This window comes from Paenibacillus sp. FSL R7-0272, from assembly GCF_037969905.1.
GTDB lineage: Bacteria > Bacillota > Bacilli > Paenibacillales > Paenibacillaceae > Paenibacillus > Paenibacillus polysaccharolyticus.
Map to the genome: position 1 here is coordinate 3,112,019 of NZ_CP150221.1, position 57,671 is coordinate 3,169,689.

The 57,671-nt window shown below is 44.7% G+C and carries 48 protein-coding genes (2 of these 48 running past the window's edge); 33 read left to right on the forward strand and 15 right to left on the reverse strand.

Going from position 1 to position 57,671, the window contains the following annotated elements:
* On the reverse strand, positions 1-361 hold the 5' portion of the coding sequence (locus tag MKY23_RS13810; protein WP_154889211.1) for a MurR/RpiR family transcriptional regulator. It extends 383 nt beyond the left edge of the window; the window shows 361 of its 744 coding nt (coding positions 1-361); its start codon is at positions 359-361; its stop codon lies off the left edge, out of view.
* A 266-nt stretch (positions 362-627) separates the two neighbouring features.
* On the opposite strand from MKY23_RS13810, the gene MKY23_RS13815 reads away from it, so the two are divergent.
* A complete protein-coding gene (locus MKY23_RS13815; protein ID WP_339838916.1) occupies positions 628-2,511 on the forward strand; it encodes a beta-glucoside-specific PTS transporter subunit IIABC in 1,884 nt (627 codons plus the stop codon).
* A gap of 168 nt (positions 2,512-2,679) precedes the next feature.
* Here MKY23_RS13815 and metE read toward each other — a convergent pair whose 3' ends face one another.
* Positions 2,680-4,977 carry a 5-methyltetrahydropteroyltriglutamate--homocysteine S-methyltransferase gene (gene metE / locus MKY23_RS13820; RefSeq protein ID WP_339838919.1) on the reverse strand — a complete coding sequence of 766 codons (2,298 nt, stop codon included), beginning with the start codon at positions 4,975-4,977 and terminating at the stop codon, positions 2,680-2,682.
* 298 nt (positions 4,978-5,275) lie between these two features.
* Between metE and MKY23_RS13825 the strand changes: the two genes are divergently transcribed.
* Complete coding sequence (locus tag MKY23_RS13825; RefSeq protein WP_154959030.1) at positions 5,276-5,965, forward strand: hypothetical protein; 690 nt, start codon at positions 5,276-5,278, stop codon at positions 5,963-5,965.
* Between the two features lie 87 nt (positions 5,966-6,052).
* Here MKY23_RS13825 and MKY23_RS13830 read toward each other — a convergent pair whose 3' ends face one another.
* Positions 6,053-6,865, reverse strand: coding sequence for an undecaprenyl-diphosphate phosphatase (locus MKY23_RS13830; RefSeq protein ID WP_090915833.1), 813 nt, complete (start codon positions 6,863-6,865; stop codon positions 6,053-6,055).
* A gap of 299 nt (positions 6,866-7,164) precedes the next feature.
* Here MKY23_RS13830 and MKY23_RS13835 point away from each other — a divergent pair, with 299 nt between their 5' ends.
* Positions 7,165-8,208 (forward strand): ABC transporter substrate-binding protein, encoded by a 1,044-nt coding sequence (locus tag MKY23_RS13835; RefSeq protein ID WP_339838922.1) that lies wholly within the window; start codon positions 7,165-7,167, stop codon positions 8,206-8,208.
* Between the two features lie 114 nt (positions 8,209-8,322).
* Here MKY23_RS13835 and MKY23_RS13840 read toward each other — a convergent pair whose 3' ends face one another.
* Together MKY23_RS13840 and MKY23_RS13845 are read right to left on the reverse strand one after the other, a co-directional pair.
* Positions 8,323-9,237: an AraC family transcriptional regulator gene (locus tag MKY23_RS13840; RefSeq protein WP_154889200.1), complete on the reverse strand. Its 915-nt coding sequence runs from the start codon at positions 9,235-9,237 to the stop codon at positions 8,323-8,325.
* A 24-nt stretch (positions 9,238-9,261) separates the two neighbouring features.
* Positions 9,262-9,684, reverse strand: coding sequence for a MerR family transcriptional regulator (locus tag MKY23_RS13845; RefSeq protein ID WP_090915837.1), 423 nt, complete (start codon positions 9,682-9,684; stop codon positions 9,262-9,264).
* Between the two features lie 212 nt (positions 9,685-9,896).
* Here MKY23_RS13845 and MKY23_RS13850 point away from each other — a divergent pair, with 212 nt between their 5' ends.
* Positions 9,897-10,937 carry an NAD(P)-dependent alcohol dehydrogenase gene (locus tag MKY23_RS13850; RefSeq protein ID WP_154889198.1) on the forward strand — a complete coding sequence of 347 codons (1,041 nt, stop codon included), beginning with the start codon at positions 9,897-9,899 and terminating at the stop codon, positions 10,935-10,937.
* 196 nt (positions 10,938-11,133) lie between these two features.
* On the opposite strand, the gene MKY23_RS13855 is transcribed toward MKY23_RS13850, so the two are convergent.
* Positions 11,134-12,114 carry an aldo/keto reductase gene (locus MKY23_RS13855; protein ID WP_154889195.1) on the reverse strand — a complete coding sequence of 327 codons (981 nt, stop codon included), beginning with the start codon at positions 12,112-12,114 and terminating at the stop codon, positions 11,134-11,136.
* 467 nt (positions 12,115-12,581) lie between these two features.
* On the opposite strand from MKY23_RS13855, the gene helD reads away from it, so the two are divergent.
* The 6 genes from helD (at position 12,582) to MKY23_RS13885 (ending at position 20,248) form a co-directional block, all read left to right on the forward strand.
* Positions 12,582-15,002, forward strand: coding sequence for an RNA polymerase recycling motor HelD (gene helD / locus MKY23_RS13860; protein WP_339838928.1), 2,421 nt, complete (start codon positions 12,582-12,584; stop codon positions 15,000-15,002).
* A 327-nt stretch (positions 15,003-15,329) separates the two neighbouring features.
* The gene (locus MKY23_RS13865; protein WP_339838931.1) at positions 15,330-17,315 is read left to right on the forward strand and encodes a methyl-accepting chemotaxis protein; all 1,986 of its coding nucleotides are present in this window, start codon (positions 15,330-15,332) and stop codon (positions 17,313-17,315) included.
* Between the two features lie 220 nt (positions 17,316-17,535).
* A complete protein-coding gene (locus MKY23_RS13870) occupies positions 17,536-18,285 on the forward strand; it encodes a gamma-glutamyl-gamma-aminobutyrate hydrolase family protein (RefSeq protein ID WP_339838933.1) in 750 nt (249 codons plus the stop codon).
* 335 nt (positions 18,286-18,620) lie between these two features.
* Positions 18,621-18,971: a DoxX family protein gene (locus tag MKY23_RS13875; RefSeq protein ID WP_339839424.1), complete on the forward strand. Its 351-nt coding sequence runs from the start codon at positions 18,621-18,623 to the stop codon at positions 18,969-18,971.
* Positions 18,972-18,996: 25 nt separating this feature from the next.
* The gene (locus MKY23_RS13880) at positions 18,997-19,701 is read left to right on the forward strand and encodes a response regulator transcription factor (RefSeq protein ID WP_339838936.1); all 705 of its coding nucleotides are present in this window, start codon (positions 18,997-18,999) and stop codon (positions 19,699-19,701) included.
* A 121-nt stretch (positions 19,702-19,822) separates the two neighbouring features.
* Positions 19,823-20,248 carry a MarR family transcriptional regulator gene (locus tag MKY23_RS13885; protein WP_154889184.1) on the forward strand — a complete coding sequence of 142 codons (426 nt, stop codon included), beginning with the start codon at positions 19,823-19,825 and terminating at the stop codon, positions 20,246-20,248.
* Between the two features lie 170 nt (positions 20,249-20,418).
* Here the strand turns inward: MKY23_RS13885 and MKY23_RS13890 are convergent, their stop codons facing one another.
* Both MKY23_RS13890 and MKY23_RS13895 read right to left on the reverse strand, forming a co-directional pair.
* A complete protein-coding gene (locus tag MKY23_RS13890; RefSeq protein WP_339838939.1) occupies positions 20,419-22,740 on the reverse strand; it encodes an MMPL family transporter in 2,322 nt (773 codons plus the stop codon).
* 81 nt (positions 22,741-22,821) lie between these two features.
* Entirely contained in the window at positions 22,822-23,439 is a 618-nt protein-coding gene (locus MKY23_RS13895; protein WP_339838942.1) for a TetR/AcrR family transcriptional regulator, read from the reverse strand.
* A gap of 1,122 nt (positions 23,440-24,561) precedes the next feature.
* On the opposite strand from MKY23_RS13895, the gene MKY23_RS13900 reads away from it, so the two are divergent.
* Positions 24,562-25,806 (forward strand): saccharopine dehydrogenase family protein, encoded by a 1,245-nt coding sequence (locus tag MKY23_RS13900; protein WP_339838945.1) that lies wholly within the window; start codon positions 24,562-24,564, stop codon positions 25,804-25,806.
* A 1-nt stretch (position 25,807) separates the two neighbouring features.
* Positions 25,808-26,935, forward strand: a complete 1,128-nt coding sequence (gene nspC, locus MKY23_RS13905; RefSeq protein WP_339838948.1) for a carboxynorspermidine decarboxylase — start codon at positions 25,808-25,810, stop codon at positions 26,933-26,935.
* Between the two features lie 130 nt (positions 26,936-27,065).
* On the opposite strand, the gene MKY23_RS13910 is transcribed toward nspC, so the two are convergent.
* Positions 27,066-27,848: an SDR family NAD(P)-dependent oxidoreductase gene (locus MKY23_RS13910; RefSeq protein WP_221788715.1), complete on the reverse strand. Its 783-nt coding sequence runs from the start codon at positions 27,846-27,848 to the stop codon at positions 27,066-27,068.
* 113 nt (positions 27,849-27,961) lie between these two features.
* On the opposite strand from MKY23_RS13910, the gene MKY23_RS13915 reads away from it, so the two are divergent.
* Together MKY23_RS13915 and MKY23_RS13920 are read left to right on the forward strand one after the other, a co-directional pair.
* Entirely contained in the window at positions 27,962-28,318 is a 357-nt protein-coding gene (locus MKY23_RS13915) for a MerR family transcriptional regulator (RefSeq protein ID WP_339838953.1), read from the forward strand.
* A 143-nt stretch (positions 28,319-28,461) separates the two neighbouring features.
* Positions 28,462-29,334, forward strand: coding sequence for a YitT family protein (locus tag MKY23_RS13920; RefSeq protein WP_339838957.1), 873 nt, complete (start codon positions 28,462-28,464; stop codon positions 29,332-29,334).
* Positions 29,335-29,420: 86 nt separating this feature from the next.
* Here the strand turns inward: MKY23_RS13920 and MKY23_RS13925 are convergent, their stop codons facing one another.
* Positions 29,421-30,092, reverse strand: a complete 672-nt coding sequence (locus tag MKY23_RS13925; protein WP_090915866.1) for a cyclase family protein — start codon at positions 30,090-30,092, stop codon at positions 29,421-29,423.
* A 181-nt stretch (positions 30,093-30,273) separates the two neighbouring features.
* On the opposite strand from MKY23_RS13925, the gene MKY23_RS13930 reads away from it, so the two are divergent.
* A complete protein-coding gene (locus MKY23_RS13930; RefSeq protein ID WP_145330658.1) occupies positions 30,274-30,471 on the forward strand; it encodes a hypothetical protein in 198 nt (65 codons plus the stop codon).
* Between the two features lie 221 nt (positions 30,472-30,692).
* Entirely contained in the window at positions 30,693-31,826 is a 1,134-nt protein-coding gene (locus MKY23_RS13935) for a serine hydrolase domain-containing protein (RefSeq protein ID WP_090915870.1), read from the forward strand.
* A gap of 234 nt (positions 31,827-32,060) precedes the next feature.
* Here MKY23_RS13935 and MKY23_RS13940 read toward each other — a convergent pair whose 3' ends face one another.
* Positions 32,061-33,095: a DMT family transporter gene (locus tag MKY23_RS13940; protein ID WP_312027613.1), complete on the reverse strand. Its 1,035-nt coding sequence runs from the start codon at positions 33,093-33,095 to the stop codon at positions 32,061-32,063.
* A gap of 267 nt (positions 33,096-33,362) precedes the next feature.
* On the opposite strand from MKY23_RS13940, the gene MKY23_RS13945 reads away from it, so the two are divergent.
* The 9 genes from MKY23_RS13945 to glyA all read left to right on the forward strand — a co-directional run bounded on the left by MKY23_RS13945 (position 33,363) and on the right by glyA (position 42,527).
* Entirely contained in the window at positions 33,363-34,352 is a 990-nt protein-coding gene (locus MKY23_RS13945; RefSeq protein ID WP_221788717.1) for a LacI family DNA-binding transcriptional regulator, read from the forward strand.
* On the forward strand, positions 34,345-35,223 hold the full coding sequence (gene rbsK / locus MKY23_RS13950) for a ribokinase (protein WP_221788718.1): 879 nt from the start codon (positions 34,345-34,347) through the stop codon (positions 35,221-35,223). The genes MKY23_RS13945 and rbsK overlap by 8 nt, the downstream gene beginning before the upstream one ends.
* The gene (rbsD, locus tag MKY23_RS13955) at positions 35,223-35,624 is read left to right on the forward strand and encodes a D-ribose pyranase (RefSeq protein ID WP_154889159.1); all 402 of its coding nucleotides are present in this window, start codon (positions 35,223-35,225) and stop codon (positions 35,622-35,624) included. Before rbsK ends, rbsD begins: the two co-directional genes overlap by 1 nt.
* 14 nt (positions 35,625-35,638) lie before the next feature.
* Positions 35,639-37,120, forward strand: a complete 1,482-nt coding sequence (locus MKY23_RS13960; RefSeq protein WP_221788719.1) for a sugar ABC transporter ATP-binding protein — start codon at positions 35,639-35,641, stop codon at positions 37,118-37,120.
* A 1-nt stretch (position 37,121) separates the two neighbouring features.
* Positions 37,122-38,093, forward strand: coding sequence for a ribose ABC transporter permease (gene rbsC / locus MKY23_RS13965; protein WP_221788720.1), 972 nt, complete (start codon positions 37,122-37,124; stop codon positions 38,091-38,093).
* Between the two features lie 15 nt (positions 38,094-38,108).
* Positions 38,109-39,041: a ribose ABC transporter substrate-binding protein RbsB gene (rbsB, locus tag MKY23_RS13970; RefSeq protein WP_090915885.1), complete on the forward strand. Its 933-nt coding sequence runs from the start codon at positions 38,109-38,111 to the stop codon at positions 39,039-39,041.
* A gap of 230 nt (positions 39,042-39,271) precedes the next feature.
* On the forward strand, positions 39,272-40,015 hold the full coding sequence (locus MKY23_RS13975) for a YggS family pyridoxal phosphate-dependent enzyme (protein WP_090915889.1): 744 nt from the start codon (positions 39,272-39,274) through the stop codon (positions 40,013-40,015).
* Positions 40,016-40,035: 20 nt separating this feature from the next.
* Positions 40,036-41,241 carry a benzoate/H(+) symporter BenE family transporter gene (locus tag MKY23_RS13980; RefSeq protein ID WP_221788721.1) on the forward strand — a complete coding sequence of 402 codons (1,206 nt, stop codon included), beginning with the start codon at positions 40,036-40,038 and terminating at the stop codon, positions 41,239-41,241.
* 26 nt (positions 41,242-41,267) lie between these two features.
* Positions 41,268-42,527 carry a serine hydroxymethyltransferase gene (gene glyA, locus MKY23_RS13985; RefSeq protein WP_339838970.1) on the forward strand — a complete coding sequence of 420 codons (1,260 nt, stop codon included), beginning with the start codon at positions 41,268-41,270 and terminating at the stop codon, positions 42,525-42,527.
* Between the two features lie 71 nt (positions 42,528-42,598).
* Here glyA and MKY23_RS13990 read toward each other — a convergent pair whose 3' ends face one another.
* Positions 42,599-44,026, reverse strand: coding sequence for a PLP-dependent aminotransferase family protein (locus MKY23_RS13990; RefSeq protein ID WP_253500163.1), 1,428 nt, complete (start codon positions 44,024-44,026; stop codon positions 42,599-42,601).
* A 246-nt stretch (positions 44,027-44,272) separates the two neighbouring features.
* Here MKY23_RS13990 and MKY23_RS13995 point away from each other — a divergent pair, with 246 nt between their 5' ends.
* The 6 genes from MKY23_RS13995 (at position 44,273) to MKY23_RS14020 (ending at position 51,554) form a co-directional block, all read left to right on the forward strand.
* Positions 44,273-46,354 carry a serine hydrolase domain-containing protein gene (locus MKY23_RS13995; RefSeq protein WP_336119897.1) on the forward strand — a complete coding sequence of 694 codons (2,082 nt, stop codon included), beginning with the start codon at positions 44,273-44,275 and terminating at the stop codon, positions 46,352-46,354.
* 330 nt (positions 46,355-46,684) lie between these two features.
* Complete coding sequence (locus tag MKY23_RS14000; protein ID WP_221788724.1) at positions 46,685-48,133, forward strand: amino acid ABC transporter substrate-binding protein/permease; 1,449 nt, start codon at positions 46,685-46,687, stop codon at positions 48,131-48,133.
* Positions 48,126-48,854, forward strand: coding sequence for an amino acid ABC transporter ATP-binding protein (locus tag MKY23_RS14005; protein WP_221788725.1), 729 nt, complete (start codon positions 48,126-48,128; stop codon positions 48,852-48,854). The genes MKY23_RS14000 and MKY23_RS14005 overlap by 8 nt, the downstream gene beginning before the upstream one ends.
* A 167-nt stretch (positions 48,855-49,021) precedes the next feature.
* Positions 49,022-49,384, forward strand: a complete 363-nt coding sequence (locus MKY23_RS14010; protein WP_260510876.1) for a hypothetical protein — start codon at positions 49,022-49,024, stop codon at positions 49,382-49,384.
* A gap of 85 nt (positions 49,385-49,469) precedes the next feature.
* Complete coding sequence (locus MKY23_RS14015; protein ID WP_221788727.1) at positions 49,470-50,060, forward strand: TetR/AcrR family transcriptional regulator; 591 nt, start codon at positions 49,470-49,472, stop codon at positions 50,058-50,060.
* Positions 50,061-50,141: 81 nt separating this feature from the next.
* Positions 50,142-51,554, forward strand: a complete 1,413-nt coding sequence (locus MKY23_RS14020; RefSeq protein ID WP_221788728.1) for an MFS transporter — start codon at positions 50,142-50,144, stop codon at positions 51,552-51,554.
* A 124-nt stretch (positions 51,555-51,678) separates the two neighbouring features.
* Here MKY23_RS14020 and MKY23_RS14025 read toward each other — a convergent pair whose 3' ends face one another.
* The 3 genes from MKY23_RS14025 to MKY23_RS14035 all read right to left on the reverse strand — a co-directional run bounded on the left by MKY23_RS14025 (position 51,679) and on the right by MKY23_RS14035 (position 54,886).
* Positions 51,679-52,968 carry a glycoside hydrolase family 27 protein gene (locus MKY23_RS14025; RefSeq protein ID WP_221788730.1) on the reverse strand — a complete coding sequence of 430 codons (1,290 nt, stop codon included), beginning with the start codon at positions 52,966-52,968 and terminating at the stop codon, positions 51,679-51,681.
* Positions 52,969-53,084: 116 nt separating this feature from the next.
* Positions 53,085-53,966, reverse strand: a complete 882-nt coding sequence (locus MKY23_RS14030) for an AraC family transcriptional regulator (RefSeq protein ID WP_221788732.1) — start codon at positions 53,964-53,966, stop codon at positions 53,085-53,087.
* Between the two features lie 59 nt (positions 53,967-54,025).
* Positions 54,026-54,886 carry an AraC family transcriptional regulator gene (locus tag MKY23_RS14035; protein ID WP_221788734.1) on the reverse strand — a complete coding sequence of 287 codons (861 nt, stop codon included), beginning with the start codon at positions 54,884-54,886 and terminating at the stop codon, positions 54,026-54,028.
* Positions 54,887-55,043: 157 nt separating this feature from the next.
* Between MKY23_RS14035 and MKY23_RS14040 the strand changes: the two genes are divergently transcribed.
* Both MKY23_RS14040 and MKY23_RS14045 read left to right on the forward strand, forming a co-directional pair.
* A complete protein-coding gene (locus MKY23_RS14040) occupies positions 55,044-57,032 on the forward strand; it encodes a hypothetical protein (protein ID WP_339838979.1) in 1,989 nt (662 codons plus the stop codon).
* Positions 57,033-57,215: 183 nt separating this feature from the next.
* On the forward strand, positions 57,216-57,671 hold the beginning of the coding sequence (locus tag MKY23_RS14045) for a glycoside hydrolase family 95 protein (RefSeq protein WP_339838982.1). The gene runs 1,869 nt beyond the window's last position; 456 of the gene's 2,325 nt are visible here — the first part of the coding sequence; it begins with the start codon at positions 57,216-57,218; its stop codon lies beyond the right edge, outside the window.

Below are 57,671 nucleotides of genomic sequence, written 5' to 3' on the forward strand. Positions count from 1 at the left end.
CAATAAAAATGACATTACTTGCTGTAGCAATTAATTTCGCTGCTGCCGAAATTTTTTCCACCAATTCAGGAGATTGAGAATGTTCAAAAAACGCATACACGGCATGATGAGGACTTTTCAACTCTTGCTTCGTTAATTTATCTTTTTGGGAAACGAGCATCTTAAGTTTTACTTTAAATTCGGAAAATCCCTCACATTGATTCTTTCTACAAAATCGCAGAATGGTGGCTGTAGATACATGAGTTTCATTGGCCAGTTCTCTAATACGCATGTAAGCCACTTTTTCCATGTTCTGAGAAATATAGTTGTATAAAGATAGTTCTAAATCGTTATAGGATGAGATTTGCTCACTGGTGAACATAAATATGCACTCCTTAGACCATAGTCAAAATAATAAGTAGCCTGCTTAGACAGTATATATTACCTACGATTTGGAAACAACGTGTTACACTTTTGTAACAAAAATCATTTCGTGTCAAAGCAAACTAAACACTTAAATCATATATATTTTCTTCTCTGTTCTGAGTAACATGACGTTATAACATATGTTTCGCACTTCTATTATATCTGGCCAGACGCGTCCATGGTCAGAGAATACCTTATTCTACGTCGAAGGAGCCTTACAACATGGATAAACAACAATTGTCCAAAGATATTATCAAACTGGTTGGTGGGGAAAAGAATATCGAACAAGTTACACACTGTATGACTCGACTCAGATTCAATCTGAACGATAACAATCAAGCTGACAAAACTACGTTGAAAAACACACCTGGCGTTATGGGTGTAACGGAAAACGGCGGACAGTTTCAGGTGATTATTGGCAATGAAGTTTCCGAAGTGTACAAAGCACTAATGAACAATATGAGCAATAAGCCTAGCGCAGAGAGTGCTCCAAACAGCGAAAAGAAACAAAGGAATCCGATTAGCGCATTGTTTGATTTCATCTCGGGCATGTTCACGCCAATCCTGCCAGCCATTGCTGGCGCAGGTATGATCAAAGGGATCATATCCATTCTGGTGGCTGTTGGTTGGATGACGAATACAAGTTCAACCTATATCATTTTATCCGCCGTTGGCGATGGTGCATTCTACTTCCTGCCTATACTTCTAGCCGTTAGTGCTTCGAAGAAAATGGGTAGCAATGTTTATGTAGGAGCTGCCTTAGCGGCTGGTCTTATGCACCCTACCATTGGAGCCTTGTTTCAAGGGGGGAATACATCGTTTGCAGGGATTACAGTTATTGCTACATCCTATGCTTCATCGGTTATTCCCATCGTCATCGCAATCTGGATCACTGCTTACGTGGAGAGAGCGATAGACCGTATTACGCATGCTTCACTCAAAATGATTATTGTACCAACGGTAACGTTACTTATCATGGTACCACTAACCTTGATCGCGATCGGACCACTGGGTGGTATTATTGGAAACGGTTTATCTGGAGGTATCAGATGGTTATTTGATAACGCATCCATTTTTGCAAGTATTTTGATTGGTGGCACAATGTCTGTACTGATTATTACAGGCATGCATTATGCACTGTTGCCGCTTGCAGTTGGTTCGATTGCAACACTTGGTTACGATTTTATCATTCCGTTGATGTTCGCAGCTAATATGGCCCAGGGTGGTGCTGCATTTGGGGTTGGCTTCAAGTCTAAAAACACCGATACCAAATCACTTTCTTATTCGACAGGACTGACCGCTCTTATGGGGATTACGGAGCCTGCCATGTACGGCATTAACATGAAATTCAAAAAACCATTTATTGCAGCGCTCATTGGGGGCGCAGTCGCTGGAGCGTTTCTGGGAGCCTTTTCGGTTAAAGCCTATTTCATTAGCACAGTAGGTCTTCCGGGAGCTGCCTCATATGTGGGTCCAGACATTAGTAACCTGCTATATGCACTGATTGCTGCTTTAATTGCATTCGTTGTAGCTAGCGTCATTACTTATATTCTGGGCTTCCAGGAAGACGTACCTGCACCATCAGCAACGTCTGGAACTATACCTGTAGTAACTGAAGAGACTAATGTAGTAGCTGAAGATATTAAATTACAGGATGAACAAATATTCAGCCCAATCAGTGGGGAGGTTAAGCCACTTAGCGCGGTTCCAGATCCTGCTTTTTCAGAAGAAATGATGGGTAAAGGATTTGCCATTCAACCTTCAGAAGGACGTGCAGTTTCCCCGGTTAACGGCATAGTATTCTCTGTTTCCAAGAGTGGTCATGCTATTGGTCTCGTAAGTGATCTTGGCGCAGAGATGCTGATTCACATCGGGATTGACACGGTAAAGCTGAAAGGCCAATTTTTCTCGCCAAAGGTACAGGCTGGAGCAAAAGTATCCGTAGGCGACCTATTGATGGAATTTGATCGTGAAGAGATCGAAAAAGCGGGTTACAGCATGATTACGCCGGTCATTATTACAAACATGCATCAATATACCGATGTGGAATCAGCTGGTCGTACCCATATTCTTGAAAAAGAATTGATGTATACAGTCAAAGTTTAATCTGGTTCCTCTGAACAGGGAGAATACTATAAAAAGCCGCAATCCTGCATGATCAGGATTGCGGCTTTTTCAGTCTTTCTATTTAGAACAAAACAGAGACTATACTGATTAAGTTAATCTTTTATTGAAACGTACGTACATATAAATCATCTTTTCGGCTTAGCTTATCTAGTTCAGAACAGGAGTAGCATTGTACTTCGCTCGGGCAATCCGGGTAGCATCTACCATGTTTCTTAGTGAAGCCACGGTTTCTTCCTGTCCGCGGGTTTTCAGGCCGCAGTCTGGATTAATCCAGAACAGTTTCGGATCGAGCACACGCAAAGCACGGTCAATCATGTTACTCATTTCTTCCACGCTTGGTACACGCGGGCTATGGATGTCGTATACGCCAAGTCCAATACCGAGCTCATACGTATTCTCTTCAAAGCTGTGAATCAGCTCACCATGACTGCGAGAAGTCTCGATGGAGATGACATCGGCATCCATTGCTTCGATAGAGCCAATCATATCGTGGAATTCGCAATAGCACATATGGGTATGAATTTGGGTGGTTTCCTGTACGGTGCATGTCGTAATGCGGAACGCTTTGACGGCCCAATCCAGATAATCGGCTTGTTTATTCTCCTTGAGCGGCAGGCCTTCACGGACGGCAGGTTCATCCACCTGAATCATGCCAATGCCTGCTTTTTCGAGCGCTTCAACCTCTTGTCTGAGTGCATACGCCAATTGATACGCGATGGTTTCCCGTTCAATATCATCCCGTACAAAGGACCAGTTCATAATGGTGATCGGGCCTGTCAACATACCTTTAACAGGGCGGTCTGTCTTCGACTGTGCGTACTTCGTTTCCTCAACCGTCATTTCACCTACAAATTCGACATCTCCGAAAATAACAGGTGGTTTCACGCAACGTGATCCGTAGGACTGTACCCATCCATATTGCGTAAAGGCAAATCCAGCCAGCTTCTCGCCGAAAAATTCGACCATATCGGTGCGTTCAAACTCACCGTGAACCAGCACGTCAATACCAATCTCTTCTTGAATGTTAATCCAGCTGTCAATCTGATCGCGGATAAAGGAAGCGTATTGTTCATTGCTCAGCTCGTTTTTGCGCCATTGTTGGCGAGCTTTTCGAACCTCCGTGGATTGCGGGAAACTGCCAATCGTTGTCGTTGGGAAGAGAGGCAATTGCCACTTTTCTTGCTGGGCAACATGACGTTCGGCAAATGGACGTGAGCGGTTAGGCTCTTGTACACGGATGGAAGCAACGGCTTCCTGCACGGCTTTGCGGTTACGATCTCCGGAGCTTTGCAATGCCTGTAGTTTTTGCTCGGCGTCTTTAATTTTAGCGGTGATGTCCGCATCAGTGCTGCGGATTGCTTGGGTCAAAATAACGATCTCATCCAGCTTTTCATCAGCAAATGCAAGTGCATCTTTGAGCTCAGCAGCAAGTTTAGCTTCGCGTGCTGTTGTGACAGGTACATGCAGCAAGCTGCAGGAGGATTGCACAATTAACCTTTCAGGGTTAACGAGTGAAGTAAGCGTCTGGAGTAATGTCAGCTTGTCTTGAAGGGACGCTTTCCAGATGCCGCGTCCATCAATGATACCCGCACCCAGCACTTTGTCTGCCGGAAAACCGTTCGTTTGAATAGATTGCAAGTTACCTTCCAATCCATGTACGAAATCAAGACCGATACCTTGAACTGGCAAGCTGATGATTTCGTTGTAGTTTTCAACGGATTCGAAGTAGGTTTGTAACAAGATATTTAAGCCAGGAACTGCGGATTCAAAAGCGGTATAGATTTTGTTCAAGCGTTGTAGATCCGCATCATTCAATTTCGTTACGAGCATCGGCTCATCAATCTGTACCCACTGTACGCCAGCGTCCGCAAGTTCTTGCAGCACCTGAGTGTAGAGAGGAAGTAGCTGATCCAGCCAAGCGTCCGTTTCGGAGGCATCATAGCCTTTGGAGAGCTTCAGGAAGGTCAGCGGTCCAACGATGACCGGTTTACCTTCAATGCCGAGCTTCTCTTTGGCTTCAAGGTATGCGATCAGCGGTTTATTCTCGGTTAAAATAGGCGAAGCATCATTCAGTTCAGGTACAATATAGTGATAGTTCGTATTGAACCATTTGGTCATTTCACTGGCTGCGGCATCTTTCGTCCCACGGGCGATGCCGTAATAGGTGGAGAGAGGCACAGCGCCTCCGGTATAAGCGAAGCGTTTTGGCACAATACCAAACATCACGGCTGTATCCAGAATATGATCATAATAACTGAAATCGTTCACTGGGATCAGATCGATACCTTTGGTTTGTTGCTTGCGCAAATGATCTAAACGAATTTCTTGCAATCTCGCGTGGAGTTCGTTTTCTTGTAATTTTCCTGACCAGAAGGCCTCAAGTGCTTTTTTCCATTCCCGATCGGCTCCGATTCGCGGGTATCCCAATACGCTGCTTTTTGTCATTTGCCATAACCCCTCTGCAATGTGTTAACAACAAGGTATCACAGAAGTATGGTTATTAAGTAATTCCATTAAATTATATCCAGCTATAGCTATGGGCTATAACAGGGGGAGACTAACAAGATAGAGGAGTGAGGATAAGAGAGTTAATTGGGAAAGGTTTGATAGGGAAGGTGAGATAGCGAAGGTGATTTGAAGCAGTGACCGCCATTGAAGGAAGATAATCTGCTATGAAAGTAGACATAGGAGCGTTCCAATGGTTAACTAAGCTTATGGCAAGAAGGAAGGGAAGGCGGCATCCGTGAATCTGTTTTATGTGCAGTCGATTGTAGGTGGAGTCAGTAAAGTGAAAAGTTTTCTGGAGGATAACTATATCGGCATCCCGTGGTCAGCGCTTGGCGATCTGGAGCAGGCGTCATCGGAGGAATTACGTGAACTGTTGGAGCAAACCTATGGAATTATTGCGGATAATTCAGGCGACGTTTTGGAGACGATCCAGCTGTTTGCAGACGCGATGAGTGACGGGGATTATGTTGTGATTAAGGATGAGGATTGGATGTATGTCGGAGACCTCGGCGATTACTATTATGACGACTCCATTGGCACAAGCGAAGACTTAATATGCCACCGCAGGGGTGTAACCTGGCTTGGACGGGTACCGCTGGAGGATATTAATGAACACATGCAAACTTTGCTGCAAGAACCCAATGTTGTTGCCCAATTTAAGTTTCCTGTAAAGCAGGCGAGGCTGGATCAAGTACTTAGGGGGAATAGCGATGCAGCGGTGAGTGTTGGGACAGCATTGAACCAAGAAACTCAGCGGGTAGCACCAGAATCAATCAAAACGTTAACACATGATCACACACTTCCACGAGTTGAGCAATCCACGATTGATACCGCGCTGCAAGTACTTCAAGAGGCATTGCTGAGCAAAGATGAAGGACTGCGAGTACAAGCGGCAATCGCCATTTTGCAATATGCCAAACCGTAAGCTCAGCATCAAAGTGGAGCGTTTGGGATTATAGAATAAAAGGGACAACCGCCATGGTTGTCCCTTTGCTGTGTATAGAGATCCTTTTTATAAAAAGATAAGTAACAATGTTCCTGCCGCAAAGCAGTAATATGAAAAATACTTCAGATTGCCTCGGGCCATAATGCCCATAAACCATCTCATCGAGAAATAGGTAACAACCAGCGTCGTGATAAACGCGATCAGGTAAGGAATAGCAAGCTGAGCACGGTTAGGATCATGCGCTATATCTGAAGCACCCAGAATCACACCGCCGATACTGATCGGAATGTAGAGCATAAAGGAGAACTTTAACGCTGTTTCCTGTTTCATGCCTACTGCAATGGACGAAATAACGGTAGCACCCGAACGGCTGATGCCCGGAATAAGTGCAACGGCCTGAGCGAGCCCAACCAGCACAGCATCTTTCATCTTCAGATCGCCGTCCTGTTTGCGGCCGCGAAGATTACGAATAAGCCAGAGAGCTACACCTGTAATTAGCAGGGCTACTGCAACCGTATAAACGGATGAGAAGATGCTCTCAATCTGATCTTTGAACAGCACAGCAGCAACGGCAGCTGGAATCGTACCGATGACAATATATAAGCAAAACATAAAGTCTGCCCGATATTCCGGTTTACGAGTTGTTAAGTAACCCCATCCACCGGTAATCAGCTTCATGATGTCTTCCCGAAAAATAAAAACAATGGCAATTAATGAAGCGGTGTTCGTCAAAATTTCAAACGAAAGGCCATTTTGCTTCAGTCCCATTAGTCGCTGGGCAATAATTAAATGACCGCTGGAGGAGACCGGAATCGGCTCCGTTGCCCCTTGAACGATACCCAAAAAAAAGTACTTTAACCACAGTATAATCTGATCCATCTTGTCCTCCTTGAAACATTTCTCTACATTCTCAAAAATCATGTTCTAAAATCATTCTCTTTGTTAAATCTCTCTATCCACTCTAATGATGATAGCCTTTTAACTTACTAGATGGCAAGTTTGGAATGAAATTGTCAGTGGAAATGGGATGTATATTCTCTTTTTTCACTTAATAGACGAAGTTTGGATTGAATATATTAAACTTGTATTGTAAAAAGGCTAAAGTCGTGATATCGTTGATAACGATTATCAATATCATTTGATTCGTAGAATCCAATACATTAAAGGTGGGGTTATTTTTGCGTAGCACAAAACGAAGTTCAATATGGATGATGATGGCGCTGGTGTTCATGCTGATCTTGAGTGCTTGTGGTCAGTCTGCTTCAAATAAAGAAGCGACAGATGGAGCAGCTAAGACAAATGCATCTTCAGATGCGGGAAGCAAAACCAGTAACAATTCAGATGGTACGACAGACACAGGAGCAGGTGCAGAAGATGAGATGGTTTCATTCCAGTCTGATGCTGGTGAAGTGAAAGTGCCGAAAAATCCTAAACGGATTGTGGATCTGACGGCCTTCTCTACGGGATACTTTGTCGCACTGGATGCTCCAGTGGTGGGGGCAACTACAGGTGCAATGAACAACAAATACATTAAAGAGCAGCTTGCTGCACAAGGAACAGCAGATTTAGGTGATCAGCCGCCAACACCGGAGCAACTGCTTGCTTTGAAACCCGATCTGTTTATTGTGTACACAGGTACAGAAGGCATCGACAAGCTGTCACAGATTGCACCTGTAGTTCAGATTGAGTACGGTAAACGTAACTACAAAGACTTAATGCTGGAGATGGGCAAACTTACAAACAGGGAAGAAGCAGCTAAGGCCTGGATAAGCAAGTGGGAAGCTCAGATTAACGAGTTGAAACCGAAGGTAGAAGCAGCTGTAGGTAATCGTACCGTATCGATCCTGAATCCGTATGATAAAGGGTTGTATGTCTTCGGTCATAACTATGGCCGCGGGGGAGAGATTATTTATGGTGAGTTTGGACTGAGAGCACCAACTAAGGCTCAAGCGGAAGCTATTGATAGCGGAACAGGCTGGGCTTCCATCTCGATAGAAGTGCTGCCGGATTATGCAGGAGACATTATTTTCACCAGCCCGTGGTCCGGGGACACGAGTGATTCCAAAAAGATTTACGAAAATAAGTTATGGAAGAACCTCCCGGCTGTCAAAGCCAATCATGTATTTCAGCTAGATCCATCGTCTGATACGTATAACGATCCGGTATCGTTGGAAGGACAGCTTAAATTTATTACGGATAGCTTACTTTCGGCATCCAAGTAGTTTCGGGCAGGCAGACTGTATTTTAGAGCAAATGGAACGAAGAAAAAAAAGAGGCTCTCACCGTTTAGGTGTGAGTCTCTTTACGTGGAACGGGATTATTTTCTGGAGATGAAATCAGTACGTACTGCCTCTCAAACGTTTAATATCCTCCATTGGCGGACAACCAAACATGCGTGAATACTCACGGCTGAATTGTGACGGGCTCTCGTATCCAACCTGATAAGCAGCCTCTGATGCGTCTACAGCTTGAGACATTAAGAGACGACGTGCTTCTTGTAGCCGCAGTTGTTTGATGAACTGAAGCGGGCTCATCGCAGTGACTGCTTTAAAATGTCGATGGAAGGAAGCCTGGCTCATATTCGCCAGCTCTGCCAGTTCTTCAATCCGGACGGGCCGACTAACATGTGTCACCATGTGTTCAATCACGTTACGAATACGGTACGCGTGAGATCCTTCTTGTGCCATCTGCTTCAGCGCACTGCCCTGAGGTCCTTTGAGTACTCTGTACAAAATCTCCTTTTTAAACAATGGAAAGAGCATGAAGATATCCTCCGCATCCCCTTCAAGCAACTGAGCTAATCGGATCACGGCATTCAGCAGCTCTGGAGAAGTTTTGCTCACATACATGGCTCGTCTGGTAACATCGTTTGTATCGTTCGAATTAGGGGAGAGACGGGTATGCTGAATTACCTCCAAAATTTCACTGCCTGTGAATTCAAGCTTTAATGCGAGATAAGGAGCGACAGGCGAAGCCTCTATGACTTGGCCGCTTACAGGCAAATCCATCGTAGCTACAATATAGCTGCCAGGTCCGTACTGGAAACGTTCTTGTCCCAGCAACATTTCCTTTTGACCCTGGACGACGATACAAAAAGAAGCTTCGTTCAACCTGAAAATCGGTTCAGTGATGTCAGATTCACGAATCAGAGAAAGGGAGGGAAGTTCGGTTGAATGGACCCCTTCATTGACCGTGTGCTGATGAATAAGTCTGGCAAGTTCATCTAACTGCTGCTGAAATGGCTTAGACATAGGATGAAATCCTTTCGTTTAACTCTAGGAGCTTGCTGCGTGCTCAGGCTTAGGAGCCAGTGTAGTTTTATGAATGTTCTCCGTTCCAGCTTCGATGGCCTGCTGATAATAACTGCGCTTATGCTCAATAACTTCCATTGTTCTCCGAAGTTCTTCCATTTGAGCCTCGACGCTGGCTTTGCGCTCGGTAAACATGTCATACCTCTGATGCAAGGTTGCGTCACCTTCCGAGCACCAGGCTATGAATTCCCGGATATCCTTGATCGGCATTCCGGTAGCTTTCAGACATTGGATTATTTTCAGAAAATCAATATCGGAGTCCTTGAATTGTCTCGTTCCGGTCGAATTACGTTCGACGAAGGGCATGAGTCCCTCTTTGTCATAATAGCGCAATGTATACACAGTCAGATCCAATTTTTTAGCGACTTCACTAATGGAATAGGTCATATCGAGTTTGTTCCTTTCAGTTCTAGATCAGATCGAGATTAAACCTTGTATGGTAAAGGGCTCTCGTTGATGCGAGTGAATTCTATCATGCGGCCTGGAGTGATGTCAAAACGAGCAATTTTTTTGAAAAAAGTAGATTAAAACATTTGACCTAGAGTTAACTATAGGGCGTAAGATAAAGAAGATTCCAAAATCATGAGGAGGTTATACTATTGATTACAGCTAAAGCTAGAGCCGTGGATGGACCCGATAAACCCTTCCGTTCCGCAGAGATTAACCGCCGTGATCTGGATACCACGGATGTATTAATTGAGATTAAGTTTGCCGGCATCTGCCACTCGGACATTCATACCGCTCATGGGGAGTGGGGACCCGTTAATTATCCACTCGTACCGGGACACGAAATTGCCGGTATTGTGACTGAAGTAGGTAGTGGTGTATCAAAATATAAAGTAGGCGACCGCGTAGGCGTTGGATGTATGGTTGACTCTTGCGGCGAATGTGAGAATTGCCGTAAAGGAGAAGAGCAATACTGCCTGAAAGGTAATATTCCAACGTATGCAGGAGTAGACAAATACGGTGAGCCAACCCAAGGCGGTTATTCCACACATATCGTGGTAACCGAGGATTTTGTAGTGCGCATTCCTGACAATATTGAGCTGGATGCTGCTGCACCGCTGCTATGTGCCGGAATCACAACCTATTCTCCACTACATCACTGGGGCGCTGGCCCGGGTAAGAAAGTCGCAGTCGTAGGGATGGGTGGCCTTGGTCATATGGCAGTTAAAATCGCACATGCGATGGGAGCTGAGGTTACGGTTCTTTCTCAATCCCTTAGCAAAAAGCAAGACGGGTTGCAGTTTGGCGCAGATCATTACTACGCAACGAGCGACCCGGAAACATTTGAAAAGCTCGCAGGCTCATTAGACCTGATCATTAATACAGTAAGTGCAAGCATTGATATCAACGCTTATTTCTCGCTACTCAAGTTGGACGGTACACTCGTCAATGTAGGAGCTCCGCCAGAGCCACTCCCCGTCAATGCATTTGCGTTGATTGGTCACCGCCGTTCATTCGCAGGTTCCATGATTGGCGGCATACGTGAGACACAGGAAATGCTTGATTTCTGTGCCGAGCATGATATTGCACCTAGCATTGAAGTCATTTCGGCAGATCAGATTGATGAAGCATATAAACGTGTGCTCGCTTCAGATGTAAAATATCGCTTTGTTATTGATACAAGCACCATTTAACAGAGCAGAGGGGAAGGAGTTCAGTTAACGCCTTCGCCTTTGAATAAATAAAACTGATGTATTAGCAAATAGCCCCTATTTCCGCATATGGAAAGGAGGGGCTATTTGTTGTTACGATAACATTTTAAAGACCGTATGCCACGGTACCTATCGTTGATAGATCATAAATATGTTTCTTGTGCTCCATCAATGTTGTTTACTGTGCGCCCACGACAGGATGGGGAATATAAGGCTCTTCCATAAAAGCGATGTCCTCTGAATTAAGCTTCATAGACAGTGCGCCCAAGGCAACATCGAGATGTGAATGTTTCGTTGCGCCGATAATCGGAGCAGTCACGGTCTCTTTCTGTAACAGCCATGCCAGCGCTATGTGTGTACGAGGCACATCATACTTCTCGGCAATAGCCGCCACCCGTTCGACAACAATGCGATCCGCGTCACTTGTGGCATTGTACTTTGATTTCTGAATCATATCCGTTTTAGAGCGATGCGTCGTCACCGACCAATCTCTTGTTAACCTGCCGGAAGCGAGTGGGCTGTATGGCGTAACGCCGATCTTTTCCTCTTTGCAAAGTGGCAGCATCTCCCGTTCCTCTTCACGGTAAATCAGGTTCAAATGGTTCTGCATGGAAACAAATTTGGTCCAGCCATTTTTCTCCGCTGTATATAATGCTTTCTGGAACTGCCATGCGAACATGGCGGAAGCTCCAATATATCTGGCTTTCCCGGACTTCACCACATCATGGAGTGCTTCCATTGTTTCTTCTATAGGTGTGTTATAGTCCCAGCGATGAATGATATATAGATCCACATAATCCGTTTTGAGTCGTTTCAGACTTTTGTCGATTTCACTTAAAATGGCTTTCCTGGACAACCCGGAGCCGTTGGGGCCTTCATGCATTCGGCCATGAACCTTGGTCGCAATCACGACCTGATCACGGTCTGCGTAGTCTTTCAAAGCCCGTCCCAGATATTCCTCGCTCGTACCAAGAGAGTATATATTGGCTGTATCGAAGAAATTAATACCAAGATCCAGTGCCTTGCGAATCACGGATCGGGAGTCTTCTTCGTTCAGCACCCACTCGTGAACCCATTTACTGGCGTCCCCGAATCCCATACATCCGAGACAAAAGCGCGAGACATCGAGTCCTGTATTACCAAGTTTAACGTATTCCATCGTAATCACATTTCCTTTCTTCTCCAAGTTGCCACGTATTCCACATATCTAATAGGATGGCTGTGTTCTGTTCTATTATGTCATGATTCTCTAATGAAACTGTAGTTCATTTCAATCAAAAGTTTGCCTGATCCGATCAAAATGGGAGTAGCACTCTTTTACGTATAGAAACGTAGAGCACCTAATAAAATAAAGCCCCTTGGAACAGACCAAAGGGCTTTAAAGAGAGTGGAGCTATCGTTTAAATGTTGAAACTTTGATATGCAGAGGTATCATGACCGTAAATATAATAAAAAAAAGATTGAACGCAAAAATACGCTGTGATATAATCATGAGCGCAGTTGATTTCGTTGAATATGTAATTTATGTATCATTTTTTCTCCTAAATTAATCATACATCGGATTCTTCGGTTTGTCAACGCGCTTTTTTTCTCCAAAAAAATGGACTGAGGAGTGTGGTTAAAGATATGACAGAAACGAACGAATGGCAATTGGAAAAAGAAAGATTGGCTTACGTGCGAAATGAACTGCAGGCGAGACTTGCTGAACTTGAACCCCAAGTTGAAGGTCTTGCGGATCAGGCTACGGAAATTCGTAAACGTTTCTGGGAAGAAGTCACGATTAATACGGGTTCATACACGGATTTTGAAGAAGCCTTTTATACCATTAATCAGCAAGCGAGAGTGTTGGCTGAACGAGAACGTGGGCATAAGTTATTAGTACAGCAGTGGAAAAATGTAAATCGTTTGTTGCCTTTACCTTACTTCGGACGTATTGATTTCAAGGAAAAGGGTCTTGGTTTTACGGAGCCAATTTACATTGGGGTGTCTTCTTTTACAGACAAGGAAGGCTTGGATTTTCTCATCTATGATTGGCGTACGCCGATCGCGAGTCTATATTATGACTATGGCTCCGGTACGGCAGATTATGAGACACCTATGGGGAAAATCGAGGGGACGGTTGAACTGAAACGTCAGTTTCAAATTCAGGATGGTCAGTTGCTGGGCATGTTTGATGCTAGTGAAACCATTGGGGATGCCATGCTCCAGGAAGTGCTCTCCAAAGGTGCGAATTCTCAGATGAAAAGCATTGTAGCAACGATACAAAAGGAACAGAATGCCATTATTCGTGATGATCGCAGCCGAATGCTGATTGTTCAGGGCGCCGCAGGTAGCGGCAAGACATCCGCTGCGCTCCAGCGAGTGGCCTATCTATTATATAAACATCGCCAGACGATCAAGGCAGATCAGATGGTTCTTTTTTCGCCAAATCCGATGTTTGCGAGTTATATCTCGACCGTTTTGCCAGAGCTAGGTGAAGAGAACATTCAACAGACGACGTTTCAGGAATACTTGAATTATTGGCTCGGATCGAGCTTTAGTCCGGAAGATCCACTTGATCAGATCGAGTATGTACTTACTGCTGGTGCGGAACCAGATTACACTGCTCGTATGGAAGGCATTCGCTATAAAGCATCCGCGGAATTTATGAAAGCTTTGAAGAACTATGGGGAATGGCTGGGGCGTGAGGGGTTAAACTTTATCGGCATCCGGTTCCGTGAACGGGAGTTCATTACTTCAGCTCAGATGAAGGCACAATTTTCAACGTATGACGTCCATCTTCCGTTGCCAAGCCGCATATTGTTATTGCAGGAATGGTTGCTGAAACAGCTGGCTGTTCTAGAGCAACAGGAACGACAAGCGGACTGGGTGGAGGAAGAGTTGAATTATCTCGATACGGACGACTACACGGATGCGTACGGTAAGCTGCACAAGGAAAAGGCTGTGTTCGAAGTGGCGGAGCAGTATGCGGCAAGAGAGAATGCAAGCAAGCGTGCTGATCTGGATGAAGGTGCTTTCGATTTTGGCGAGCGGGAAGAAGAATTGCTACGACGAAAAATAGTGAAGCAAACGTTCAAGCCTCTAAGACAGCGTGTTCGAAAGTTCAAATTCGTCAATGTACAATCAGCCTATGAACAACTATTTGTAGATTCCGCAGCCTATCAAGAACGTACGAATGGAGCGACAGTTCCACCTCACTGGGATGAAATCTGTACCCAAACCAAAGATATGCTGCGTCAGAACAAGCTGTTCCATGAAGACGCTACCCCATATTTATATGTAAAAGAAATCATCGAAGGGGTACGAATCAACACGGATATCCGTCATGTGTTCGTCGACGAAGGTCAGGATTACTCGGCATTTCAATATGAATATCTCAAAAAGCTGTTCCCTCGTGCCCGCATGACGGTACTAGGTGATTTCGGGCAAGCGATCTATATGCAGGCGACAGAACTTGCCGCTACTGATTCGCCATTAATTTCGTTATATGGGGACAAAGAAACGACGCTTATTCGGCTAGTACAGAGCTATCGCTCAACTCGTGAAATTGTTGAATTCACGAAGGCGATGCTACCGGGCGGTGATGAGATTGTTGCTTTTGACAGAAGGGACCAGAAGCCGGCTTTAATCCGGGTGGAGGCAGGAGAGAACGAGCGTGATGAGTTCATTCGATCTGACGTTGAGGCGCTTCAAAAAGAGGGTTTTCGTTCGATTGCGATCATAACCAAAACGGCAGCCGAGAGTCACCTTGCATATGAATGTTTGCGAGAGGTCGGTGTAGAGGGACTAAGGCTGATTACGAAAGACACGGAGCAGTTTGAAAAAGGCGTGATGGTCATTCCCGTCTACCTCGCCAAGGGTGTAGAATTCGATGCAGTGCTTGTATATGATGCCTCCGCAGTTCGATATGGGGAAGAATATGACCGCAAGCTTCTTTACACGGCTTGTACTCGCGCGATGCATCGGTTGCATCTCTATACGGCGAAAGACTGGTCACCTTTTGTTCTGTCATTGCCTGAAGAATTGTATGATGTAAAAAATGTATAAATTCCTTTTTCCCATATTTATCCTTAACATATTTTACAGTCTATGCTATGATACGGTTCAAATAAGGCTTGTTACTGATTTTTTCAGGCAATACCTATGTTTACATGCACTCAGTTTTTCTCTGAGTGTGTGTATGCATGGGTTTTTTTGCGTTTATCCAATGATCAACTTGGCTCCATTCCCGTCTTTAACGCAGGATGATGGCGAAATTGAAGCTGAGTTTATTAAATAAAAGTCAACTGATTTGATTCAGAAAGGGAGATTGGATTGAAGCAGAACAAGAGAAAGGTTTCATTTTGGAAAAAAGGGATTTCGGCATTACGTTTGATGAGCACACGTCTGACAATCGCATTTCTTGCTGTACTTTTGATTCCTACCGCACTTATCGGATATTTTTCGTATACCAGTGCCAAGGATCAGGTTCAGCAAAAAATGACAGCACCCATCCAAACGATCTTAACGATGGTAGGGCAGCATATTAACAACACCGTTGGTGAGCGAGTGAAGTTACTTCATTATATAGACGATTTGGTGGGTACAAATCCAGGAACGGAGCAGTATGAAGAAGTTAGGCTAGACATGAATCGTTTCTCGACTACATATCCGGAGATTTTGGCTTTTTCTATGGCGAATGAACAAGGGAAGTTTATTACGAACTCCAATATCGAAGAAACAACCTCCGATGTTCGCAATACCGAATGGTACAAAAGCGCCATTAGCGATGGTGGCAAAATTCATTTTTCGAACATTACCAAAGATGCAGCCTCCGGAAAAATATACGTAGAAATATCAAAGGGACTTTCGGGTGATAAAGGGGCTGTACGCATTCAACTGGATCTGACTTCATTAGCAACAGAGCTCGCCGCGATAGAGGTTGGCGGTAATGGCAGCTTAATTGTTGTGGATCGCAATCGTTCCATAGCGGCTTGGTCAGGAGCTATTTCCAAAGGAGGGGGCGGTGAACTGGGTGGACCACTGATCGAAGGCATCCCGGTAAACCCTAATACGGCGTCTGATATGGATGAGCCCATGGCTTTCTCTCATTTTGTACGTACAGACCTGGAATATGATTTGGATGTATATAACGGTGTTAACGCCTTAACGGGATGGAATGTGATTGTGCTTATGGGGCATGAAGACTTTATTGTTGCAGCCAAACCAATTTTGATTACAAGTCTGACGGTCATTGGCATCTCGGTCCTTATTGCCGGATGGATCATTTTTCTGATATTGAGAGCCTTTATTGTTCCGATGAGAAAACTCAGAGTGGCTGCACGTAAAGTACGTGAGGGCAATCTATCTGAGCGAGTTGGTCTGAATTCTGCTAACGAATTTGGTATGCTGGCTCAGGATTTTGATGAAATGACTCAATCCCTTCAATCTGTTGTCCTTGAACTGAACAAGACCTCTTCGTTGCTGGGGGAATCTTCACAGATGATTCAAGAGAGCACAGAGCAGACGACCCAATCTGTTCAGCATGTAGCCGAGATTATGCAACAAACGGCTGAGACAGCCGTAAATGGAGCTGAAAGCTCGCGTCAAACCGCTAATGCTGTGGAAGAGATGGCAAGAGGAATCAGCACCATAGCAGCATCTGCAACGACGATTGTGGATTCGGCCGAAGAGACAGAACGTGCAGTAGTAAGCGGTGGCGATACGATTAAACAAGTGGAAGAACAGATGGGACTCATATTGGAAGTCGTGGAAGAAACCAGTTCACTGATGAATCAATTGTCTGCTCTTTCCTCGGAAGCAAGTCAGATGAACGATGCCATAGCAGATATTTCTCGTCAAACGAATCTGTTGTCATTAAATGCTTCCATTGAAGCATCCAGAGCTGGAGAACATGGCAAAGGGTTTGCGGTTGTTGCTTCGGAAGTTCGCGAGCTATCCCAGCAGTCCAAACAAAGCGCCGAACAGATTGGCAGTACTATTGAGCACATGCTGAACTTGATTGAACAGTCGACAATGCTGATGAATCAGCAGGTTCGGAATCAGGTAAGTGAGGGTATGCGCATTAGCATAGAAGCTTCCAAAACCATTCGGAACATTGAACAGCACACGTCTAAAATAGTAGATCAGATTCAGGATATCTCCAGTATATCTGAAGAGCTGTCTGCGAGTACCGAACAAGTTTCGGCTGCAGTAACCGAGATGGCGGACATCTCGAAGCTGTCTGCGGACAGTGCTCAGACAACCTCGGCAGCGGCACAGGAACAAATGGCTGCAATGGAGGAAATCTCGGCATCCACGGTTCAGCTGGCCCAAACGGCTGACAATATGCAACAGCTGGTTCAACGATTTACACTCTAAGACGTTAAGGAAAGTCGCTGGGTACAGCGGCTTTTTTTACGTTGAAATCTATTTTTTCTCAAGCTAACAGAGGATGTAACAGGTAAGGAAATGCAAGGTTTTGTGCATGTTGTTCAACGAAAACTCTGATAAAATAAAACAAACTTGAATGTAAACCCCATTACAACATAAACAACGGATGAAGCGCTGAATCCAATATTAAAACAGGAGGTGGCTTGAGATGAACAAACCGATGATAGGGGTACTTCCTTTATACGATACGGACAAAAAAAGTTACTGGATGCTTCCTGACTATATGAAGGCCATTGAAGATTCAGGTGGTATCCCGGTCATGCTGCCATTAACGACAGACGAGGACATGATCACAACGCTGGCGCACACCTTTGACGGATTTCTGTTTACTGGTGGCCATGATGTTAATCCGGAACTTTATGATGAGCGGATGCAGAGCGTCTGTGGCGAGTTGTGTATGGAGCGGGATCAGATGGAGGTTATTCTGTTTAAAAAAGTGATTGCAATAGATAAACCTGCCTTCGGCATATGCCGCGGATTACAGCTGTTTAACGTAATATTAGGCGGTACGTTATATCAGGATATTCCTACAGATATGGAAGCAGAGCAGGAGATTGTCCATCAGCAAAAACCCCCATACACCAATCTCGTACATTCCGTACATATTAAAAAAAATAATCTGCTTCATGATATCTTGCAGACGGATCAGATTCAGGTTAACAGCTATCATCATCAGGGCATCAAAACGTTATCCGATCAATTAGTGGCTGTTGCCATTGCGGAGGATGGATTAGTTGAATCTGTCGTCAAGCCGGGTGATTCGTTTGTACTCGCAGTTCAGTGGCATCCAGAGTATAGTTATGCCGTTGACGGGTACAGTCAGCAGTTATTTGCAGCTTTCGTCAGAGCATGCAGTTCAGCACGATTTAAGAGCCCTGTGCAGGACATTACGGCTTGATTCTAGTTCGATTGATATGAAAGGTTGAACACAAAAATCACTTTCGAGTATAGATTAGAGCATACGCTTGAAAGTGATTCTTATTTTTTTATTCGAGATAACGTATGAATGGTTACATTTCAATAAAGTTATACTCCGGGGTTGACATTAGATTAAATTTAAAACAAAATATATGCTATAGCATATAGAATGCCAATGGGATTGATGGTTGTTGTTAAACGTGAGTGCTGTCAGTGCAACTAAATAATCTTTTTCATAAGCAGAGTCACAGACCAGATACATGGTATAGCATGTAATTGATTTGCGATCTATATGTAATAACGAATGAAAGAAGGATAGCGATGTTCATTTTTATTACGGTTTTACAGGTTCTGTTAGGCCTCTTTTTCCTGGTTACAGGAAGCAAGATTATTTCGGGGAAGATGGCCGATGAATTCAAACGTTTTGGATTGCCTTCATTCTTTAATATTTTGACCGGATCGTTTGAGATTGTTGGAGCTATGGGTATGCTTGCTGGCATATGGATACCTGGTGTTGCATTTTGGGCAGGATTGTTACTGGGAGGTACAATGCTTGCTGGAGCCTTTACTTTGATTGTTTTAGCTAAAGATCCCATACAAAAATCCATTCCTGCCATTGTTTTGTTCGTACTTAGCTTGATTGTATCACTGTATTATTTCTTCTAAGCGCTGAATAAGGAGGAGACGTAAGATGGTATTACAATCCCAACAAATTCTAATTGTTGATGATGAGCTGAGAATTCGAAATCTTCTACGGTTGTATTTAGAGAGAGAAGGTTTCGAAGTAGATGAAGCTACCACAGGAGAGATTGGTCTGGAAAAAGCACTTCGTTATGACTACGATCTGTTGATCCTTGATGTCATGTTACCTAGCATGGATGGCTTTTTCGTAACTTCAAGAATACGTCAATATAAGACAACTCCCATCTTAATTTTAACTGCAAAAGATAGTGAAGAGGATGTTATTCAAGGTTTTGAGTCAGGAGCGGATGATTATGTCACCAAACCGTTTAGTCCACGTGAAGTCGTTCATCGTATTAGAAGTGTCGTTCGGAGAAGACAAGCGGGGAATCACGAAAACCTTACTTTTTATCGAAGATTGAAATTGCGTGATTTCATTTTGGAAGACGATCACAAATTGTCTTCTAGGGGGAAAGAGATTCATTTAACTCCTAAAGAATACGAATTGTTATTTTATTTAGCGACGTCACCAGATAAGTTGTTTTCGAGAGAGAATATACTTCAAAATGTATGGAACTATGATTATAGTGTGGACTATCGTACCGTAGACACACACATCAAACGAGTTCGGGAAAAGCTGGATTACATTTCGGCGGGTTCCTCCTCTATGATCAAAACGATATGGGGGTTAGGATATAAATTTAAAATTGATTAATTAAGCAAGTATCTGATTGAAAATCAGTTTAGCCGCCTCATTCCTTGATGAGTGTCGTTTGTAACATTCGTTCAGATCACCTATAATTGGGTGTAAGAAAATGATGAATGAGGGTACAACAATGGACTTATACAGTGTGACTGGTTTTTTAATTCACCGAACAGATCTCAAGCTTACGAATTATTTTATCAAACAATTGAAGCCTTACGAGGTCACACCTGAACAATGGAGTATTATATCTTTCATGGATCTCGATAAAGCTACGACTCAAAAAGAGCTGGCAGAGGCTATCGATCGGGATCAAACGACTGTCGTTCGAATGATCCATTCACTAGAGCGTAAAGGAATGGTTCGACGTATCGTTAATGATCAAGATAAACGTTCACACCATTTATATTTGTCTCCCAAAGGAGAAGAAGTGAAAGAAAAGTTGTTGTTAACGGTCCAAGACGCTCATAACTATGTTACACGAGGGATAGAGCCTGAGGAACTGGAACAATTAAAGGCAATATTAGAAAAGCTGTACATGAATGTGCAAGAAGATTAAGTGAATTTAAGATAGAGAGTTAAAGAACATTTAATACATGCTATAGCATGTATATTGATGTGCGAGAGTTGTTTGGGTTAGATAGTTTTGTGTTAGATAATAGGCTTAATGTAAAGACCTCCTCATGAGCTGAGGAGGCCTTTTGTTGAAGATATATTATTGAAAATCCGTTATGATTTGGAACCCGACTGTGACTTAACTTCGTTTTGGGCATTGAGGGAAGCAATCAGTTTTTCGCCTTCCACATCGAGATTAGGCAGGATGCGATCCAGCCATTTCGGAAGAGACCAAGCTTTATCGCCAAACATCGCCATAATGGCCGGAACCAGAGCCATGCGAATGATAAAAGCATCAACTAAAATACCTACCGCGAGTGTGAAGCCGATCTGTTTAATCATGACATCATCAGTAAAGATAAAACCAGCGAATACGGAAACCATGATAACCGCAGCGGCAACAACGACACGACTAACCTGATTATAACCATGTATAACGGATTCCGTTCCACGGTAACCATGAACATAGGATTCGCGCATCGAGCTAACCAAGAATACCTGATAATCCATGGCAAGACCGTAGAGAATCCCGGTTACGATGATAGGCATGAAGCTGAGCAACGGGCCGCCTGTATCGAAACCAAAGAGGGAGTGCAACCAGCCCCATTGGAACACTGCAGTTGTCATACCGAATGTGGCTAGAATGCTAAGCAGGAAACCAATCGTTGCTTTGATCGGAACGATGATCGAACGGAACACAAGCAACAAGATAATCAATGAAAGTAGAATGATGATACCTACATAGATCGGGAAAACCTGAGCCAGCTTGGCGGACATATCAATATTTACGGCGGTAAGTCCGGTTACGCCAAGTTTGACGTCATAGGTCTTAGCCATATTAGAGTCTGCTGACCGCAGGTCGTTAACCAACGTCTTGGTCAATTGATCGTTAGGACCTGTCTTGGGAATGAGACTGAAAATAGCCAAATCCTCCGTCATCCCTAAAGGAGAGACTTGAGCCACGTTATTCTGACCCTGCAACTCCATGGCGAGTCCACCCAGAAGCTCTGGTGTCATTTTGGCAGAGGCATTACGTGGATCAGCCACCAGGATTAGCGGCCCGTTAAAGCCTTCACCAAAACCTTTCGAAATGGCATCATAGCTCTGTCTTGCATCCGTATCCAGGTTTGCTGAGGAAGCTCCCGGAATGCCCATTTCCATTTTAGTAATCGGGGTAGCAGCAAAACCAAGGACAAGGATAATCGCAATAACGGTCGCCCAGCGATGTTTAATAACGAATTTGACCCATCTGTTAGCCACGCCATGGCTTGACGCTTCTGATGAGTTGGTAGCTTTCGCACGAGCTTTCTTCGAGCAGATTCGTTCACCAACAAGGCCGAGCAAGGCTGGCAGTAAGGTTAATGCAACGAATACGTTGATCAGTACCGTTGCCGCTGCGACGAGTGCCATCGTGGACAAGAAAGTGAGTCCGATGACGAGCATACCGCAGAGGGCAATAATGACGGTTAAGCCGGCAAAAAATACAGCACTGCCTGATGTGCCAATTGCCCGCGCTGTAGCTTCCTGTGCGCTTAGGCGCCCGTCAATAATCATCCGGCGCTGACGATTGACGATGAAAAGTGCATAGTCGATGCCGACAGCCAAACCTACCATTAGAGCCAAAACGGATGTCACACTTGGCATATCAACAAATTTGGAGATCGAGAATGCTCCCCCAACCCCAATAGCGACACCAAGAAGGGCTGTGATCAGCGGCAGGCCTGCTGCAACAACGGAACCAAGGGTAATGAGCAGTACGATGACCGCGATAACCAGCCCTACAATTTCGGCGGAACCAACCCCGATGGATACGGATTTAAGCGTTTCACCAGGCAATACCTTAATCTGTGTGCCTTCTTCAACCTTCATGACCGATTGAATAACAGAATCAAACACATCTTGCGTAATAGCAGACTGTTCAATCGTGAATTGGAACTGAAACAGTGCTGTGCTACCATCCGATGAGATTAACAAACCTGGTACGGGAACGTTGTTCACCATGAATGGTCCGTATGGAGGCGGCGAGGCTGTGGCCGATTGGGCCAAGTTCATCAATTGAGCCGCGTCCGCAGATGCCCCTGAGCTGTTCCCTTGCGCAGCTGCATAGTCGGCTGGATTAATCACTTTATCCAGCCCGTATACTTCGCTGACACCTTTCATAATGGCAGCGGTACGTTCAGGTGTATCCAACCGCTGATTGTCCGGCGCTTTGAACACAACGCTTCCTTGACCGCCGGAGGCGGCAGGCAGTTCTTTTGCAAGCTGATCCAAAACTTTCTGTGATTCTGTTCCTTCAATTTTCATTTCCGAGCTGATGTGCACGCCGTTGATACTGATCATGGAGATGACGATCCCCAGAATGATCACCCAGCCAATGATGAAATATCCGGGCTTGCGAAAAGCGGTTTTTCCTATTTTATATAATAAGGTAGACATTTCTCTTTTTTTACACTCCTTCTATTATAAGTATGACAATTCTAATGGTGGATTATGATTAAAGACGATAAAAGAAGGGGCTTAAAATCCTTTTCGCAAATGATCAAACACCGTTTCCATAAACTGCTCAAACAGGACTGCATCTGAACCTGAGCCTGCGGGGATTTGCTTTCCAGGCAACAGTACATTAAGTCTTCCTTCAATCAAGGGTAACACGGTGCCATAAATGGCGCTGATCAGAAGGTATGTGTAGATTTCGTCATTTTGTCCGTTCGACAGGTCGAGCAGGGTTTCCTGCGCCTGAGTTTGCAGTCTGTGCATCGCTGCCAAATAGTGAGGTTCAAGCACGGGATAGGTTCGGGACAAGATGACAAGTTGATGCAGTCTGCCAATCAATTCGGACGTGAGTTGCATTTTAACCAGTTCATACATTATTTCCAGCAGTGAGGCATGATCCGGAATCTCTGTGATCAGATGTTCAAGCTCGGCTGTATTTGGTACAGATAGAGCTCCAAGCGCAACAGCTTCTTCCTTGCACGTAAAGTAGTTGGCAAATGTTCTACGAGAGCATCCGACCTGTCGCACGATATCTTCTACCGTAAATCCATCTAGTCCATGCTCCAGCGTCAGATTAAAAGCAACTCCGGCAAGGGCTTTCTCCGTGGCTTTTTTTTTTAAGTGTCGCAACGTTCGTTTCATAATGTTATACCGCCTATGCGTTCACCTCCTTAAGATGGATTAAAGGATAATATCCACAGTATCTCATTTGTGAAAATAAGCATAACAACAATTTGCACAATGTGCAAATTTACTCATTGTGCAAAGATTTAGTGTGAATGAATATCCAATAATAGTTTATTAATATGCACCGTATTTCAATTTAAAAATTGTACTTTATAGACACAGTTCAAGCTTTGCTACTTTTTGGATTACATTCCCGTAAATTGTTTGAATTGTTCGTAAATCGCCGTCTGAGAAATATATGGACAAATGGAGAAACGTTTTTTCGAAAAAGTATGGATTCATTAGGAGGATATATCGATTAAATCAATACAGAAGGATAGAGGCTGAAGTTAAAATATAACAGTCATGACTTTATCTATAATTACGTGAGAAGTGGACTTGAATAAAAGAGGGGGCATATTTATGCAGAAACGTTTGATCTCTAGTGGGAAACGCTGAAGATGACTTTAGAGGTTATGACGACCTGTTGATTCCTGATCTAATAAAAATAAAAAATAAATTTTAAAATATCCCTTGATTTTTCGGGAAACGTCTGATAGTGTAATACCTGTGATTTTGGAAAGTTGATTTATCAATATGAATTAGAGCTTTCCAGCAGATAATTTTTGACCACTTCTACCGAGGAGTTAAGGCCATACGGACAGCCGGGTCAAATGCCGATTGGCAACTTCTGTTGCCTTATTGATTGAGTTCAAAGCTCAAATTTTATAAGTTGGTTACTTTACAACCAGTGCATCTGCACATCAACTTGTGAAACGGTCAATAAGAGTGGTAAAGGCGAATTATTTGCTATATAGACTCTGATCCAATATTGATATACATGAAGAAGCTTTCCGCTGAAGGGGTTCTTATGGACTTTTTTGGTCAAGGAGTCTTCACGTCTTTTTTATGATGTATATCGACAAGCAAGTGTGATGGTGTGCGCAAAAGTGCGACATTTTTCACCTTGCTTTTTTTATTGTATCAGGAGCGGGTGGACGTTGCATAATGAAACAATACAACTGCGAACGTCTTGGAATTTTACGAAAAAAAACAAAAACTAAAAAATCCTAATTATGGGGATAGGAGAATGAGAAAATGGGAAAAGCACTAATCATCGGCGCCGGCGGCGTGGCTTCTGTAGCAGTACACAAATGCGTTCAAAACAGCGAGGTTTTTGAAGAAATCTGTATCGCAAGCCGTACCAAATCCAAATGTGATGATCTGAAAGCAAAATTGGACGGCGGTAAAACAAAAATTACAACAGCTCAAGTGGACGCGGACAATGTAGATGAGCTGATTGCATTGATCAACGAGTTCCAACCGGATATCGTAATGAACTTGGCACTGCCATACCAGGATCTGACGATCATGGATGCTTGCTTGGCTACGAAAACTAACTACATGGATACAGCAAACTATGAGCCGGAAGATACGGCGAAATTCGAATATAGCTGGCAATGGGATTACAAAGAGCGTTTCGAAAAAGCAGGCATCACTGCATTGCTGGGTAGCGGATTTGACCCTGGCGTAACTGGCGTATTCTCCGCATACGCATTGAAACACTATTTTGACGAGATCGAATATATCGATATCCTCGACTGCAATGGCGGCGACCATGGTTACCCATTTGCTACTAACTTCAACCCTGAGATCAACATTCGTGAAGTTTCTGCGAACGGCAGATACTGGGAGAATGGTGAATGGATCGAAACTAAACCGATGGAAATCAAACGTGTGTACGACTTCAAAGAAGTTGGCGAAAAAGATATGTACCTGTTGTACCATGAAGAGCTGGAGTCCTTGGCGAAAAACATCCCTGGCTTGAAACGCATCCGTTTCTTCATGACATTTGGTCAAAGCTATCTGACTCACCTGAAAGCTCTGGAAAACGTAGGCATGACTTCCATCGAGCCGATCGAGTTCGAAGGAAAACAAATCATTCCTTTGCAGTTCCTGAAAGCTGTACTGCCTGACCCTGCATCACTCGGACCTCGTACAGTAGGTAAAACGAACATCGGTTGTATCTTCAAAGGTAAAAAAGACGGTCAAGACAAAACATATTATGTGTACAACATCTGTGACCACCAAAAGTGCTATAAAGAAGTAGGTTCCCAAGCGATCTCTTACACAACTGGTGTTCCGGCAATGATCGGTGCAGCTATGGTAATGACAGGCAAATGGAACAAACCAGGCGTTTACAACGTGGAAGAGTTCAACCCGGATCCATTCATGGAAGAACTGAACAAATGGGGACTTCCTTGGGTAGAAGACTTCAATCCGGTTCTCGTAGACGAACTGCCAGAAGAGTCCAAAGCCAAAGAATCGGAGCTTGTTCGCTAACATGCGGTTCGAGCAATTACCGACACCCTGTTTTGTTGTTGACGAAGGTCTGATTGAGAAAAACTTGAAAATCCTGAACGGTGTAATGCAACGTACAGGAGCGAAGATCGTACTCGCGCAGAAGGCATTCTCCATGACGGCGATGTATCCGCTCATTGGAGAGTACCTGAGCGGTGCGACTGCGAGCGGTTTGTATGAAGCGCGTCTCGGTCACGAAGAGATGGGCAAAGAGAATCATGTCTTTGCTCCGGCTTTTCGTGAGGAAGAGATGGATGAAATTGTTTCGATCTGTGATCACATCATTTTTAATTCCTTTTCACAACTGGCGAAATTCAAGGATAAAGCACTGCAAGCTGGCTGTAAGGTTGGTTTGCGTGTGAATCCGGAATGCTCCACCCAGGAAGGCCACGAGATCTATGATCCGTGTGCTCCAGGTTCACGCTTCGGCGCGAAGCAGGAAGATTTCCGTGCAGAGTTGCTTGAAGGGGTATCTGGACTTCATTTCCACACGCTGTGCCAGCAAAACTCGGATGATCTCGAAACAACGCTGAATGCAGTTGTTGAAAAGTTTGGACAGTGGCTTCCACAGATGGAATGGATTAACTTCGGCGGAGGACACCATATTACCCGTGAAGATTACGACATTCCAAGACTGGAAGCATGCATTAAACGGATGCAAAATGACTACGGTCTGGAAGTGTATCTGGAGCCGGGAGAGGCGGTTGCCCTCAACGCAGGTTATCTGGTGACTTCCGTACTGGACTTCCATAAAAACGGCATGGATATTGCCATTTTGGATACTTCTGCAACTTGTCATATGCCAGATGTTCTGGAGATGCCTTATCGTCCGCCATTGATCGGATCAGGAGAAGCAGGCGAGAAAGCGCACCTGTATCGTCTGGGTGGCCAAACGTGTCTGTCTGGTGACGTGATTGGCGACTATTCATTCGATGAGCCTTTGAAAGAAGGCGACCGTCTTGTATTTGAAGACATGGCGATCTACTCCATGGTTAAAACCAATACGTTCAACGGCATGCCTTTGCCAGCAATAGCTGTGAAACGCAAAGATGGAGATTGCGAAGTTGTACGTGAATTCGGATATCAGGATTTCAAAATGCGCTTGGCATAATACTTTATTATATATCCGAGCAATATAGAGATATTACAATAGAGAGCAATCATAGTGCAGTACAAGTAAAAAGGCTGTCCAAGGTCACAACTTTGTGTGACCAGAGGACAGCCTTTTTTGGCTACTTCTATTATTCGTTAGAATCGACAGGTTTGCTTGCAGCTCTTGCGGCATAGGGGAAGATTGGGTCTTTCAGTTCGAATTCATACGTTAGACCATTCACAATACCTACAACATGTTTGCTGTCATAGAGATCGAGTAAAAATCCAGCCATTTGCTCGGCTGTATGGAACTTGGGCACACGGCCTTCATACTGGAATTGATCCAGATCAAAGGCACGTTCGGCAAACTCAGTTTCTGTGGCTGCAGGAGCAAGCACTTTGGCTTGCATTGGAGCGCCTTTGCTTTGGAGTTCTTGTGCTAGCCCTTCGGTAAAGGCACTGACATAAAACTTCGTGGCACAATAGGTCACCGCATCCGGAACGATAGTGTAGCCGCCCCCTGAAGAGATGTTGATGATCTGCGTGCCCGGAGTATTGGCATAGTCCCGAACATATAGAGTGGAGAGAATCGTCAGTGCTTCAATATTCAGATGAAGCATTTGCTCGATTTTAGGCAAATTTTGCTCACCGACCGAAGCAAAGTTGCCAAAGCCTGCGTTGTTGATCCATGTTTCAATGGAGTAACCTTTCAAGCTTTCATAGAAAGCATGTACATCTGCGGCAATGGACAAATCCACTGTACGAACAACAACATCGAGTTCCGAGTTGAGTTCGGCAATTTTATTTTTTAACAAATCCAAAGCTTCTGTTCTGCGCGCAGCTAAAATGAGATGTTTGCCTCTGGCTGCAAAAGCCAAAGCGGCTTCATAGCCGATACCTGAGCTGGCACCTGTAATAACGGTATATTTCATGTGAATTCCTCCTGGGATCAGTGCTAAGCATTATTGTGGGATGACCACGAATTGATTATACTGATTAGAGTTTACTCTAAGTCAAGCCATCTGAAGGAGGAGGTGAAACAACCATGCATACGATCGGAGAAGTCGCCGAGATGCTGGGCATCAGCGCACATACGTTGCGTTATTATGAGAAGGAACAAATTATAATTCCTTTGCGTGACTCCAGTGGGGACAGGCGCTATAATGAATCTCATCTTAAATGGTTGCAGTTTGTCATCAAGCTAAAAGAAACACAAATGCCAATCGCGAAGATTAAGCAGTATGCTTCTTTATTTCAGGAAGGAGAGCATACCGCTACAGAACGTTTGAAGCTGCTGGAGAACCATAAAAAAGCCGTTGAACAGCAGATGAATACGCTCCATGCAGCGAATGAAATGTTGGAACTTAAAATTACGGCATATCGATCCTTCATCAGGAAATAATGTAACGTAGAAAGAATGCAATCGGAAGACTGAACTAACTTTTGGATTGCCCTTCTATTGCCAAATGTGTGATTTTTGTTATAGACTATTTTTTATGTTTGTTAAAATTTATCGTGTTTATCGTTTATCAAGGGGGAAATGGAATGCATCAACACAAACCGCACAAGTCGAACCAGCTCAAAATCCTTTCCAAAGCGCTACTCATCATTATCGGGGGATTCATCACGGCCTATGGTCTGGAGGCCATATTGATTCCAAACCAGGTATCCGATGGTGGCGTAACCGGTCTCAGTATCGTCGGCTCAAATTTGTTCGAATTGCCACTCGGATTACTAATTGGATTGCTGAACATTCCGTTTGTGTGGCTCGGTTACAAGCAGATTGGTAAAAGCTTTGCACTTTACTCCGTCATTGGAATTGCTTCACTGGCGATTAGTGCCAGTCTGATGCATCATGTGCCTACGATTATTAAAGGGGATACGTTGCTGGTTACGGTTGTAGGTGGTATCATTATCGGTTTTGGTATGGGGCTTGCACTGCGTAACGGCGGAGCACTTGATGGAATTGATATGCTTGCCGTGTTGTTATCACGTAAACTGCCGTTCGGAACGAGTGACCTGATTCTATTCCTGAACATGTTTGTATTTATTGTTGTTTCGACCGTATTTGGTCTGCAAGGCGCGATTTTGTCTGGACTGGCATACTTTATTGCTTCTAAAGTGATACATATTGTCGAAGAAGGTTTGAGCGGTTCGAAGACATTCAAAATTATTACAACACAACCGGAAGTCATGGTGGAAACGATTCGTGATCGACTCGGACGTGGAGCAACGTACACCGAGGCATATGGTGGATACTCCAACGAGCAGTTCAAGGAAATCACTTGTGTCATCAACCGGATGGAAGAGAGTAAAATCAAAGAAATCATTAACGAGATTGACCCTACAGCCTTTGTTGTTGTCTACGATGTAGCCGAAGTGAAGGGCGGCAATTTCAAGAAGAAAGACATTCACTAAGAACAAGCGTTGATAAGAGTAGCCCTCTTGTCAGCGCTTGTTCTTATCTTTTTTTCACAAATACATAATCATTCCGCTAGCCAGCCTTAATCTTCCGTAAAAACAGTAGCAAAGCTGCTGTCGACGCCTTCGATGTACAGAGGGATCGCGTAGACCCTAGAGATATGGGAAAGATCCTGATTCAGATTCAGATCTTCAATGACGAGAATGTACTTACCGTCGACCCGACCTTTACCCAGAATAATCTGGTGAAAAGCAACGGCTTCGTCTGGATGATTCGCTGCACCAGCGGATATCATATCGATACCAATAGCACGCAAGGAGTTGAAAATCATCAGGTACTGTGCTGCCGAGGCGGATAAACCCGGGTTATGATTGGCGTATCTGTCAGGATCAGATGAGCGAATTCTGCCAAATCCCGTGCGAATCAGCAGCAGGTCAGCTCCAGCGATCTGATGCTCATAAGGCTGCAGATCAGCTTTGGTGATCAACTCATCATCACTTTTGGGAATATCAATCACCACGGGGTGTGTAAAAATAAAATCATCTATCGGAATCTCACTGATCTTTTTGCCTTGAGGATTAAAATGCCACGGCGCATCAATATGTGTACCATTATGATTAAGGCTTGAGACAATAAACTGGTTGTAGGCATCACCTTGAGCGATACTGGATTGTTGCTGTATCACGACGGGAGGATTACCTTTGTACACCGGGGTGTTCACACCCAGCGGATAAGACAAGAGAAGGCGCGTCATATTGGGAATGATCTCCTTTCCTTTGCGTTAACCTGGATTACTTGCATTTACTTGCATAAGTGGGGCTTCTGTATGGAAAGCTTTTGTATATGAGTCGAACTGGATTGGTGTGCAAATTCTCTTTAGTTCGATTTATGTAGTGAGAAGACGTACAAGACATTTCAATATGGAGGTTAGTGCGATGACAAAGCAAGACCCGCAGGAACTTTTGAAACAGAAGCACGAACAGGATGAGCACAAAAGACAATTTACCAATTTCTCCCGCAACGTATCCGGTCATGGTGAGATGGAGGCAGGGCAGGAATTTAGTCAGGATCACGTAACGGATGACCAGAATCGTATGAAATCGGTTGAGAATAGACGATCTTATCCAAATTAACGTGCGAATATGATATTAAGGTTATTAGCTGGTCCAGTTATGGATCGGCTTTTTGCCATTTGAAATGCAATATCTGGCCTGACGAAATTAACATTTAATCAAACTAGTCAACAGGTTCAAAAGGTCGTATAGTAGTATATGTCGTAGGGAAGAGAAGTATATTTCGCTAAGTGCTCTTCATGGCACAAACAACACAATTTTACATATAAGGATGGGGAAATATGGACTTTAAACCGGTTGCTTCATTAATTGATCGTTTAACCTCATGGAGAGTTCCATGGGCAGAAGTGCTTATTATGCATCAAAACGAAACCGTTTTCCAGTATCGCAATGGATTTGAGAATCTGGAGGAGAAGACTCCAATTCGGGATAACGCCATCTTTAATTTGTACTCCATGACCAAGATTATGACCTGTGTTGCTGCACTGCAACTGGTTGAGAAAGGGGATATCCTTTTACTTGACCCGCTTTCTCAGTACTTACCTGAATTTGAGGAAATGCAGGTGAAAAAGGCACTTCCGAATGGCGAGGTGTACTATGAGAAAGCGACAAGACCAATAACGGTGCGTGATCTATTTACGATGACTGCTGGTTTTTCATATGATATCCATTCGCCAAGTATCAAGGAAGCCGTAGAACGCACGAATGGAACACTGCCAACGCGAGAGTTTGCGAGAGCTTTGGCCAAAGAACCACTCATGTTTGAGCCGGGTACCCACTGGAATTATAGCATGTGTCATGATGTGCTTGGTGCACTGGTCGAAGTCGTAAGTGGCAAACGATTCGGCACGTATTTGCAAGATGAGATCATTAAACCACTTGGTATGCATGATACCACCTTTGACCTGAATGAAGCTCAACAATCTCGTTTGATTCCGCAATATCTTTTTGATGAAGAGCAAGATAAAGCGGTACGAATGGACGGCAACGGTTTCCGTGTAGGTACAGAACTGGATAGTGGCGGTGCCGGATTGTTATCTACTGTGAACGATTACGCCAAGTTCCTGAATGCACTGACCGGATTTGGCACAAGCCCTGAAGGCGTGCGGATTTTGTCCCGAGCTTCCGTGGAGCTCATGAGAGCCGATCATCTAAATGACATGACACGACCAGACTTTTCATGGGATCATATGTATGGATACGGTTATGGTCTCGGGGTTCGTACACATATCTCCCCAGCAGGCAGTGGATCACTGAGTCCGGTTGGTGAATTTGGATGGGCCGGTGCGGCAGGCTGTATGGCGATTATCGATCCGGATTCTGGACTGACGGTGATGTATGCACAACATCTCTTGAACAGCCAGGAGCATTATGTGCAGCGCCGTTTACGCAACGTAGTGTATTCTTGCCTATAAAAAGCTGTATGCTCGAATGCTATTCTGATTAATATTAACTTATTTTGGACCCTGCTAAGGAAAAACAGCAGGGTTTTTGTTTGTTTTAATGGTATAAGGAGTGGGCCACGTACTCCTTATTATTTACATTTACCGTGGGAGAAAGTATGATATTATGGTTTAGGTAATTGGAACTAGAGGGAGATGTTTCCTCTTACATGATCATATTGTGATATTATAAACAAAAGCCGCTGATTAGCGGCTTTTTGTCATTCGAAGTGCGTTTACACGGTTGACCAGATAAATGCCAACAGATACTAATATTAACGCAACAAGATTTTTTAGTTCCCAGATCGTTTCTCCAAGAAACAATGCGGATAACAGGGCACCAAAGATGGGGATTAAGAAATTATAAACCGATACTTTGCCTACTTTGTTGTACTTCAGAAGCAGATTCCACAGGCAAAAGGCCACGGATGACAGCAAAGCCAGATACACCAGATTCAGTGTGGATTCCCATGTAAAATGAGTAACTTGACCTCCGAGTGACAGACCGAGCAGAGTCAGCACCAATCCGCCAACTAGAAGACTAACGCCGGTGATCACCATAACATCAATTGTTCCAGTTAAACGCTTCGCGTAAATGGCTGTTACCGAGAAAACGAGAGCGGCCATAATGATAAATCCTTCTCCTGTGAAAGAGAATGAAAAGGTAAGTAAGTCTGCATGAAAGTTGACGATAATGACTCCAATAAACCCGATTACACAGCCGATGATTTTGTTACGGCTCAGCTTATCATTTTTATAGATAAAATGGGCCAATACAACACTGAAAAACGTCGTTGTTGCATTCATGATGGACCCTTTGACACCGGTGGTGTTGGCTACGCCTACATAAAAAAACATATATTGCAGTCCTGTTTGCAGTACGCCTAGCATGCTCAAACCTGCCCATTCACGTCCGCTAAGCTTTGGCTTGCGTCTGAAACCAACGCGATATAGAAGTAACAGCAATATACCTGCCAAACTGAATCGATACCCGGCAAAAACGTATTTTGAAGCAATGTCTTCGGGTAAAATGTGAAAAGCAACATAGCCGAGTTTGATGGAAGGATAGGCACTCCCCCATAATAAGCAGCATAAGCCTGCAATGAGCATCACAATGAATGGATCGCTTAATTTGCTCAGATTCTCCTGTTCCCCTTGATTTTTGTTTTCTCGTGCTGTACTTTCACTTTGCGTATGTTCTGTTGCCTTTGGACTAATGAGTGTTGAATCTCTCTCGATCACGCTTAATCTTCTCCTCGCTTGTTGTGCACATCTGTATGTAAGAATAAACAATCATGCCTTATAGACCATATCATAAAAACCTGCTTTTGTGTTGGAAGAAAAATGGATTGGAGCAGGCAACCTTGTTATGAAGTGATGAGAGAAATTACAGAGATGATCGCGAGAAAAGTGTGTATGGATTTTATTTCCAACAACAGAGCGCTTGCCAAATGAAAAATAATGTGATAATTTATGTCTGTAACCGGTTACACATAAGGAGAACATTCCATGACAACAATTAAAGACGTAGCAAATCTGGCCGGTGTATCCGTAGCCACGGTATCCAGAGTGATTAATGACAGGGGCTATGTGCACGCAGATACTCGCAAGAAAGTTGAAGAGGCTGTCAAGGCACTTCACTTTTCACCGAATGAAGTGGCACGTTCACTATACACACGCAAGTCGAAACTGATTGGTCTACTGCTTCCAGACATTGCGAATCCTTATTTCCCTCAGCTTGCGCGGGGGGTGGAGGATCGGATGCAAGAGCAGGATTACCGCTTAATATTTGGAAACAGTGATGAGGATGAACGGAAGGAGCATGATTACATCCAGACGTTTATCCAGAATAACGTAGTGGGTGTGATCTCATCCACCAATTACCCTCACTCTTCGATATATGAAAAGCTGAAGATTCCCGTTGTCTTTCTGGACAGAACTTCGCTGGAACGACCTTCGGTCTATGCCGACGGCAGAGAAGGCGGAAGGCTTGCTGCCAAAGAGATCATCAAACGGGGCAGCAAAAGAATTACCGTTATGCAAGGACCATCCCATATTCGGCCGGCTCAAGATCGGTTTGAAGGAGCGATTGAAGTCATCCGGGAAGCAGGACTGGATCATGAGGTCATTCAAACCACCTCTTTTTCATTTAATGAGGCAGGTGTATGGGCGGAGGAACTGTTCAGAAAATTTCCGGACACGGACGGCGTTATTGCCAGTAATGACATCGCCGCAATGGCGGTTTTGCATGAAGCTTACCGGATTGGGAGGAACGTCCCGAATGATGTACAGGTTATCGGGTTTGACGATATTCCAATGAGTGGATTGTTGTCACCGGCATTGTCTACGATCAGGCAGCCAGCATATGAAATGGGCAGAGAAGCAGCAGGATTACTTATTCAGTTAGTAGAGCAAAATAAGATGGAGAATAAAAACATACAGTTGCCCGTGTCTTTCATTGAACGGGGAACAACGAGAAAGGTGAGAAACGATGGCTAACATTTGTGTTATTGGTAGCAGTTCAATGGACTTGGTTGTGACATCCTCCAGAAGACCGGGCGCGGGAGAAACCGTGCTTGGTGAAAGTTTTAAGACAGTACCCGGCGGGAAAGGCGCCAACCAAGCTGTGGCGGCAGCTCGTTTGGGAGCCGAGGTTGTCATGATCGGCCGTGTTGGAGATGATACATTCGGTACAGACATTTTAGAAAACTTTAAAGCAAATCGTGTAAATACAAGCAATGTGAAACCGGTTACACATTCGGAGAGTGGTACAGCTCATATCATCTTGGCAGAGGGAGATAATAGCATTGTGGTGGTCGAAGCGGCCAATCGCGAAGTGACACCTGCTTATGTGGATGAAGCTGCTGAAGCGATTCGTAACGCGGATATTGTGCTGATCCAGCAAGAGATTCCAGAAGAAACGGTGATTCATGTCAGCCAATTATGTGCCAAATACAAGACACCCTTACTGCTCAATCCGGCTCCTGCCCGTGCGGTTCCACAAGAGGTGATCGACAATGCATCTTATATTACACCTAATGAGCATGAGGCCGAAATTTTGTTCAAAGGCATGAAGCCTGCGGAAGCGCTACGTCAACATCCAAACAAATTATTCATTACGGAAGGCAGTAAGGGTGTTCGATATTATGACGGTAATGAAGAGGTACTTGTGCCAACCTATAAAGTTGAAGCTGTAGATACAACCGGAGCTGGCGATACATTTAATGCAGCATTTGCAGTCGCTCTGGCTGAGGGTAAGTCGATTCAGGACAGTGTGCGTTTTGCCAATCGGGCGGCATCGTTATCCGTAACCAAGTTTGGTGCACAGGGCGGTATGCCAACCAGGGACGAAGTAGAGGAGAGCTTGTAATGAAAAGAAACGGCATCTTGAACAGTCACATCTCTAAAATCTTGTCTGATCTGGGTCACACAGATCAAATTGCCATTGCGGATGCGGGCTTGCCCGTTCCGGATGGTGTGCCCAAGATTGATCTGGCACTCAAACTTGGTACACCAAGCTTTCGTGAAGTGCTGGACATCATTGCGGAAGACATGGTCATTGAGAAAGTGATCATCGCTAGTGAAATCCATGAAGGGAATCCGCAGACACTTGCGTACCTGAATGAGAAATTTGATTCACAGATCATAGATGATAGCCAGAACCATGAGCAGTTTAAAGCGTTAACCCGGCAAGTGAAGGCCGTTATTCGTACAGGCGAGGCTACACCGTATGCCAATTGCATTTTACAATCGGGAGTTCATTTCGGTTAAAAGGAGGCAGCACCATGCACATTCAGATGCATAATATCCATAAAGCGTTTGGCACAAATCAAGTGTTAAGCGGTGTGGATTTCGAATTAAAAGAAGGCGAGGTTCATGCCCTGATGGGGGAGAATGGCGCCGGGAAATCAACGCTGATGAACATTTTGATCGGTCTGCACCAACGGGATCAAGGAACCATAGAGATTGATGGCAAAGAGACGTACTTCGGTAGTCCAAAAGAAGCAGAGCAGCTTGGGCTTACGTTTATTCACCAGGAATTGAATGTCTGGCCTGAGATGACGGTACTGGATAACCTGTTTATCGGTAAAGAGATATCGTCCTCCGTGGGGTTGCTGAACACAAAACAAATGAAAGCGCTTGCTAGTGAACAATTCGCCAAACTTTCGGTGGACATTCCGCTAGAACGCCCTGCAGGAGAGTGCTCTGTCGGACAGCAGCAGATGATTGAGATAGCTAAAGCGCTTATGACCGAGGCCAAAGTCATTATCATGGACGAGCCTACAGCGGCTTTGACTGAACGTGAAATTCAGAAATTGTTTGAGGTCATTCGTTCTGTGCAAAAAAATGGCGTATCCGTTGTTTACATCTCTCACCGAATGGAGGAAATTTTCACGATCTGTGATCGCATCACCATTATGCGTGACGGGCGAACCGTGGATACCAAAGCCATTCCCGAGACAAACTTTGATGAAGTTGTACGCAAGATGGTAGGTCGTGAACTGACTGAGCGTTATCCGTCCCGTCATCCGAAATATGGTGAAGTCGTGCTTGAGGTGAGGGAAGCGAATCGGAAGGGATTATTTGAAAATGTCAGCTTTGATGTAAAAGCCGGTGAAGTACTCGGTTTCTCCGGTCTGATGGGATCGGGGCGTACGGAGATCATGAGAGCGATCTTTGGTCTGGATCGATTGGACAGCGGAGAAATCAAGATACGTGGCAAAAAGGTAAACATTCGCAAACCGGCGGATGCGGTGAAGCACGGTATCGGTTTTATAACAGAAGACCGGAAGGATGAAGGGCTGGTGCTCGACTTTTCCATCCGTGAAAATATGGCACTGACGAACCTATTCAGTTTTTCCAACAAAGGCTTCATCTCGAATGGGAAAGAGCAGGAGTTTGTAGACACACTCATCAAACGGTTGCAGATCAAAACCCAATCCTCGGAAACCGCAGCCCGGAATTTGTCCGGTGGGAACCAGCAGAAGGTTGTCATTGCCAAATGGGTAGGTATCGGTCCAAGCGTGCTCATTCTGGACGAGCCTACACGCGGGGTAGACGTTGGAGCGAAGCGTGAGATCTATCAGCTCATGAACGAACTGACGGATCGCGGGGTAGCTATTATCATGGTTTCATCCGAACTGCCTGAAGTGCTGGGTATGAGCGACCGCATTGCCGTTGTGCATGAAGGTCACATTACCGGCGTTCTACCGAAGGAACAAGCGACACAAGAACACATTATGACTCTAGCTACAGGGGGACAGTAACATGACAACGATGCAGAATACTAAAACAGCCAAAAGCGGGTTCCGCTTGTCTAGCGTAACACAAAAACTCGGCCCACTTCTCGGATTAATCATTCTAATTGTGATTGTTTCCGTGCTCAATCCAAGCTTTTTGGAACCACTTAATATTCTAAATTTGCTACGCCAGGTTTCCATTAATGCTTTAATTGCATTTGGCATGACGTTTGTTATTCTTACTGGCGGGATTGACTTGTCGGTTGGTTCTATACTTGCGCTATCTAGTGCCTTCGTAGCCAATATGATGTTATCCGGTCTTGATCCAATCCTGTCCATCATCATTGGGGTAGCCCTTGGTGGAGTCATGGGTATGGTGAATGGACTGATGATTACCAAGGGTAACATGGCTCCATTTATCGCAACCCTTGCAACGATGACCATTTTTAGAGGTCTGACACTGGTATATACCAATGGTAATCCGATTACAGGTTTGGGCGATAGCCTGCTGTTCCAATTGTTTGGACGCGGATACTTGCTCGGTATTCCAGTACCAGCAATTACGATGCTGATTACGTTTGTAATTCTGTGGACGATTTTGCATAAAACGGCCTTCGGCCGCAAAACGTACGCCATCGGCGGTAATGAAAAAGCTTCCATCATCTCGGGTATCAAAGTATCCCGCGTCAAAATTATGATCTACTCCCTTGCAGGTATGCTTGCTGCGCTGGCCGGCGCGATTCTGACATCGCGTCTGAACTCCGCTCAACCTACGGCAGGTACATCTTATGAGCTGGATGCCATCGCGGCGGTTGTGCTGGGCGGAACAAGCCTTTCCGGCGGCCGCGGACGCATTGTAGGTACTTTGATTGGTGTGCTGATCATTGGTGTGCTGAATAACGGTCTGAACCTGCTCGGTGTGAACTCCTTCTACCAAATGGTTGTGAAGGGTGTCGTTATTGCTATCGCAGTCCTGCTGGACCGCAAGAAAACCGCTTAAGGGAGAGAAAACAACATGAAAAAATGGACACTAACGCTTGTTAGCATGATACTGATCGTTGTTCTAGCCGGATGTTCGCTGGAGCCGCCAGGCTGGGCGAAACCAAAGTCAGCCGGAGGTAAGGAACAGAAGAAAATCGGTTTGTCGATCTCGACACTGAACAACCCGTTCTTCGTTTCACTGAAAGATGGTGTCGTAGCCGAAGCACAGAAACAAGGTATTCAGGTTGTTGTCGTAGATGCACAGAACGATTCTGCGAAGCAAACGAATGATGTGGACGATTTGATTCAGCAAGGCGTTGATGCTTTGCTGATTAACCCGGCAGATTCCGCTGCAATCTCTACAGCGGTTCAATCCGCTAATAGTGTGGGCATTCCAGTAATTACGCTTGACCGCTCTGCGGATAAAGGTGAAGTTGCAGCACTTGTTGCTTCCGATAATGCAAAGGGTGGACGCATGGCTGCTGAATATATCGTGAAACAGCTTGGTGAAGGTGCTAAAGTGATTGAACTTGAAGGTGTACCGGGTGCATCAGCTACCCGTGAGCGTGGCAAAGGTTTCCACGAGATTGCAGACCAAAAGCTGGACGTGGTTGCGAAACAATCCGCTGACTTTGACCGCTCCAAAGGGTTGAATGTCATGGAGAACTTATTGCAAGGTAATCCAGGAGTGCAAGCCGTGTTTGCCCATAATGACGAAATGGCTCTTGGTGCCATTGAAGCAATCCAAAGTTCGGGGAAAGATATCCCGGTGATCGGATTTGATGGTAATGATGATGCCATTAAATCGATTCAGGATGGTAAACTAACAGCAACTGTAGCTCAACAACCTGAGTTGATCGGACAGCTTGCATTGCAAGCCGCACTCGATGTGCTGAGCGGTAAACAAGTGGAGAAATCCATCCCGGCTGAATTGAAGCTGGTAACCAAGGAAAACGTGAATCAATAATCAAATATTTATAAGGTATTGTATGAATCCCGCTCTGGCTGAGAAAGCCGGAGGCGGGATTTTTTATTGTGAGAATTATAGTTGGTTTAACTGGAATCAAGCTCATACGTGACTCCAATTGCATATTGCAGAGTTTTGGATTGCTCAAAAATCATATCTTTGGATATATGTATTCAATCCATAGATTGTTATACTGTCATTCAAATGGTGAGTGGAAAGGGGCATCCGGCTTGGATTATCCGGTTGAAGAAAATTTAAAAATGGTTAGAAAACAAATGGCACTGGCTTGCAAGGCTTCTGGACGAAATGTTAACGATGTGCAGCTACTTTTAGCCACGAAAACGGTACCGCTGGAGAAGTTACAGATTGCCGTGCAGGCAGGTGAACATCTGTTTGGAGAAAACAAGGTGCAGGAACTGCGAGATAAATATCCTCTTATGGAGCAGTCCAAAGCGTTGGAATGGCATTTTATCGGCCATCTGCAGACGAATAAAGTTAAGGAGGTAGTTAAGTATGTGACAATGATCCATTCGGTGGATCGTCTGAAGCTCGGGCAGGTCTTGCATGATCAGCTTGTCAAAGAACAGCGGACAATGGACATTCTTGTACAAATTAATACGTCCTATGAAGAAAGTAAATTCGGTGCTTCTCCAGAGGATGCAGTGGAGCTCGTTGAACAATTGTCTCAATTTGAAACGCTTCATGTAAAAGGATTAATGACGATAGGGAAGCTGCATGCATCAGCTGATGAGACCCGCCAATGTTTTCGCTTGTTGAAACAGCTCAGCATGCAGATCAGAGAGAGAAACATCCCACGCGTCGAGATGGAAATGTTATCGATGGGTATGTCCGGTGATTTCAGTATGGCGATTGAAGAGGGAGCGACCATCGTTCGTGTGGGAACCAATGTGTTTGGCCCACGTTATCTGCCCGATGAATATTACTGGAACGAACATAAAAAGATAGAAGATTAGTTGAGGGGCAGGGGTTTACATTGAAAACAGCATCTAATAAGATTCGCGGGCGCGATCTGATATCACCAGTGACCGCTGCTTTAATTTCTGTAATTGTCAATTACGGAGGGACGTTCATTCTTGTGTTTCAAGCGGCCAAAGCAGCTGGATTGAGCCCGGAAATGACCGCATCCTGGATATGGTCCATTTCGATTGGCGTCGGGATCACGGGGATATGGCTTAGTTACCGCTACAAAGAACCTATCATTACTGCGTGGTCTACTCCAGCTGCAGCCTTCCTTGTCTCCATGCTGGCTGTAACTCCTTATTCAGAAGCCGTAGGTGCTTATATGATATCAGCCGTGGGTTTTATCATTTTGGGCATGTCTGGTTTGTTCGAACGGTTCGTGCGATTGATCCCGCCAGGGATCGCTTCGGGTTTACTTGCAGGTATTTTACTCCAGTTTGGTATCTCCGCGTTTGAAGGGGCCAAGGTCGAACCTGTACTGGTTATTCTGTTGTTCACCGCCTATATCGTATTAAAACGGTTTACATCTCGCTATGCCATCGTTGGTATATTGGTTCTCGGTCTGATTTACCTGGTGATTATGGGAAAAACGGATTTCAGTTCCATTCAGCTCGCAGTCGCTTTACCTGTATTCACTGCGCCTGAATTCTCAATTCAAGCGTTGCTCGGTGTGGCCCTGCCGTTATTTATTATTACGCTGACGGGGCAGTACATGCCAGGTATGCTGGTCCTCCGCAATGACGGTTTTCGAACGAGTGCTAACCCTATATTAACGGTAACCGGACTGGGTTCACTAATCGCTGCACCATTCGGCTCACATGCATTTAACGTGGCAGCCATTACCGCAGCCATTTGCACAGGGAAAGATGCTCATGAAGATAAGTCCAAGCGTTATATTGCGGGCATTGCCTGCGGAATCTTCTACATAACTGTCGGAATTTTTGGCGTGACCTTAGCCGCATTATTTTTGATTCTTCCCGCAGCTTTTATCGCCACATTAGCAGGGCTAGCTTTACTTGGAACGATCGGCGGCAGCCTGGCTAACGCTCTGGCGGACCCGAACGGACGGGAGACGGCATTAATTACATTTTTAGCAACAGCGGCTAATGTAACTTTGTTTGGCATCGGCGGAGCATTTTGGGGACTTGTGGCTGGAGTCATGGCGCATCTACTAATTCATTTTAAATTTGCCAAAAAACCACTTGGAACAAATGGTTAAGAAACCTGGAAGGGATGATGATCAGAATGTTAAAACATATAGAGAGCCAAGATGAAATTTTGGCAGCAGCAACCCGTCACGAGCTTGCAAGGCAGAGGGATACGATAGAACTGATTGCTTCAGAGAATTTTGTGAGCCAAGCCGTAATGGAGGCCACGGCCAGCGTATTAACCAATAAATATGCAGAGGGTTATTCGGGCAGAAGATATTATGGTGGATGCGAGCATGTTGATACCGTAGAGGATATTGCTAATCAGCGACTGAAACAATTATTTGGTGCTGAACATGCGAATGTGCAGCCTCATTCCGGTTCACAGGCGAATATGGCTGTATATTTTGCCTCAGTCCAGATGGGAGATACGATTCTTGGAATGAATCTTGCTCATGGCGGTCATCTGACACATGGGAATCTTGTTAATTTTTCAGGAAGATTTTATCACTTTGTTCCCTATGGTGTTGATCCACAAACAGGTCTTATTGACTTCGATGAAGTTCGAAAACTGGCTCACAAACATCGTCCACGAATGATCGTTGCAGGCGGGAGTGCATACCCGAGGCGTATTGATTTTGAGATTTTTGCTCAAATTGCTTCCGAAGTGGGAGCATTACTGTTTGTAGATATGGCACACATTGCGGGCATTGTTGCAGCAGGATTACACCCTAACCCCGTACCGCATGCACATATTGTATCAACCACGACACATAAGACGCTGCGAGGTCCGCGTGGAGGTGCTATTTTGTGTAAAGAATCCTGGGCACAGGCCATCGATAAAGCTGTATTTCCGGGAACGCAGGGTGGGCCATTTATGCATATTATTGCTGGAAAAGCAGTCGCTTTTGGGGAAGCAATGCAATCTGATTTCACTGTTTATATGAGAAACGTTCTGAATAATGCGAAAGTAATGGCGGAAACCCTAATCCATGAAGGGCTTACTCTTGTTTCTGGAGGGACAGATAATCATCTTATACTCGTTGACCTGCGCAACGTTGGCCTTACGGGTAAAGACGCTCAAATTATGTTGGATGAAGCAGGCATCACGGCAAACAAAAATTCGATTCCTCATGATACAGCAGGTCCGTTAGTTACAAGCGGTATTCGGTTTGGAACGCCTGCCATGACAACGAGAGGACTTGGTGCCGGGGAGATGAAAGAAATTGCCGAGCTTATCGCGCTTGCTTTTAAAAATCCAGCGAATACTAAAGTAAAACAGCACATATCAGGTTGTGTGCGCGAGATCACATCACGGTTTCCCTTGTACGAAGCAGGGACATCGTTCACCTCATAAATAGATAGAGCCCGCCTGCGATCTTCTCTAATTATCCATGAGCATTGCCGGCGGGCTCTATTCAATTGTTATTATACGGTGCGGGCAAATCGGGAGATGCCTTCTTCAATTCGTTCCTCATCCACTTTTGCAAAACCTAATACCCACCCCTTACGATCACTCTCCAGACAGTATCTGCTCAACGGATAAACACAGACACCCTGCTTGCGGGCGGCAGAGGTTATTGCTGCTTCATCACATGACGCATCTGCTTCAAGAAGGATATGTAATCCGGTTTCTACTCCGCTTAATCTAAAACGCGAACTAAGACCGGAAGAATGGATCGCTTTGGTCATGACCTCGTGTCTGCGGCGGTAAATGTTACGAACCCTTCTCATGTGGCGCATGAATTGCCCCCGCTCAATAAAATGATTCAGCGTCAGCTGCTCCATTATGGGCAGATGGCGATAAGTCAGTTCATGAATCTGGGTAAGCCGCTCAATCGCTGCTTGAGGTCCTATAATTGCGGATAAACGTATACCGGGCGCAATCATTTTGGAGAAACTCATCATATAAAGCGTATTCTGAGGCAGCTGGCTGAACAGGGTAGGAATAGGGTCTCCACGATATCTGAATTCGCTATCGTAATCGTCCTCGATAATCCACATTCCACGTTTTCCAGCCAACTGCATGAATTGCTGTCTTCGTGGCTCTGACATGATGATTCCGGTCGCGCATTGGTGCGAGGGGGTGACAAATACGAGCCTCGATTCCGGGTGGATGCGATCTACACATAGTCCCTGCTCATCTACCGGTACGGCATCGATCTGCATACCGCGGTATTTCATGGTGGTCCAGGCAGCAGGAAAACCGGGGTCCTCCACGGACACTCTGTCTCCTTCAGTCAGAAGTGCCTGAGCAATCAAATCAATGCTGTGCTGTGCACCTGAAGTTAACAAAATCTGATCAGCTTCAATATGAATTCCTCGTTCTAATGACAAGTATCGCTGGATCTGTTCCCGTAGCGGCAGGAAACCTCTGGCATCGCCATACGACCAGATATCGAGGTTGGGTTCAGCAGATACCTGCAAAAATGATTTTCTCCAGGATTGGGTGAACGTCTCATCGATGTAAGGCTCGTGAGGGTTAAAATCAATATCCACCTGCATGGTATCATGATCTCCAAACCAACTCTGCAGTTTGGTGATGGATTCGTGTACTAAAGGCAATACGGGAGGCACAGGCCCGGACTGCGGCTCCTCATCTAAAGAACGGAGCACTTGGATCGAGCTACTGACTCTTGTTCCACCGCGACGTGAAGTTACTGTATAACCCCGGCTGAATAATTCTTCGTAAACGATCTGAATTGTAGATCGTGAAACACCGATTCGCCCAGCTAACTCACGTGACGGAAGTAGCAGCTCACCTGGAGGCCAGTTCCCGGTTGTAATGTTGTGAATAGCCTGGTCAAGCAGCTGCTGCCAGATGGGACGGTCATCATTTCGGTTCACTTTTAACATCATAACAACTCCGTTGTTGTTGAATTTATGGATTGTATATTAATAGCACATAATGAAAATTTGGGCCTTCCATTGTAGGAAATATTATCATGACAATGGTTCAAGCTGCAATGATGAATCACGATGAATATATTTTTTCCTGTTCATCTCCAGTTCATATTCAGGACGTGGGTAGTTCATTTTCTTTGTTTATACTGCGTTAGGTAACAGCTTATACACGACGACCACAGAGCAGAATAGGAGAAGATGAATTTGACACGAAAAAAAAGAATGTCCATCGTTGCCATGACCTTGGCATTTGCGATGTTAACGCCCACAGCTGCATATGCTACCGAGCTTCCAGGTAAACTAGACTACGGATTGACTCAAAAATCAGTTGCAGCGAAAACGAAAACACTGACCGAAATCTACGGTGTCGCGAGTGTACAGTACGCACTTATCGATGGAGGGCAGATTGTTCTCTCTGGACAGACAGGAATTAATGATCCGGAGAATCGTGTGCCACTCACGTCAAACACCATGTATGGCATAGGATCAACAAGTAAAATGTTTCTCACAACCGCTGTCATGAAGTTGGTGGATGAGGGCAAAGTGAAATTGGACGATCCTGTAGTGGGTTATATTCCTGAATTTAAAATGAAGGACAAGCGTTATGCTCAGATTACAGTACGTATGCTGTTAAATCATTCATCGGGATTACTTGGCACATCCAGTAATAGCGCGATTCTGTTCGAAGATCCAGATACACACGCACATGATACATTACTGGAACAGTTAGCCTCACAACATTTGAAGGCAGATCCTGGAGCTTACTCGGTTTATAGTAATGACGGGTTTTCATTAGCTGAGATTCTGGTAGAACGAGTCAGCGGGTTGAGTTTTACGGAATTCATGCATCGTCATATCACCACACCTCTAGGCATGAATCATACCAAGACGCCACAAGATCCGCTCGATGTGAAACACATGGCAACGACATACTCCCCCAAGAAGGAACGGCAGCCTTTGGAGACAACCAATATGATTGCTTCAGGTGGCATCTATTCCACAGCCGAAGATTTAGTGAAGCTGTCACAAGTATTCACGAACGAGAAGAATGGTGTTCTTTCCGAAGAATCAGCGAAAGCTACCGGACAGGAAGAGTACAAGAGGGGAATGTGGCCAGAGGACGGTGATTCATCCATTGCGTATGGACTTGGGTGGGATAGTGTAAACTTGTTTCCGTTCAATCAGTATGGGATCAAGGCATGGACTAAAGGCGGAAATACAATTGCTTATCATTCCTCTCTGATTGTATTGCCTGAGTATAATATGGCTGCAGCCGTTACATCTTCGGGAGGTTCAAGTTCAACGAATCAATTGATTGCAACAGAGCTGTTGCTAAGTAGCCTGGAAGAAAAGAAGCTGATTCCGGAGCGTAAACCGGAGAAGTCACATGGAGTACCTGTGAAAGCAGAGATGCCGAAGGAAGAGATGAAACATTCAGGAATCTATGGTGGCGGAGCCAACATGTTGATGAAGCTGGATGTTCAGGAGAATGGGCAACTCACGATGTCGATGTTAGCGACACCAAATAGCCCGAAACAGACGTACACCTATATTGCTGACGGTTCTTTTGTGAATGAGGCAGGTACGGAGAAAGTGAAATTTGTTAAGGAAGATAACGGAAATACGTATCTTTGGACACGTTCGTATCAATCGGCTCCTGGGCTCGGTCAGCTTGCTTCTTCGGAGTATAAGGCTGAAAAGCTTCAAGCCAATCTATTGTCAGACGAAGCCAAAGCTGCGTGGCAAGCGCGTGTGGGTAAAGCGTATGTACTCGTGAATGAGAAACATACCTCGACTCTATATAATACAGCAATGCCGCTGATACCTATTCAGTTGTTAAGTGAGTTACCAGGTTATATTTATACGAATGCTATTACAGATGGGGATCAGGCTGTGAATCAATTGCAGATTCCGGGTGTAGCAGGTCGTGATACGATGGAATTTACCTTTTACAAACAAGACGGTGTGGAGTATGTGTCACAAGGAGGCAATATATATGCCAACCAGGATATCGTGAAACCGATCTATGCAGGTCAGCAATCCAAAACGACGATCCAGTCGAATGGTTACGCCAAATGGTTCTCGATTCCAGCTGCGGCTCGCGGGAAAGAAATGAAAGTGAATTTGCCCTCCGATGGTTCATTTGTTGTGTATGATGCGTCTGGTGCCAGTCTGAATCACAGCGTAGTCAGTGGTCAAACGACCATGGTACTGCCCGAGAGAGGCTACCTTGTCTTTGCAGGTGAAGCAGGATCAGTCTTTGAGATCACGTTAAAATAAGCATGAATCCACGATATAAACGAAATGATATGTTTTTGAAACACTGCTGATCGTTATTAAGAATTATAATTAATGCTTATCTATAAGATAGCCAAAAAGTCGCATTTTGCGGCTTTTTTGCATTTTAATGTTTCAAATTTAAAATTTAAGTTTCGACAACCTGACCACCAGGGTAAGTATAAGAGGACTTTTACAAGTGGATTGAAGAAATGCCATGGAAACAAAAATGAAGGTGGGTAGAAAGAGCATTGATTGGTCAAGAGCTGAGAATAATAACCTTAGCATGATTCGGGACATACGTATGGCATGACGTCAAGACGAGGAGGACATATGAAGAATAACAGGATTACATTACTTATACTTACCATGGTGCTGCTTCTGGTGTCCGGCTTTACAGGTTGGACGGGAAGTGTGCAGGCACAGTCGGATTCGGGCAAAACTTATGTTATCGGTACCGACATTACCTTTGCACCGTTTGAATTTCAGGAAATTAACGGCGATTTTGTCGGCATCGATATGGATATCATGGCAGCAATCGCCAAGGATCAGAATTTTAAATACGAGATCAAAGCCTTAGGATTTAACGCTGCCGTTCAGGCACTGGAATCGAACCAGGTGGATGGCGTCATTGCAGGTATGAGTATTACGGATGAACGCAAAACCAAATTTGATTTCTCCGATATGTACTTTGAATCAGGCGTTGTCATGGGCGTTAAAGCGAGCAATGATACGGTAAAAAGCTATGAAGATCTCCGCGGTAAAAAGGTAGCTGTAAAAACGGGGACGGAAGGCTATCGTTTTGCAGAAGCGAATGCATCAAAGTATGGGTTTACCATTGTACCTTTTGATGATTCAGCACAGATGTATGATGATGTGAAAACGGGAAATTCTGCAGCCTGTTTTGATGATTTCCCTGTGTTGAAATATGGGGAGAATCAGAAAAACGGACTGAAGGTTGTTACAGAACCAGAAAAAGGTGCGCCTTACGGGTTTGCTGTAAGTAAAGGTAAAAACGCCGAGCTGCTGCAGAAGTTTAACGCAGGCCTTGCTAATATCAAGGAAAGCGGTGAATACAAGCGTATTGTAGATAAGTATATAGGTGACAATGCGGAGTCCGTTGCACAATTGGGGCGTATGGAACTTATATACAAATCTTTTCCAGCCTTGTTGAAAGGTTTGGGGAATACACTTTTATACACCATCGTGTCTCTATTCTTCGCGTTTATTATTGGTTTGATCTTCGCCTTCATGAAAGTAGGACGTAACAGAGTTTTGCGAGGCATTGCCACCGTATTCGTTGATATTTTCCGTGGTATTCCGTTGCTTGTACTCGCGTTCTTCATTTACTTCGGTATTCCTCAGGCATTTGGCTTTACGATGCCGCTGTTCCTTGCGGCGATTCTGACGCTGAGCTTAAATGCCGGAGCTTACGTTACTGAGATTATTCGCGGGGGTATTCAATCGATTGATCGTGGACAGATGGAGGCCGCTCGTTCACTAGGTCTTCCATATCGCAAAGCGATGATGAAAATTGTCATTCCTCAGGCGGTTCGTGTGATGATTCCTTCGTTTATTAACCAGATGGTAATTACGCTTAAGGATACGTCCATCTTGTCCGTTATCGGGCTGGTTGAGCTTACACAGTCGGGTAAAATCATTATTGCCAGAACCTTATCCTCGTTTGACATATGGTTAACGGTAGCTGTAATGTACTTGATCGTTATTATTGCACTGACTAGACTTGCCGATTATCTGGAGGTGAAGATTCGCCGTGACTAAAATTAAAGTAGAAGGGCTGAAGAAAAGCTTCGGTTCCAATCAGGTGCTGAAAGGGATCGACATGGCTGTAAATGAAGGCGAGGTTGTATGTGTCATCGGCCCATCCGGTTCGGGTAAAAGTACATTTCTTCGCTGCATCAATTGTCTGGAGGACATTACCGCAGGCCGTGTGATCGTCGATGATCAAGACTTGAACAGTCGTGATACCGATCTTAACAAAGCTCGGGAGAACATTGGCATGGTATTCCAGCACTTTAATCTGTTTCCACACTTCAGTGTGCTCAAAAATATTATGTTTGCGCCGATGGAACTTGGCAAATTAAATCAAGAACAGGCTAGGGAAACCGCGCTTCGCTTGCTTGACCGTGTCGGTCTGGCAGACAAAGCGGAGAGCTTTCCAAGCCAGCTCTCTGGCGGACAGAAGCAACGCGTAGCTATTGCTCGCGCACTCGCGATGAACCCGGATGTGATGTTGTTCGATGAGCCTACATCGGCACTTGACCCGGAGATGGTTGGGGAAGTACTTGGTGTCATGAAGGATCTCGCGAGCGAAGGCATGACGATGATGATTGTTACGCATGAGATGGGCTTTGCCCGCGAAGTTGCGGATCGGGTTATTTTTATGGATGGCGGATATATTGTTGAGGAAGGAAATCCTGAACAGATCTTCGGCAAACCGCAGCACGAACGTACAATCAGCTTTTTGGAAAAGGTGCTCTAATCCCGGTTTTTTCTTAGTTCAACAAAAAAAGTCGCGATATGCGGCTTTTTTTGTTTTGTACATTGATTCCATAAGAGACTATAATAGGATTCCTGAAACAGTGAATATATTGTATATAACATCTACATAAAACCATTTATAAATTTTATGAAAAGGAGTATTTGCCCATGATTGAATCCGTATCTGAGACTGTACAACGACAATCCATTGAAGCCTTTCAGTCCGTGATCCGAAAATCGGAGAACGCTCTCAAGAACATGTTGGGGAAAGAAGCCAATACATCGGTTTTAGAAAAACGACTTCATGCGCTAATTGTCAGTTTGTATATATTGGAACACACCTGGAATGGGAGAGCTGATCAACATTATGGCAGCCTGGAGATATCCGAGGCACGTCATGTGATGAATAATCTCCTGCCTTCTCTTAAACGGATGATGGATAAATCCACAGTTGGAACACCGCAACATACTTTACTGGAGAGAAGAATTCGAGCTTTTCAACTTGCTGTGCAGGCGATGGAACAGAAATGAGTTGAAGTACTTGACAAAGAGTGATTCAAAAGGTAACCTTCTTTTATGACAGTGATCACTGACATTTGAGCAGAAGGAGAGCTTCATGTCCAATTCAAGTAAACGGAACACAAGAGAGAAGTTAATGTTAACGGCGATTGAGCTGATCTCGGTAAAGGGATATAAAAGTGTTACAACGCAGGAGATTGCCTCAACCGCGGGAGTAAGTGAGAAGACGTTATTTCGCCATTTTGGTACGAAACTAAATCTGCTCGAGAGCGCATTTGACGAATATCATTATGTCGAGGAAATGACAAGACTTTTTGAGGAAAAAGTCGTGTGGAATCTGCATTCTGACTTATTGTTAGTCAGCAGAACCTATCATGAAATCATGCATAAGAACCGTAAATTGTTTATGATCAGTCTGAAGGAAATGAATCATTTGCCGGAGTTAAGAACACGAACGATAAGACATCCTCAGCAGTTACTTGAGCTTCTAACCCGATATCTGCAAACGATGTACGAGCAAGGCAAGGTGATTCAGATCAACGCTGAATTACAGGCTTTCTCCTTCATGGCATTGAATTATGGCTTGTTTATTAACCATATGGAGGATCATGTACATTTTCCGTGGCTTTCATTAGAAGATGTGATTACCGAAAGTGTATGGACGTTCACTAGGGCGCTAACGCCCTAGTATTTTAAGTCATATTATGACAGTAAGTACTGACAGTAAATTTTGCGTATTTTTTAGTAACGTAAGGAAAAGAGGGAAACGATGAAGACCGCAGAGAGTTTAGAGATCCAGGATACATCTGCAACGGGCAAAGAAACTGCACTACTTCGCGTGCTTGTCTTCACTTTGATCATCTCCGTAATGAACGGAATGATGTTTAATGTTGTCTTACCCGTCATTGGAGATCAATTCGAACGGTCAGCTTCTGAGACAAGCTGGATCGTTACCGGATATTTAATTGTATACGCCGTTGGTACAGTCACTTACGGGAAGCTAACAGATCGATATAGCATTAAACATTTAATCACATTTGGACTCTTATTGTTGGCTGCTGGCTCCGTTATAGGAATTCTTTCTACTTCCTACTTTATGATTATTTTGGCTCGTCTGATTCAGGCCGCAGGGGCTGCCGTCATTCCAGCTCTGGCCATGATTATACCAGTTCGATATTTTCCGCCAAACAAGCGTGGTCAGGCACTCGGTACTTCTGCGATCGGAATCGCCCTGGGATCTGCGTTAGGTCCTATTGTTGCCGGATTCGTATCCAGTGCACTTAATTGGAAGTTCCTATTTGCGATTCCGCTACTTTCGCTGTTGACGCTCCCCTTCTATAGAAAGTATTTGAATGATGAGAGGGGAGGGGATGAAAAGATGGACTATCTCGGAGGCATACTGCTCGCCGTAAGCATTGGAGCCATTTTGCTCGCACTGACTCAATTAAATTTGTGGTATTTGCTAATGGGCATTGTAGTTTTAGCCTTGTTTATCCTTCGTATTCTCCACGCAGCATCACCGTTTGTGCAACCAGCTGTTTTTCGCAACCGCTCCTATACATGGGGAATGATTATTTCATTTGTGTTAGTTGCATGTGGATTTAGCATTCCATTTATTATCCCGCAACTGTTAACCCATGTGTATGATGCTTATCCGGCTCTGACAGGTCTAATTATGTTACCATCGGCCCTGATTGCAGCATTACTGGGAAGACGAGGAGGAACGTTAGCTGATGATAAAGGCAATGTCTTTTTGATTTATACAGCCTCGACGATGCTTGTTATCGGCTTCATAAGTCTATCGTTTGCTGCCGGCGTGTCATTGTTTTTCGTTTCATCCTTTCTAATCTTGGCGGTTCTTGGTCAATCATATATGCAAATTGCGCTGTCTAATACGATCGCACAGACCCTTCCCAAAGAACAGGTCGGCATTGGTATGGGACTACTGTCGATGTTTAATTTCATCGCGGCTTCTGTATCTACAACCGTTCTTGGCAAGGTCATCGACGGGGGAGCACAGCAGATGCGTTTCAATCCTTTTATCAGCCGATCATCTGCATTTGTATATAGTAATCTATTTATTGTGCTTGCCATGTTGGTTGTGGTAATGACTTTTGTGTATAGATGGCATTTTGATCGTAAGCCCGAAGGACAAATGAATGGATCATCTACATTGTTCTAATAAAGCCGAAAATGCTCTTCCAAGCCAATAGTTACAATCCGTTTTTTTTTCAAAGAAATAGAGAAGAAGAGGTCTGTCATAAACGACAGGCCCCTTCTTTATGGAACGGTTCAGGCGAAATGGTTCACGCAAAACGGTACAGGCGCACACCGTGCGAAGGCACATCCGTGCGTAAAATATCCTCGTTAACTTCTGTCACATCGCCACTCCATAATTCAATTCCATGGCTTGCAACAGAAGGGGATAAACCAATTGTATTGAGATTAAGTTCCACTGAGAGTACTGACTGCTCGCCAACATTAAACACAGCTGCATAAGTGGAACCATCGACATGAGATGCCGTCCATACGATCAGATCGCCTTGATGTAGCGCTTCTCTAGCACTATGGCTCTCACGATGCATACGCAGAACCTCACGGTTTGTCAGCAAGGACAGCGTCCAGTCATCGTTATCCCGCAACTCACCGCCAAAGATGAGAGGAGAACGGAAGATACTCCACAGAGACATCATCGTCAATTGCTCATCCTTAGTGAATCTTGTCCACCGATCGGCTCCACCTCCATCCACAGAGCGAATACCAATGTGCCCCAGAGGCAACATATCACAATCCGGCCAACATCCCTCCTTAGGAAGGCCCTGCCACTTACGGCAGCGGTCGAACATATCTAGCAAAAGTGGCCATTGATCCCAGAAATCATCCGTTACCCGCCACATGTTAGCCTGTTCCGCGAAAAATTCAGCGTATTCCACGGGGGCAGGACCGGGAGACAGACTTAATACCATGGGACGTCCGGCACGTTTGATCGCCTTCGAGATCATCTCAATCTCAGGCTGATGTGTGTCATATAATCTGGAGGCAGCGATATCATCCACTTTGACCAGATCAACACCCCATGAAGCATACAATTCAAACAATGAATCATAGTAGGCTTGCGCGCCTTCTTTGTGGTGATCCACCCCATACATATCGGTATTCCATGGGCAGATGGAGTTGGTATGAGCGATCTCACGGGCGGTGGAGTTTGTTCCTAATAGAGCTGTGTCGGAATGAACTGCTTGCCTTGGAATTCCGCGCATAATATGAATGCCGAATTTAAGTCCCAGACTGTGAACATAATCAGCAAGTGGTTTGAATCCCTGACCATCCGCAGCTGAAGGAAAGCGGTTTTCTGCAGGCATCAGACGTGAGTATTCATCCATAATCAGTGGAACGAAAGGGCGGTATTGCGATGAGTTAGCCAGAGGTTCATACCATTGAATATCAACGGTGATGTAACTCCAACCATATTCTTTCAAGTGTGTAGCCATATACTCCGCATTACCGCGAATTTCCTTTTCAGTGACGGCAGCCCCGTAGCAGTCCCAGCTGTTCCAGCCAAGAGGGGGTGTTGGTGCAACAAGAGTATGATCCATTTGAAGGCTCCTTTACCTGACGTAATTTAAATTATTGCTTCAGTCACATTCATCATAATGAAGTAAAATACAATAATCTACAGTAATGTTAAGTCTTCAATAGCAATATATTGCGGTCAGTCAAAAAATAATCTGCGGTATACGAGACTTTCGCCACCGCTTCGAAATTCCCCAGGTGTAAGTCCAGTTAATCCTCGAAAAGCTTTGATAAAATAACTTCCACTGGAGTATCCCACTTGTACCGCAATCTGTTCAATGCTTAATGTCGTGCCGCGAAGCAACTCCATCGCTTTCTCGATTCGAACGCGGGTAAGATAGGCACCTGGAGTGTGACCTGTGCTAGCCGAGAATCTGCGAATAAAGTGGTATTTGGATAGAGCAACACGATCTGCAAGCTGATCCACGCTGATCATACTGGCGTAATCGGTTTCCATGTACTTCGTAGCCTGCTGAATATGTTCCGGCCAGTTCTCCCGATTATGGCGTGTTGTCGTCTGTAAACGAACAAGCTCTGTCATGAACTGATACACACTGGATGAGGCAATCAAAGGGTCCGTTATCCTTCCTGCCGCCGCATCCGTTACAATCATTCGCAGCAGACGGATGGGAGCAGAATCCATGGAGAGAAAAGCGACCTCACCTGCTTCTCGCACAAACTTCTGCCAATGAGCCTGAATGAGATCAGGACGGAATAGTAGGAAGATGAAATGCCATGGCTCATCAGACTCTGGATGATAATAATATCGATGAGCGCTCGGGATCTCAGTAAGAAAAGCCTGTCCGGAGGTCACACGGTATGTACGGTCATTTGTTTCATAAATACCTTCTCCCGCAAGGGTGTACTGAAATAAAAGAAGAGGACCATCCGTTCGTTCCAGCCCATCCCAGTAATACGACGGATCAGTAATGATATCGCTCCCCGTTGCATACAGCTTGCATAGCTCAAGTTCACGATCTTCAGCGAATCGAAAACCATAGGTCCCTTTTATAATATCCATCGCTTTCCTCCAATCTTGAATACTCTGCTCAATGTACACTTATGTTCACTATTTATCTATCATTTAAGTTCTGGATCTGAAGGTTTGCGTGCAAACTTGCCGGGCGATGTTCCGACCATCTTGGTAAAAGTGCGAATAAAGTTGGCATAATCGCCGAATCCGGAATGATAACAGGCCTCGGTAATACTCATACCTTCCGATAAACAGTTTTGGGCGAGCTCGATGCGGCGGTTAAGTATATAGTTTCGAATCGTTAGTCCGGTATGTTTTTTGAATTGACGGCTGATATAACTGCTGTTGGTAAATAGTTTTTCTGATAATTGCTGTAGTGTGAGAGATTCGGTCAGATTCGTTTCGATATATTCCATCGCATTACGAACCAGTTCAGGCATAATGTCGGTGGGCACAAAATTTGTATGTTTAAAAGTCAGATTGGTCATAAGAAGCAGTCGGGCGATCAGCATATTTCTCATAATATCCGCACCGTAGTCTGAGATTAGCAACATTTGCTCCACTTGGGTTGTAAGTTTGAGAAATTGCTCTAACTCTTCTTCATTCAAATGAATGATATTGCCCTTACCTTTAGGCCGATGATCAAAACAGGCAGAGAGGTTGGTAGATGATGTGGATAATCGATTAAGATATGATTTTTGCAGATTAATTGTGATTCGTTCATATTCATTCTTGTCGAGTGCAAAAGACCGATGCATTTCCTCTGGACTTAAAACAATAAGATCACCTCGCTCCAGATGGTAACATCGATTCTCAATATAGAAATTCACATTGCCGCGAAGAAAAATGTACAGCTCATACCCATTATGCCGATGGTAGAATGTGCCCATATTGTAGGTCGTGACACGATGCAGATACAGCAGATCCAACTGAATGGGATCATACTGGTACTCCTGAGATTCATTCATATCATGAAAGCCTCCTAATCGTTTGGCGCAATAAATATCACGATCTAAGCAATGAAATTGCGAACCTGAACCTATAAAATGGTACCATCCTAGCATCTTGGTTTAAAATTTGCAAGCGTTTTCTGAAGGAGTAGGGAAAACAGAAAGGGAGGATTGTATGGAACTGATCTTTACCGCACGCAGTAGAAGGCAGGAAGGGACAGCCTATACTGGAATGAGAACGCATAATCTTCAGACTAACGTAAATATGAGTGCCGGGACAGGAAGTGCAGATGATCCAAAGCAGGCACAGATTACCATTAAGAATGAAGGCAGTCAACGGTGGAGTGGAGTGATTCATGTAGAACTTGCTTTTGACAAACAGCAGCCCAGATTTTTTCTGCCTGCCTTTATGTATGGTCGTAATCGGGGAGAAGCCCCCCAAAATGTACCTAACGAATTTCCAAGAATTCGTGAAGGAACACCTTCCCGTCCTTCATCCCCGTGGTGGATGGTTCGAAGCGATCGTTTATCGCATCCGGCTGCACTTGTATATGATTCGGGCCGAATTGCCGGGCTCAGCGCAAGCCCATATTGGGTGGAAAGCAAGCATAGTGGACAGAAGCAGCCGTGGTATCCGGGTCAAACAGGAACTTTTCTACAATATGGAGGTTTCACATGTTCAATAGAGAAAGGCACCGTTGGTTATACCTTAGGGTATGAGAATGCTCCGTTGCTGTTTATCAAATCAAGACTTGTGCACGAGCGCTCAGCCTTGGCAGAGAGCGTCTTTGTGTTGGAAGCAGGAGAATCGGTGGCGTTCACCCTTGAATTATATGATTATGAATCCTCTTCGCCCTTGGGTATTAACCCTGCATTAGAGCATGTCTACCAAAAGTACCATGAACACCCTAGACAAGGAAGCGACATCCGCACAGCCGTATCCGACATGTCCGCTGCTGTTCGAGACTACGCGTGGCTTCCAGATGACCGTCACTATTCTACTTTTGTGTACGAAGACGCAGAGAGCGGGGGGTATCGATATAACAAAATCATCTCGATCAGTTGGACCAATGGCATGACCATTGCAACCCCCATGCTGCTTGCAGCATTGCGTCAGAACGATGAACCCATGCGTCAGCAGGCTTTGTCCTGTATCACAAACATTATCGAAAATGCGATGAATTCCGAGTCAGGACTTCCGTATGATGCTTATCAGGATGGAAAATGGAGCATTAAAGGCTGGTGGTTTGACGGTATGCGTACACCAGGTCACTCATCCTATCTCGTTGCACAAGCCATGTTTTATATCCTCAAATGTTATGACTATGAATGTCGCATAAGGCAGATTAGACATGATGACTGGCTCGCCTATGTGAAGCAAGTACTTGAATGCCTGGAACGGAGCAAAAATGCGGATGGCGAATATCCGACGATATTATCCGAGCGCACGGGTGCAGGCCTGGAGTATGACGCTTTTAGCGGGGCGTGGTGTCTTGCTGCGAAAGCTTATTACAGCTGGTTGATCAATGATTTATCCGATTTGGAGGAAATGAGACGCAGTGAAACACATTATTACAATGCCTATGTGAAACAGATGGAATGTTACGGTGCTCCGCTTGATGCGGACAAAGCAGTGGATTCGGAAGGCATTCTGGCATATATCAAAGCTCTCCGTTTCTTGCATGCACTCTCCGGTGAGGAGACGTTCCTTAATCATATGAGAGACGCCATCAGCTACGAGTTCAGTTTTAAATTTTGTTATAACTCGCCAGTGCAGATTCCGCCGCTAAGTACATTGAACTGGTCAAGTTCGGGGGGAAGCGTCACTTCGGTAGCTAATCCGCACATTCATCCCATGTCGAGCAATCTCGTCGATGAGCTTTTATATTATCTTCAGCAACGTGAGGATGACTATATCCGTCAGCGTATGAATGATACGGTCGCTTGGGGCTGTCAAACCTATAATCGTGTTGATGGTGAATATGGTTATGGCAAAAAAGGATGGATGTCCGAGCGCTTTTGTCACTCGCAAGGACTCGTTACGGAGACTTATGCCGATGGTACGCCGGCAAGCACCTGGTTCTGTCTGATGCCGTGGGCCAGCGGCTCCATCATCGAAGGTCTCGTTGGTGACTACTGGGATCAAGTCACCTCCAGCGATTGAATAGATACGATCATGCCTCCAAACGGGTTAGCATTGTGAAGGTTTAGGTTAGTTTTCTTCATTCAACGAAGCCGGGTGAACAAAGTAAACTGATTATACGGCCTGTAAGATGGGTCATACTGAGTCCTGTTCGTCATGCTGCTAGTGCAGCAGTGAACCTTGGCATCTCTCGTTGGAGGTATAATGATGAATACGAATAAAATTTGGTTTGATCACGCCGCGGAGCAGTGGGAAGAAGCCTTTCCGATTGGAAACGGAACCCTCGGTGGTATGGTATTTGGAAAAACACATCTAGAGAGAGTACAGTTAAATGAAGATAGCCTTTGGTACGGCGGACCGATGGAGCGGAACAACCCGCATTCACTTCAATCACTGGATAACATAAGGGAACTTCTGTTTCAAAGCCAGATTCGGCAGGCAGAGGAACTAGCGTTAACCTCATTAGTGGGTGTGCCTGATGGGCAACGACATTACGAGCCGCTTGGTGACTTCTATGTAGCCATGCATCATGCAGACGAAGAGACAGCAGAGTATCAGAGATATCTTGATTTGGAACAAGGGATCGCTAGCGTTCAGTACACATCAGGTAACACACAATACAAGCGAGAATATTTTTCAAGTTATCCTGATCAGGTCATA

Bases quoted from the DNA above. Each gene is read 5' to 3' on its own strand.
- MKY23_RS13815 (WP_339838916.1), top strand. From the start codon at position 628: ATGGATAAACAACAATTGTCCAAAGATATTATCAAACTGGTTGGTGGG.
- metE (WP_339838919.1), bottom strand. From the start codon at position 4,977: ATGACAAAAAGCAGCGTATTGGGATACCCGCGAATCGGAGCCGATCGG.
- MKY23_RS13830 (WP_090915833.1), bottom strand. From the start codon at position 6,865: ATGGATCAGATTATACTGTGGTTAAAGTACTTTTTTTTGGGTATCGTT.
- MKY23_RS13840 (WP_154889200.1), bottom strand. From the start codon at position 9,237: ATGTCTAAGCCATTTCAGCAGCAGTTAGATGAACTTGCCAGACTTATT.
- MKY23_RS13845 (WP_090915837.1), bottom strand. From the start codon at position 9,684: ATGACCTATTCCATTAGTGAAGTCGCTAAAAAATTGGATCTGACTGTG.
- MKY23_RS13855 (WP_154889195.1), bottom strand. From the start codon at position 12,114: ATGGAATACGTTAAACTTGGTAATACAGGACTCGATGTCTCGCGCTTT.
- helD (WP_339838928.1), top strand. From the start codon at position 12,582: ATGACAGAAACGAACGAATGGCAATTGGAAAAAGAAAGATTGGCTTAC.
- MKY23_RS13865 (WP_339838931.1), top strand. From the start codon at position 15,330: ATGAGCACACGTCTGACAATCGCATTTCTTGCTGTACTTTTGATTCCT.
- MKY23_RS13870 (WP_339838933.1), top strand. From the start codon at position 17,536: ATGAACAAACCGATGATAGGGGTACTTCCTTTATACGATACGGACAAA.
- MKY23_RS13880 (WP_339838936.1), top strand. From the start codon at position 18,997: ATGGTATTACAATCCCAACAAATTCTAATTGTTGATGATGAGCTGAGA.
- MKY23_RS13885 (WP_154889184.1), top strand. From the start codon at position 19,823: ATGGACTTATACAGTGTGACTGGTTTTTTAATTCACCGAACAGATCTC.
- MKY23_RS13890 (WP_339838939.1), bottom strand. From the start codon at position 22,740: ATGTCTACCTTATTATATAAAATAGGAAAAACCGCTTTTCGCAAGCCC.
- MKY23_RS13895 (WP_339838942.1), bottom strand. From the start codon at position 23,439: ATGAAACGAACGTTGCGACACTTAAAAAAAAAAGCCACGGAGAAAGCC.
- MKY23_RS13900 (WP_339838945.1), top strand. From the start codon at position 24,562: ATGGGAAAAGCACTAATCATCGGCGCCGGCGGCGTGGCTTCTGTAGCA.
- nspC (WP_339838948.1), top strand. From the start codon at position 25,808: ATGCGGTTCGAGCAATTACCGACACCCTGTTTTGTTGTTGACGAAGGT.
- MKY23_RS13910 (WP_221788715.1), bottom strand. From the start codon at position 27,848: ATGAAATATACCGTTATTACAGGTGCCAGCTCAGGTATCGGCTATGAA.
- MKY23_RS13915 (WP_339838953.1), top strand. From the start codon at position 27,962: ATGCATACGATCGGAGAAGTCGCCGAGATGCTGGGCATCAGCGCACAT.
- MKY23_RS13920 (WP_339838957.1), top strand. From the start codon at position 28,462: ATGCATCAACACAAACCGCACAAGTCGAACCAGCTCAAAATCCTTTCC.
- MKY23_RS13925 (WP_090915866.1), bottom strand. From the start codon at position 30,092: ATGACGCGCCTTCTCTTGTCTTATCCGCTGGGTGTGAACACCCCGGTG.
- MKY23_RS13930 (WP_145330658.1), top strand. From the start codon at position 30,274: ATGACAAAGCAAGACCCGCAGGAACTTTTGAAACAGAAGCACGAACAG.
- MKY23_RS13935 (WP_090915870.1), top strand. From the start codon at position 30,693: ATGGACTTTAAACCGGTTGCTTCATTAATTGATCGTTTAACCTCATGG.
- MKY23_RS13945 (WP_221788717.1), top strand. From the start codon at position 33,363: ATGACAACAATTAAAGACGTAGCAAATCTGGCCGGTGTATCCGTAGCC.
- rbsK (WP_221788718.1), top strand. From the start codon at position 34,345: ATGGCTAACATTTGTGTTATTGGTAGCAGTTCAATGGACTTGGTTGTG.
- rbsD (WP_154889159.1), top strand. From the start codon at position 35,223: ATGAAAAGAAACGGCATCTTGAACAGTCACATCTCTAAAATCTTGTCT.
- MKY23_RS13960 (WP_221788719.1), top strand. From the start codon at position 35,639: ATGCACATTCAGATGCATAATATCCATAAAGCGTTTGGCACAAATCAA.
- rbsC (WP_221788720.1), top strand. From the start codon at position 37,122: ATGACAACGATGCAGAATACTAAAACAGCCAAAAGCGGGTTCCGCTTG.
- rbsB (WP_090915885.1), top strand. From the start codon at position 38,109: ATGAAAAAATGGACACTAACGCTTGTTAGCATGATACTGATCGTTGTT.
- glyA (WP_339838970.1), top strand. From the start codon at position 41,268: ATGTTAAAACATATAGAGAGCCAAGATGAAATTTTGGCAGCAGCAACC.
- MKY23_RS13990 (WP_253500163.1), bottom strand. From the start codon at position 44,026: ATGTTAAAAGTGAACCGAAATGATGACCGTCCCATCTGGCAGCAGCTG.
- MKY23_RS13995 (WP_336119897.1), top strand. From the start codon at position 44,273: ATGAATTTGACACGAAAAAAAAGAATGTCCATCGTTGCCATGACCTTG.
- MKY23_RS14000 (WP_221788724.1), top strand. From the start codon at position 46,685: ATGAAGAATAACAGGATTACATTACTTATACTTACCATGGTGCTGCTT.
- MKY23_RS14010 (WP_260510876.1), top strand. From the start codon at position 49,022: ATGATTGAATCCGTATCTGAGACTGTACAACGACAATCCATTGAAGCC.
- MKY23_RS14015 (WP_221788727.1), top strand. From the start codon at position 49,470: ATGTCCAATTCAAGTAAACGGAACACAAGAGAGAAGTTAATGTTAACG.
- MKY23_RS14020 (WP_221788728.1), top strand. From the start codon at position 50,142: ATGAAGACCGCAGAGAGTTTAGAGATCCAGGATACATCTGCAACGGGC.
- MKY23_RS14025 (WP_221788730.1), bottom strand. From the start codon at position 52,968: ATGGATCATACTCTTGTTGCACCAACACCCCCTCTTGGCTGGAACAGC.
- MKY23_RS14030 (WP_221788732.1), bottom strand. From the start codon at position 53,966: ATGGATATTATAAAAGGGACCTATGGTTTTCGATTCGCTGAAGATCGT.
- MKY23_RS14035 (WP_221788734.1), bottom strand. From the start codon at position 54,886: ATGAATGAATCTCAGGAGTACCAGTATGATCCCATTCAGTTGGATCTG.
- MKY23_RS14040 (WP_339838979.1), top strand. From the start codon at position 55,044: ATGGAACTGATCTTTACCGCACGCAGTAGAAGGCAGGAAGGGACAGCC.